Genomic DNA, 57,671 nt, shown 5'->3' on the forward strand with positions numbered 1-57,671 from the left:
ATCGAAGTGCCGCTCAATTCTCCGGACCCGCTCGACAGTATCGGGACTTTGGTTGATGCGTTTGGAAACCACGCCCTGATCGGCGCGGGTACTGTTTTGAAAGTCGATCAGGTGGACGCTGTGTCGGCTGCCGGAGGCAAGTTGATCGTATCGCCCAACTATGACGCCGAGGTTATCAAGCGTTCAGTCGCGTTGGGCTTGCAAAGCTGGCCGGGGGTTTACACCCCGACCGAAGCTTTTGCGGCCCTCAAGGCCGGGGCCACCGGGTTGAAGCTGTTCCCGGGGGTGATGGCTGGTCCGGCGGGTTTGGCCGCGTTGCGTCCGGTTTTGCCCATAGGCTCGCTTGTTTTTGCCGTTGGAGGTGCCGGGCCCGACAATTTCGGGCAATGGATCAAAGCGGGCGCAGATGGCTTTGGGATAGGCTCTGCACTTTACAAACCCGGGATGGATGTCGCCGAAATCGCCGAGCGCGCCCGACACATCGTAACGGCCTATGACGAGGTCGCCGGATGAGCACCCTCTTTGACGACCGCCCCTGCGAGTTGGGCGAAGGCCCGTTGTGGCATCCTGAAAGACGTCAGCTTTTCTGGTTCGATATCATCGGCAAACGTCTGATGACCCGCGAGCGGGGCACGCCAAAAAGCTGGAGCTTCGATGAACATGTCTCGGCCGCGGGCTGGGTGGACCGCGATACGCTTCTGATGGCTTCTGAAACCGGTCTTTGGCGTTTTGATTTGCAATCCGGAAAGCGGAACTTGATCACGCCTCTGGAAGCCGACAACCCCATCACCCGTTCAAACGATGGCCGCGCTGATCCTTGGGGTGGGTTTTGGATCGGAACAATGGGCAAGCAAGCGGAACCCGGGGCCGGATCAATCTATCGCTTCTGGAAAGGTGAGTTGAGACGGTTGGTTCCGGATGTAACAATCTCCAACGCGATCTGTTTTGCCCCCGATCGTTCGGTGGCCTATTTCTGCGACACCGCAACGAAACAGGTCAGACGCTGGCGTCTGAACGCCGAAACCGGTTGGCCGGAAGGCGACAGCGCAGTTTTTCTGGACTTGCGCAAAGAAGGTCTGAACCCGGATGGTGCGGTCATTGATGCCCAGGGGAATATCTGGATCGCACAATGGGGCGCCAGCCGGATCGCGGCATACACGGCCGACGGCACATTTCTGCAGGCCGTTGCATTTGACGCATCCCATACGTCCTGCCCCGCTTTCGGGGGCGATGAACTGAATACGCTTTTCTGCACAACGGCCCGTCAGGGATTGAGCGCAGAAGCAATAGACAGCCAACCGACCAACGGCATGACCTTTGCAGCACGAAATGCAGGTCAGGGTCAGGCAGAACACAAGGTCATCTTATGAAGCCGGAACTGGGCGTTTGTTATTATCCTGAACATTGGCCAGAGGCGATGTGGGCCGACGATGCCGCGCAAATGGTCGAAACAGGCCTGACATGGGTGCGCATTGGCGAGTTCGCGTGGAGCCGCATCGAGCCGCAATCCGGCGTTTTACAATTCGAATGGCTCGATCGCGCGATCGAGACACTCGGTGCAGCCGGATTGAAGGTCGTGCTGGGCACGCCAACCGCAACGCCGCCGCGCTGGATGCTGGACAAACACCCGGACATGCTGGCCACCGATGAAAACGGCAACCCGCGCAAATTCGGATCCCGGCGGCATTACTGCTTTAGCCATCAAGGCTATATCGACGAATGTACCCGCATCGCCCGGATATTGGGTGAACGGTACGGTAAGAACCCGCATGTGGTCGCGTGGCAGATTGACAATGAATACGGGTGTCATGACACCACTCTCAGTTACAGTGCATCTGCCCAACAGACGTTTCGCAATTGGTTGGCCGAACGGTATGGAACGATTGAAACGCTGAACCAGGCGTGGGGCAACGTGTTCTGGTCGATGGAATATCGCGACTTCAACGAAATCGACCTGCCCAATCAAACCGTGACCGAGCCGAACCCGGCTCATGTGCTGGCATTCCGGCGCTTCAGTTCGGATCAGGTCGCGGCATTCAACAAATCACAGGTGGATGTGCTGCGGCCGCTGACCGATGCGCCGCTTTTGCACAATTACATGGGCCGTATTCTGGACTTCGACCATTTCAAGGTTGGCGCGGACCTGGATATCGCCACCTGGGACAGTTATCCGATCGGTTTTCTGTCGGACCGGCTGGAAGGCGGCGACGCGCACAAGACCGCCTATCTGCAACAGGGCGACCCGGACATGCAGGCGTTTCATCATGATCTCTACCGGGCGGTCGGACGCGGCCGTTGGTGGGTGATGGAACAACAACCCGGCCCGGTGAATTGGGCACCGTATAATCCGGCGCCCCTGCCCGGAATGGTGCGGCTTTGGTCTGTGGAAGCCGTGGCTCATGGTGCCGAGGTGGTGAGTTATTTCCGATGGCGGCAAGCCCCGTTTGCGCAAGAGCAAATGCATGCCGGCTTGCTGACTTCGAACAATCGCCCTGCTGCTGCACTGGCAGAGGCCCGCCAGACCGCAGATGATCTGAACAATTTGGGCGCGGTGCAACAGATACAGGCCAAAGTGGCCATTTTGTTCGATTATGCCTCGGACTGGGCGTGGGCAACACAACCACAAGGCGCGGGATTTGACTATTTTCGATTGGTTTTTTCGGCATATCGCGCGCTGCGACGGGCCGGTCTGTCGGTAGACTTTTTTTCGACGAAGGACATTCCCGCCGATTACTCGGTGATCCTTGCACCTGGTTTGGCCACAATGGATCCTGATTTGGAACACCGCCTGGCAGAGAGATGCGATCTTGCCATTCTGGGGCCACGCAGTGGTGCGATCACCCGTGATTTTCAAATTCCTGAAAAGGGCAGACCCGGTCTGAGCAGGATCGATTGCGATGTTGATCTAGTCGAAACTCTGCCGCCCACGGTTGAACGCGCGGTCAAGGGTGGCGGCGCGGCGCGGCATTGGATCGACCGATTGTCAGGAACGGCCAAAGACCTGCTGAGTTTTGAAGACGGAACATCTGCCCTCAAGGCAGGGGACGGTATTTGGTACTTGGCAGGTTTCCCGGATGAGGACCTTTGGGACCGTGCGATAGCCATGGCCGCGGAAGAAGCCGATTTGACATTGCGCACGATGCCGCAAGGCCTGCGACTGCGCGAGACGGCCAATCATGACTTCCTGATCAACTACAACGCAGGACCGGTGGAATGGAACGGGCTCACCGTCGAAGGCTGTGACGTCAAAATCCTGAAACGCAAACCGCCCGAACAGACCTGAGGTCAGTCCGGGCGGGTGCCGAGTTTGCGAACCTGCGCCGCTATTCGTCGCTTTGCAGGCTGTTGGGGTCAAACACCCCGCCGAAACCACTGTTGTTGGACGGAGCGCTTTCAGATTCAGACCCACCATCTGCGCCTTCGCTTTCCTCGCCCCCTAAAGAGTTCGGCGCGAATACATTGCCGAAGCCGCTGTTGTTCGTCGGTTTTGGAGTGGATTGCGCACCGCCCTGTTCCGCTTCTTCAGCTTCGCGTTGTTTGCGGCGTTCCTCACGCTGTTTGCGCAACTCCTGAATACGCTGTTCCGCTTCCAACTTCTTCTGCTCGCGGATATCGGCGATACACTGCGCCGGATTGTAGGTGGCCGCAGTGCCGACAACCGTGATCGTCGCGACTGCAAATACAACCAACAGAACCGCTGCCATGTTGCCGGAAAAGAAGCTGGGCAATTTGATCTTGCCGGCCAGTTCCTCAACCGTCGCGTTCTTGCGCGCCGCTGCCACCAGTTCCTGACGCTTCAGCTTGGCTTCGTTCAGCAGAGCGAAGAACACCGTCAGCGCCACGATGATGAAGGCCAGTGCCGAGATCGCGGGTGTGATGCCATAACGGACCTTTTGGGCCAGCTCGATCGTCAACGTCGGGTATTCACCGAAGGTAAAGGTTGTGGTGTTGTAATTCTCGAACGATGCGAGGAACGCCAAAACCGCTGCCGATGCAATCGCCGGGCGCATGAACGGCAACAGGATCTTGCGGAAGGCCTGCGCGTGGCTGGCCCCAAGGTCCAGCGCAGCCTCGGTCAGCGCCATGTCGTAGCGCTGCAAGCGTGCCACCAACACCAGCATGCAGTAGCTGGCGATAAAGGTGGATTGGCCGATCACCGTCAGGAAGATGCCATTCGACAGGAAGCTGTCCGCCCCCAGTCCCAACATCCGGTTGATCCGGTCCCAGAACACCAGCGTCGAGATACCCAGAACCACGCCGGGGATCAGGATCGGAGCGATGATGATCGTGTAGTAAGTCGCCCGCAGCTTTGGCCAGATCTGGGTCAGCATCAGTGCACCCGCCAGACCCATGGCGACTGACAGGATGACCGTGCCGATCCCGATGATCAGTGAGTTCTTGATACCGTTCAGGATTCGCTGATCCTGAAACAACTCACCAAACCACTGGAAGGTCAGGCATTCCCACGGGCTCATCCGTGGGAAACCGGACGAGTTGAACGCGGTGATCGACATGATCACAAGCGGACCCAGCAGATACAGGAAGAAGAGCGCCAGATAGACCCAGATGCTTATACGGAGGAAGGAATTGTTCATTTCCCGATATCCCCCATGTTCACTTTGAACAGGCGCATCATGGCCAGCACGAACAGGATACAGGTCACCAGCAGGACGATCGCGTAAGCAGCCCCTTGCGGCCAGTCGTTGTTATCGTTGAACTGCTGATAGATCAGCTGTGTGAACCACAGCGACGACGGCCCGCCCAGAATTTGCGGTGCAGCCAACGCACCAGCAGACAGCATGAACACCATGGTACAGCCCGAACTGATTCCCGGCTTGGCATAGGGAATGACCACACGCCAATGTATCCGCCACCACGGCGCACCAAGGTCGCGCGCTGCTTCGATCTGATTTTTGTCCAAGCTTTCTATGACGTTGTACATCGGGAAGATCATCAGCAGGATATAGGCATAGCCCAAACCGGCATAGAGCGCGATATCGTTCCGGATGAAGTCGAACGGCACATCCCAGATCCCCAGTCCCACGAACAGCGTGTTCAAAACGCCGGTTTCACCAAAGATAATGCGCAACGCAAAGGCGCGCAGAATCTCGTTGATCCAGTAAGGAATGATCAGCATGATCGCGAAGATGCGGATATGGCTGCCTTCGGATTGCCCCAGATAGTAGGCGATCGGATAGCAGATGATCAGGTTGAAAATCGTGACGCAAACCGCCGCCACGAGGGTGCGGAAGAACACCCGCAGGTCAACCGTGTTGTAATCCTGGCTGCCACCTTCGGGGCCGTATATCAGATACTTGTAGTTCTCCAGCGTATAGACGTCCTTCGGCCCACCAATCTCTGGCGGCGGAAGGTTCGGACGGAACGAGAAATCCAGCATCGAAAGCTGCGGCAGGATGATCAGGCCGATGGTCCAGAACAGAACCAGACCCAGGATCGCCAAACCCATACCGGTTCCGTTGCGGTTGAAGAATTCCTTCAGAAAATGGGGCATGAGTTCATCCCCTTATTCTGCGGCCAGTTCACCGGCAGGAACAACGACGGCATTGTGCGTTTCGTATTCCAGCGTGATGTTCTGCCCGGTGTGATCGTCGAAAGACTGCCCGTGGTTGGGGATCGAGACCTTGATTTCCTTGCCGCCTTCACCCTCGGTAAAGATATTGAATGCGTTTCCTTCGAACTCTTCATGATTGACCCGGGCAGTGACGAAGTGATCACCCGTTGCGCCATCGGGGGCAATTGCAAAGGCCTCGGGACGGATGAACATCATCGCGTCATCACCTTCTTTCATCTTGCCCTGATTGGCCGTCGAAATCCGTGCCACCAGATCACCCGAGCGGTTGGTCGAGATCAAAGCTTCGGTGCCCATCACCTGTTTGACTTTTCCTCGGAACACATTGTTTTCGCCGACAAAAGAGGCAGCAAAAGCCGTGTTGGGATCGTTGTAAATCGTTTTCCCGTCGGCAATCTGGTCAATCACACCGGCACGCATGACGGCGATATTGTCCGACATGGTCAGCGCTTCGCCCTGATCGTGCGTGATGTAGATAAAGGTAATACCGACCCGTTGCTGAATCTCACGGAGTTCGGTCCGCATGTGCTGGCGCAGCTTCAGGTCAAGTGCCGACAGGGGTTCGTCCAGCAACAGCACGTCGGGTTCGGCGCAGAGTGCGCGGGCGATCGCCACACGCTGACGCTGACCGCCCGACAATTCGCTTGGCAGTTTGTCCCCCTGCCCCGGCAACGCAATCATGTCCAGAAGCTCATCGGCACGCCTGCGGCGCTCGGCAGCACTGGCCCCTTTGATTTCCATGGAAAACGTAATGTTTTCCCAGACTTTCATCAGCGGGAACAAAGCGAGATTCTGAAAGATCAGCGCTGTCGGACGCTTGTTGGGCCCGATACCGCGCATATTGTTGCCACCAATCAGAACATTGCCTTCGCTTGGTTCAAGAAAGCCCGAAACAGCCCTTAGAATGGTTGTTTTACCGCAGCCGGAAGGCCCGAGGAACGAAAAGAAATCGCCCCCGTTGATGCTGACGTTTGCATCGCGCACGGCGACGAAGTCACCGAAACGGATCCACAGGTTTTCCAGATCGACTCCGACCCCTGCACTCATTTTTGGTTTCTCCCTGAAGTGCGTGTTTTCACCACACTGTATTTGTGTCCGTCACGCCGGGACGGCGCGCAGATGGGTGCCCCCCGCAAAAAGCAGGGGGCGAAGGTTCGGAACGCTTAAGCGCTCTTGAACTTGTTGACGAACTCGGTCCGGGTTTCGGCATACCAAGGTGCTTCGGCCGGCCACGGATTGAGGTTGGCCAGCGAGTCGCCCGGATAGGCCTCGGCAAAGTTCTTCTTGTAGGTGTCGCCGGAATACTGGTCGGCTCCCAGAACCGGCGAGTTGTAGCCGTGACTGTCAATGGCAACACCGGCCGGCTTGGCCTGATAGGCAAAGTCGATGAAAGCGTAAACCTGGTCGATATTCGCGGCACCAGTCGGCATGGACATACCGTCCACCCAAGCCATCGCACCTTCGACGGGCGCCTGATAGTGCACCGGCTCGCCTGCGGATTTCAGTGCAAGGGGTGGGCCGTCCCAGGTTTGGCCAACGACAACGCCTTCGTTCAGAAGACCGTTCTTCTGCGTATCGGCGTCGTTCCAGATCAGTTTGATGCGGTCCTTGCGTGCAATGCACCAGTCGGTGATCTGGCCCCAAACCTTGCGCATGGTGTCTTCATCACCGTACGCGGCCCAAACCGAACCCGGCTCCATCTCGCCAGCGCGCTCCATGTACAGACCCGCGCCCAGCATCATCGAATGCGCGCGACCCATGGTCTTGCCGGCGTTTTCTTCCGACCAGACGTCGCCATAGGATGGTGCGTCGCCTTCGGGCAGCCACAGGTCGGTGCGATAGGCAATGCCTTCGGTACCCCAGATATGCGGCAGCCAATGCGCACCGCTGTCACCAAAGTTCCAGGCATCGGTACCGATCTTGGCCATCGCCGGGTTGACCTTGTCGATCGGAACCTTGTTCATGTCGAAGGGCTGCAACAATTCCAGCGGTTCCCACTGCAACGAACGGTTGTTGGTCGGTGAAACGATATCAAAGCCCTGGCCCTTGGTGGCCTTCATCTTGTTGATGATTTCTTCGTTCGAGCCGATGCCGGTGTAGTTCACCTTGATTCCCGTAAGGGTCTCAAACTCTTCAATGAAGCTGGGCGGCAGGTAATCCGACCACATCAGAATGTTGATTTCGCCCGACGAAGCCAGAGCGCTCTTGCTGTACAGGGGTGCCGCAAGTGCTGCGGCGCCCGCGCTTTTCAGCACAGAGCGTCTCGAAAGAGTCGAATGTTTAGTCATAAGTGTTCTCCCGTTGTTGGATTAGTTTGTTATTGTTTTTTATTCATAGGACTTTCTGTGCCCGTACGTCAGTCCAAAAGTGACAGTTTGCGGAATTCTTATGTCCAGTTTTGAGTCTTGACACGTTTTGGTTGAATTTCAAGGCGTTAGTTTTCCTCCCAGACAGTGAAATCGTATGCACAGACCGGATCGGAGCCAAGCAACATGCGTCGTGATCCACCGCCAGGCAGGGGTTTGGACATGTCACCAAAATTGAAGGCAAAATGCAACGTACCGCGCCGGGTTACGCGTAAGTCTGGATCGCAGTCCAGAGGTTTCAGCCCTGCCCATTCCAGGACATCGCGCATAATCTCGTGCAAGAGCGCACCGCTGGGGACCATGGCCAGATATGTTGCACGATCCGACCGGATGACCGCGGGGCTGCCGTCGCAATAGGCACTTTTGAAGCGCGCCAGGACATTTGCCTCGGTCTCGACGATTTCGCGCCACCCACCAAAGCCAAAAATCTGACCGTTCTGCAACTGCACAGAATCTCTCGCAATATCCGGGAGCGATTCGACACGGGCAATACGAACGCCGGTCAGATCCGCCAACACACCCGGCGCCAGATTTGAAGGGGTGTGCATTTGAGCTGTCTTGCTGCCGGACCGGGCACCAATCAATAGCTTTGCCCCCGAAGCATCAAGTCTTGCGGCCAGATCCGGGGTCACGATCATGCTTTGCGGCAGCACGATCAGGGCGTAACCTTCCAAACCATCCTTGGGACCAACAAAATCAATGTCCACCCCCAGACTGCGCAAGGCGGTGTACCATTCGCGGAAGATTTGGGAATTGGGGAAGTCATCATCATGCGGCAGGATATCGGCCGCCCAGATCGAAGCGTAATCCAGCATTATCGCCACCGAGGCTTTTCCGCGCGTCGTCGGCGGGAGGTTTTCGCGATCCTTCACGACCTGAACCAGCTCAAGCGCGGCTTGATCCACACTGTCATCCGAGCGCAGCAAGGCCGTATGGTATTGTTCCTGCGCGAACTTTGCCTGTCGCCATCGAAAGAACATCACAGCTTGCGCGCCGTGGGCATAAGCGGCCCAGGTCCAAAGCCGAACCATCCCTTCGGCCGGAGAAGGATTCTGAGCCGCCCAGTCCACCGGCCCCGGTTGCTGTTCCAACACCCATACCCGCCCCCGCCCCTGACTGCGATACAGGTCGCAATGAAACCCCTGATAGTCAGGCGCGCCGGTTCGCAGATAGCGGCGCTTTTCTGTCTCTGACAGGGTTGATCCCATCAGATTGCCCAGCGGGTAGCTGTCAAAGCCGACGATATCCAGATCGGCGGCCACTGCGTGGTGATCGAATTCGAAACTGCCGGCCATGAAGTTGTGCGTGATATCTCGACCCGGCGCATGTTCGCGCAGCACGTCCACCTGAGCCTTGTTGAACAACCGCACCCGATCCGAGGAATAGCGTCTGAAATCAAGGGCATGAGTGGGGTTGGGTGTGGCGACCAAACCGTTGGGCAGTTCAATCTGGTCAAAGCCGGAATAGCAGGTCCCCCAAAACACGGTCCCCCAGACCTCGTTCAGTGCGTCGATTGTGCCGTATCGTTTTGCCAGCCAGCGCCGAAAGCCAGACCGCGCGGCATCGGAATAGCTGAGAACGGTGTCGTGGTCGTTGTACTCATTGTCGATTTGCCAGGCATGGACATGCGGGTTCTGGCCATATCGGCTGGCATATTCCGTCGCGATCCTTTGCGCCTCAGCCAAGTATACGTCACTGGAAAAACAATAATGCCTGCGGGACCCATAGCCCCGGACCCGGCCGTCCGGGCCAACCGGCAGAATTTCGGGGTGCTCATCAATCAGCCATTTGGGTGGCGCAGCCGTTGGCGTCGACATCATGACCCGCAGGCCGGCCTGCCCCAGAACCTCGATGACGTCATCCAGCCAGTCCCAGCGAAACCGACCGCGTGCCGGTTCAATCAGACCCCAGGTGAACTCGGCGATCCGAACCCAATCCAAACCCATCTCGGCCATCCGCGCGGCGTCACTGCGCCACTGGGACGGGTCCCATTGTTCGGGGTAGTAACAAACCCCAAGCTCCAGCTTGCTCATCGGTTGTCCTTTGCCGTGCGCCGTTCGATCCACTTCAGGAAGCTTGCGCAACCGAGGGTGAGCACCACGTACAAAATTGCCGCCGTGTTGAACGGCGCAAAGGGCAGAAAGCTTGCTGCCTGAAACTCTCGCATCCTTTGGGTCATGTCGCGGACGGACAGGATGGACAACAACGAGGTGTCCTTGATCATCGCGATAAACTCATTTCCCAGAGGTGGAGTTACGATCCGCAAGGCCTGAGGCAGAACGATCAACCGCGCTGTCTGCCAGCGGGACAAACCCAGGGAACTGCCGGCTTCCAGTTGCCCTTTGGGAATAGCCTCAATCCCCGATCGGAAAATTTCGGCCATATAGGCCGAGTACCCGACGGAAATCGCGATGATCCCGCGTGTCATGTTGGTCATATCAATGCCGCCCCCAGTGGCCTCTTTGACCGCGCCCGCCAAGGGCAGGCCGATGTAAAGGATGATCACCAGCATCGGAATACCGCGTATCGTGTCCACGAAGAATTCAGCCCCGACCGCCAAGGGATGCAGCTTGTGCTGTGCGCCGCCGATGGTCAGCGTCAGCAGCAAAAAGCCGAAAACGGCGAAGGCCAGCGCGGGATTCCGGTATTTGTCAGGCAAGAAACTGGTCTGCCACAGAACCGGATAGCCTTGTGAATGAGAATCCACGGGAACGAACGCTCCGGACACGCTTTCGACGGTTTCTATCTGCTCCAAAGCTGCGGCAGGATCAGTGGCGCTGCGTATGCGGTATTGCTGGTCGCCGGCACCGTCGAACTCGCCGAACCGGATGATGTCAGCCTGCGCCTGTGGCGTGCCGCGCACAATGGCGATGCGCCCTTCGGTGCTTCCAACCAGAACGTAACTGACCTGTGGCTGCATGAAGAAAAAGGCGGATATTGCAAGCAATGTCAGGCTGATGGAACCATACAGTATCGTGGTACGCGCTCGTGGTTTGAACGATTGCAGCCCCACCCAGATCAGACCCAGAATGGCCGAGAAGATATAAGCGAAGATGGCTGCGCGGAACGTAATGGCAACGCCGGTCGCGAACTGCCAGTGGGCCATGAACATCAGATAAAACAAAACCGCACCTGTAAGGCATTCCAGCCCCAGTAGAACGTGCCCGCGCCAAGGGGGTTGCAAACCCGCTGACATCAGGCTCAAGGCGACAACGGCTGTGTATGCGGCCAGAAGAACTTGCAGACCTGTTTGAACCTGGGTCACGACTTCGGGATACAACACCCAGGTCTGACTGGACCGGTCGATCAGGGTTGATGTGTTCTCGCTGAGTGCATGAAAGAAAACGGATTCCGCGAAGGGCATCAAAAGCTGTGGAGATACGAAGCTTGAGACCAAAAGCGCAATTGATGCAGGCAGCGCCGCAAGGGCCGAAACCCGCAACCAGCCGGGGGCATGATTGGTAAAACGTGCGTGCCGGGCGCAGAGATATCCAAGGATTGCAACCGAGACGATCAGCAGAAAACCGACGAAAACAGGCCCTGCATTGTTGCCGATCCCCAGAATTGCAATCAGAGATCGCAGGTATTTCGAGGACGTGGCGAACAGATAGATGATGAAAGGGGCGGCTGCGAGCAACACAAGATTGCTCGGGCGGATCGTGCTGAGACGCGACATGGAACTTCTCCGCTGAAACATGGCCCGGCAACGTCAGCCGCCGGGCCCAGAAGGGCTTGAAGGATCAGTTTGTGCCCCAGTATTTGGCTTTCAGCGTGTCCAGCGTGCCGTCTTCCTGAATGGCGGCGAGACCGGCATTGATTGCATCCACCGTCGGGTCACCTTCCTGAAACACGATACCCAATGGATCCGATTGCAGGCCTGTGATGCCCACGGTCAGTTCTCCGGCAAACTCCTGCTCGTAGGCCGCGGCAGAGGTGCCATCGATGATCACCCCTTGCACGTCTGCGTTCTGAAGCGCCAGAATAGCCGCCGAGAAGTTGTCGTAGAGGCTGACATTCTCGCGCCCCACAAGCTCTTCCGCCAGTTGGGCGTTGGTCGTCGCGGTTTGTGCCGCCAGTTTCTGGCCACCCGCTTTGAAATCCTCAAGCGTCATATCCGCGTTGTCGACTTGCAGCAAAATGGCCTGACTGACAACGATGTAAGGTTCGGAGAAGTCCATAGTCTCTTCACGCTCGGGCGTGATCGATACGCCCGAGATGACCAGATCGAATTCACCCTGCTGAAGCGCCGCAAAGATGCCGTCCCAGGCGGTATTTACGAAATTCGGAACGCAATTGATCTTTTCACAGATTGCGTTCATCACGTCGACATCAAAGCCTACGATTTCACCGGTTGCTTCGTCGACGGTTTCCATCGGGGGATAGGTTGCATCCGTTCCGATCTTGAGCACGCGACCTTCCAGATCGGCGGCAAAAGCCGCAGGCGCTGTCAGCATTGCAAGCGTTGCAGCGGCAAATAGGTTTTTGAACATGTTCGGTTTCTCCTCTGTTGGCTCAGTTGGTCTGCGCCATACCCGGCGCCGGGGTGTCAGGTTGCCGCTCGATCAATCTGGCCCTGATCTTTTTTTGCGTTTCGGACGGATCAACGCCGTTCAATGCTTTTAGCATGAATTCCCCCAGCAGGCGGCTGGTCTCGCCTATCGGCAAATAATAGGTGCTGGGCGGGGGGACGAAATACTGGCTGAGTTTCAGATCGTCATTGGAAATGACGACGACATCCCTGCCGATTTTAACGCCCATGTCGGCGGCGGCGGACAAGGCGCCAAGGGTCATCGCCTCGTTCGCGCAAATAATGGCGCTTGGCCGGTTGTGCATTCGCATCAGCGCCGCAAACGCCCTTTGCCCGGTCTTCGCCGTGGTCGGGCCGGGAAAAACAAGGGCCGGATCAAACTCCATGCCACCTGCCGACAGAGCGTCTGAGTATCCCTGGAGACGTTGACGGGCGTAGATCAGGCCATCCGGCGGATTGATAAGCGCGATCCGCCTGTGCCCCAATGCCAGCAGTCGAGCGGTTGCATCAAAAGCAGCGGCCTGACTGTCGAGATCCACGTAAGGATGTGGTTGGGCACTGTCACTCATCCCGTACGTGACAAACGGAAAACCCTCATCTTGCAGATAGACGATACGCGGGTCATTCACCCGTGTACCGGAAAAGACCACACCGTCTGCCAACCCTTCCTGCACAATGGAATGTAGGGTCTGCAATGCGGCTTCAACATCTCGTACGCTGAAGACACTCAACTCATAACGTGACCCTTGAACCGCGTCGGATATTCCGGCCAGAATCCGGGTAAACTCCACACCTTCCCACTCTTCAGCGGCACTGCCCGAAACACTGACCAATACAGCAATCCTGTAGGATTTATTGGTGCGCAGTTTCAGGCCGTCCAGATTGACCCGATACCCAAGCTCGGACGCCGCCTTTTGGATCTCTTCCCGCGTTTCGCGCTTTACCGAAGAGGCTCCGCGCAGGGCGTTTGAAACTGTACCAACTGAATAGCCGGTCATACGGGCGATCGATTTGATCGTTGCCCGCGCCATCAGCCGATACCCCCAAGCCGTTCAGTCAAAAACAACCGCCCCGTTTGCAAGGTGCGCCTGTGATCGGCGGTTTCATCATGCTCGACGAAAAGGTCGGTGCACCTGGTGCTTGAAAGGGCTCGTATCGCGGCGCCCCAATCGACAACACCCTCACCCAGATTGCGCCAGCGCCTGTCGCCTGATCCGCCCTGCGGATCCACGTCCTTTGCATGAACAGACAGGATGCGATCCGCATGGCGCGCCAGCAGGTCAGCCACGTCCTGACCGGCCGCGACGATCCAACCGATATCAGGCTGCCAATAGATGTTTTCTTGCGCCAGAATCTGTTCAAGAGGCGTATTTCCCGGCGCGCCGAACAGATCAAAGTCGTGGTTGTGATAGGCCAGACAGACGCCGTGATCCCTCAGTCGATCTGCCCAATCGGACAACTGGCCCGACACTGCCTTCCATCCCCGGGCAGTGCCGGGCCGCGCCTGTGGCGCCAGCCAAGGCATGACCGCCACCTGGCATTCCAAAAGGTGCAGTACTTCAACGATGTCGTCGAAACGCTCGTGGAACTCCTCCCAATCGAAATGTGCAGAACGAAGGTTAAGACCTGATTGATGGACGATGCGCGCCATCTCTTGCGGTGTCATGCCATGCAGCCCGGTGGTTTCGATATCCGAAAACCCGCATGCGGAAACCAAGGTCAGTTGATCCGCCAGATCACCGCATTGCCGAACCGTGTAAAGCTGCGCCGATACCCGCATTTTTCACCATTGAAACGTTTCAATTATGGTGAAACACGAAACACAATTCTGTCAAGAACTGCGTTTCGCTGCTATTTGCGCATGGACAATCCATTGTGGAACAGGTGCACCTTGTCCGGTGCGGCGGTGACCGAGACTGTCTGGCCACGCAGGTTTCGCTGAATCCCCGGCAGTTTCGCAATCACCGCATCCGCACCATCGGCTTTCTCAAAATACAGCAACGTGACTTCGCCCAGGGCTTCGGTAAAATCCACTTTCCCGGACAGAATCGCGGTTTCATTTGTCGTGGTCAGGTCTTCGGGGCGCACCCCGATATTGACCTTTTTTCCCAGGTCACTGTCCTCGGTTGGAACCGCAGATTTTGCAATCCCACCTGATGACAGTTCAACGGTTGTCGTTTCGCCGGTTCCTGTGATTGTGCCGGACAGCAGGTTCATGGAAGGCGAACCGATGAACTGCGCAACAAACTCGTTGTCAGGCGTCTCATACAGTTCAAGCGGTGTCCCGACCTGCGCGATGCCCTTGTTGGCCAACACCACGATCCGACTGGCCAGGGTCATGGCCTCGACCTGATCGTGGGTCACGTAGATCATGGTGCTGTCAGGCATGGCCTCTTTCAGGCGCGCGATCTCAATCCGCGTGGCCACCCGAAGTGCCGCGTCGAGGTTCGAGAGCGGTTCGTCGAACAGATACACCTTTGGGTCACGTACAATCGCGCGCCCGATGGCAACCCGTTGACGTTGCCCCCCGGAAAGAGCTTTTGGCAGGCGGTCCAGGAATGGTTCCAGCTGAAGGATCTGAGCGGCACGATCTACGGCAGCATCAATCTCGGCCGCGGGCATTTTTGCAATTTTCAGGGCAAAGGCCATGTTCTCGCGTACGGTCATGTGGGGATACAAGGCATAGCTTTGAAACACCATCGCGATGCCCCGCTGTGCAGGCGGAACATCGTTCATGACCTGCCCTTCGATTTCCAGCGTGCCGCCTGTAATCTTCTCCAACCCGGCGATCATCCGCAACAGGGTGGACTTGCCGCATCCGGAAGGACCGACAAAAACGATCAGTTCGCCTTGTTCGATGTCGAGGTTGATGTTCTTCAAAACATCGACAGGGCCATAGGATTTGGCGACATCCGTTAGGTTGAGTTCAGACATGCGTTATCCCTTTTTCCTATACATCAGGATGAACTGCGCCGCGTTCAGGACAACGTTGCCGCTTCCCTCAATGCCGCCCAGGTCCTGACCCATGACCTGCCAACTGCCTTCGGGCAGTTTGAGCTCGGCAGTATCCGCACCCAGATTGAACGCGCAGAAAATCTGCTCGTGCGAATCCTCACGTACAAAAGACAGAACCGAGCCCGTTTCTGCCATGCCGGTCTGCGCCCCCAATGCCAAAGCAGGATGCGCATGCCGCAAGGCAATGGCGCGACGGTAGTGGTTCAGCATCGAGTTTGGATCCACCTCCAATCGGTCTACCGCTTGCCCGGCCTGCTGTGCGCTTACCGGCAGCCAGGGTTCTGCGGTGCTGAAACCCGATTGTTCATCTTGTGCCGCCCAAACCATCGGTGTGCGGCAGCCGTCGCGGCCCTTGTACTCGGGCCAGAACTCGATGCCATAGGGGTCTTGCAGTTTCTCGAACGGCACATCCGCTTCGTGCAGGCCCAGCTCTTCGCCCTGATAGAGGCAGGCCGAGCCACGCAGGCACATCATCAGAACCGCGAGCTGTCGGGCTGCCGCGTCATCCAAATTCCAGCGCGAGACGTGACGCTGCACGTCGTGGTTGGAAAATGCCCAACATGGCCACGCGTCCCCTGCCTTCGCTTCCAGCTGGTCGAAAACGTGCTTGGTGTAAGTGGCTGTCAATGCACGTTTTTCCAGGAACTCGAAGGCATAGCACATGTGCATCCGTTTATCCCCGGATGTGTATTCGCCCATAATCTCGAGCCCACGCTGCGCATCTCCGACCTCGCCCAGGCAAGCCCGGTCTTCATATTCATCCGTCAAAGCCCGCAATCTTTCGAGGAAGGCGATGTTCTCGGGCTGGCTTTTCGAAAACAGGTGGTCCTGATGGTTGTAGGGGTTCACGGCCGGTGCGATCGTGGCGTTGCGTTGATCCATCGGCAGCGCAGGATTGTCGCGCAGCGCCTTGTCGTGGAAATAGAAATTGATGGTATCCAGCCGAAAGCCATCCACCCCCAGATCAAGCCAGAACCGCGCCACGTCCAGCAACGCATCCTGAACAGCCGGACAGTGGAAATTCAGATCCGGCTGCGATGTCAGGAAGTTGTGCAGATAGTATTGCAGGCGTCGGGCATCCCATTGCCAGGCCGAGCCGCCGAAGATCGAAAGCCAGTTGTTCGGAGGCGTGCCATCCGGTTTGGGGTCCGCCCAAACATACCAGTCGGATTTCGGGTTCTCCCGACTGCTGCGGCTTTCGATGAACCAAGGGTGCTGATCGGATGTATGCGACAGAACCAGATCAATCATGATTCTCAGACCCTTCGCATGGGCCTGATCCAGAAGCTCTTTGAAATCCGCCAACGACCCGAACATGGGATCGACATCGCGGTACTCACTGACATCGTAGCCAAAATCCTTCATCGGCGATTTGAAAAACGGCGAGATCCAGATCGCATCAACGCCCAGCGAGGCGATGTAATCCAGTCGCGCAGTGATGCCCCTCAGATCGCCGATCCCATCCCCGTTGCTGTCCTGAAAACTGCGTGGGTAGATCTGATAGATCACCCCCCCGCGCCACCAGTCCGAAGACAGTTTCGTTGCTTTGCATTGTTCAAGGTTGTTCTGCACGTTCATCAGACGCCTCTATTTGACAGATCCGGCCAGCAGGCCCCGGACCAGGTATTTTTGCATTGCGAAGAAGACGACCAGCGGCACGAAGATCGAGACAAATGCAGCGGTCGCAAGGATTTCCCAGTTGCCGCCACGCGTACCCAGCAGTTCGACGATGCGGTTCGTCATCACGGTTGTCTGGCCGGTCGCGTCGATCAGAAAAACCTTGGCAACAAGCAGGTCATTCCATGTCCACAGGAACTGGAAGATCGCGAAAGACGCCAGCGCCGGGAAGCTGAGTGGCAGGATCAGTTTGGTGAAGATCTGAAACTCGGTGGCACCGTCGACGCGGGCGTTTTCGATCAGATCTCGTGGCAATCCGGCCATGTAGTTGCGCAGCAGGTAAATCGCCAGGGGCATCCCAAACCCTGTATGTGCAAGCCAGACACCCAGATAGCCTTTGCCGATCCCGATATTGAGGTGAAACTTCAGCAACGGGATCAAGGCCAATTGAAGCGGCACGACCAAAAGGCCAACAACAGCCGCGATCAGCAAGGCGCGTCCGGGGAAATCCATCCAAGCCAGTGCATAAGCTGCAAAGGCGGCAACCAAAATCGGAATTATGGTCGCCGGGATGGTTACGGTCAGCGTGTTGAAGAACGCCTTGGCCATGCTGTCCGTACTGCTTTGATCCAGAAGAACCTTTTGGTAGTTTTCCAAGGTGAACTCGGGCGGCAATTCGGCCGAAACAAAGATGCGCACGCCACGTTTTCCGGTGAACTCCTCGGTGTTTTCCATCCGGTAGTTGCCGGCCGCATCCACCGTGATCGTACCACCTCGGCGCAGTTCTGCTGTTTGGCCCGGTTCAAATGCATCTACCTCGCGCGAACTGATGCCCCATCTGGAAATCGTTGCTTGCTCATCTTCGCCGAACAACGCCCCCTGAATGACATACACTCCGTTTTCCAGCACCTGCGTATCGGGCGCGGCACTGCGAAGGGTCAGATTTTGCTCGGAGGGAAACAGCGACCGCCACCAGCCGCTGGACGATATCTGATCTGCCGTCCGAAAAGACGAAATCAGCAAGCCAAGCGTGGGGATGACCCAAAGGGTCACAAGAAAGACGACTGACAGATGCACCACCCATCTGAGCGCGGGTTTGGTTCCGGCGATATCGCTCATGGCTTACTCCATCTCCTTGCGCGCGTTGCGCACGTTCCAGACGAGGATCGGTGCAACAAGCAACATGATCACCATGGCCGAGGCCGACCCGACGCCCCAGTCATTGGCGCGGAAAAGCTTGTCATACATGTAGTTTGCCAGCACCTGCGTCTCCCACTGGCCATTGGTCATGGCAAAGACGATGTCGAACACTTTGAGAACGGTGATCGTGATCGTCGTCCAAACAACAAGGATTGTGGTTTTGATCTGCGGCACCTTGATCTTGAAGAAGATCTGAAAGGGATTGGCCCCGTCCAAGATGGCCGCCTCGATGGTTTCTTCGGGAATACCGCGCAAGGCCGCCGACAGGATCACCATGGCGAAACCCGTCTGAATCCAGATCAGGACAACCATCAGAAAGAAACTGTTCCAGAATGGAATTGTTAACCACGTGTTGGGTTCACTGCCGCCGAAGAAGATGTACAGCGCGTTCAGGATTCCTATCTGGTCTTGTTCAGCTGGTCGCGCGTCATAAACCAGTTTCCAGATCACCGATGCACCAACAAATGAAATGGCCATCGGCATGAAAATCAGGGACTTGGCAAAGTTTCCCCAACGGATTCGGTCGGTCAGTTGCGCCACGAGAAGACCAAAAGCCGTTGACATGGCTGGCACGACGATCAGCCAGAACATGTTGTTGCGCATGGCTTCCCAAAACTTCGGCTCAGCCGCCATTTGGGTATAATTGTCCAGGCCAACCCATCGGTATCCGCCACCGGGCACGCGCTCTGTCAGTGAAAGGCGCAAGGTTTCAACCACCGGATACGCCAGATAAAGCCCCAGCGCGGCAAGCGCCGGGAACAGGAACAACCATGGACGGATCAAGTTCGCGCGGTTGATGTTTCGGCCCGCATTCGGACCGCGCGGCGGAAACAGGATTTTGTCCAGAAACTGGTTGGAAAGATAGAAGTAGCCCACGCAACCCGACACGCCGATGGCGATCGTCAGCAGGCCTTGAAGTGCGGGTGTCATGGTGCGCCCATCCGTTTGGCAAGTGGGGCGGCCCTGGGACCGCCCCATAAGTTGGTCACTTGGCTGCGTCCCAGGATGCCTGGATTTCACTGGCCACGGTGGCTGCATCTTTTGCACCCGAAGAGTAGTCGACCATCCCGGTCCAGAAAGTACCTGCCCCAACCGCACCCGGCATCAGGTCGGACCCGTCAAAGCGGAAGGTCGTAGCGTTGGTCAGAATTTCGCCCTGTCCGCGCTGTGAATCATTCGAGTAGTTATCCGGGTTTGCACCAAGGTGGGGCGTCAGGAAACCATCCTGCGACATCATGATCTCATGAGCGAAAGGTGTCTTGAGGAACTCAAGAAAGGCTTCGGCCGCGGGATTTGGGTTGGTGATCGTGAACAATGTCCCGGCCCCAAGCACCGGTGTACCCAGGTCTTTTTCGGCGTAAGCCGGGAAATAGAAGAAGTCAGCATCCACCCCCAATTCCGTGCCCTCCGGAAAATAGGCGGGAATAAACGAAGCCTGACGATGCATCATGCAGGCCGGCGGGCTATCGAAAAGACCTTTGGGGCTGTCACGGAAATCAATTGCCGCCGTGTCGTCTGCATCACCCACCACATAGTCGTCATTGCGGGTAAAGCTGCCATATTCCTCAATCGCGGCTATGACGCGGGGATCATCGAACTTGATCTCGTTGGAAACCCATTGGTCATAGACTTCTGGCGGTTGCGTGCGCAGCATAAGATCCTCGACCCAATCCGTTGCGGGCCAACCCGTTGCGCCACCCGAGGCCAGACCAACGCACAAGGGCGTCTCACCGTCTTCGACCATCTGATCCATCAGAGCTTTGAACTCTTCCATGGTTTCGGGCACTTCATACCCAAAGTCTTCGAAGTTTTCGGGCACGTACCAAACCAGGGATTTGACGTTCACATTGAAGAAGAACCCGTAAAAATCGTCAGCCCCTTCCGCGTTCTCAAACGTTCCCAGATCCACCCAGGACTGACCGGCAGCGAAGTTTTCCCTGATCCAGTCCGCAGTACCTTCGGCCAAAGGTGTCAGATAGCCCTGCTTGGCGAGGTTTGCCGCCAGACCGGGCTGCGGGAAAACAGTCAGGTTCGGAGCGGAACCTGCGGCTGCATCAATAAGGATTTGCTGCTCCAGAGAGTCCGAGCCCACATAGCTGGAATTCGCACCTGTTGCTTCGTCGAAATAGGCCACGAGGTTCTCGAAAGACTTGCCCTCGCCGGCCAGCCAGGGGCCGAAAATGGTCAGGCTTTCGCCGGACAGATCATTTGCTTCGGCAAAGGCCTGAAACCCATCCCAGTCAAAACTGCCCTCGCCGACGGCGTGGATCATCTCACCCTCTGCCTGAACTGATCCGGCCATCAGGGCGAGTGCCGCCGCACCTGCGTAAAGCCCGTGTTTCATCAAATCCTCCTCCCAAGCTTTCATGTATTCAAAGACTCGCTTTCAAAGCGCTTTGGATAGCCCGTGTTATCCGCTAACATTGGCACCCTGTCAATGTTTTGCTTTCCAGAGCCAGAATTATTTATATTTTCTGCTTTCCACGCAAAACAAGTTGACGGATGCTGCATTTGCTCACAAAACAAGAAAGAGCCACTCAATTGAAGGCGCTTTGAATCGTAAAATGAACCTGAAGCAGCTCTCGGAAGTTCTGGGCCTTTCGCAAACTACGGTCAGCCGGGCGCTGAACGGGTACCCCGAAGTGAGCGAGGACACACGTGCGCGCGTTCAAGCCGCGGCGCACAAACACGGGTACCGGCCGAACAGTCGCGCCAAAGGGCTTGCGACCGGACGATCGATGGTGATCGGCCACGTCATTCCCAGCTCGTCCCAACATGAAATGGTCAACCCGATCTTCGGGGATTTCGTCGCCGGTGCCGCAAAAAAATATGCCGAACATGGCTATGATATGATGTTCACCAACGCCGACGACACCTCGATTGAGGAAGCGTATCGGAGTCTCTTTCAGCGCGGCGCGGTGGACGGGGTTGTGCTGCAAGGCCCCAAAGTGAACGAACCACGTATCGAAGTCCTGACCCGTATGGGCGTCCCATTCATCGTGCACGGACGCTCGACCGGCGTCGACGCTCAATATGACTGGATCGACGTAAACAACAAAAGTTCGTTCCTGCGCGCCACCCGCTTTCTGATTGACCTTGGCCATCGCCGTATCGCTCTGATCAACGGCCTGGAAGATATGGACTTCGCCCAACGTCGCCGCGACGGATATCTTGAGGCGCTTGGGCAGGCCGGGCTGGCGCCCGATGCAAATCTGATGCGCAGCGCTGAAATGACAGAGGTTTACGGCCATCACGAAACGCAGAACATGTTGCGCCTGGACACCCCTCCGACTGCGATTCTGTGTTCGTCGATGATATCCGCCATCGGTGTGCGGCGCGCTCTGTCCGAAAACGGGCTTGAGATGGGTGCGGATGTGTCAGTGATCGCCCATGACGACGACCTGTCCTATTTGAAGAACGGACAGGATGTTCCGATTTTCACCGCAACGCGCTCGTCCGTCCGGCAGGCGGGTGAAATGGCGGCTGACATGTTGATCCAGCGCATCAAATCTCCGAATGATCCCGTCAAAACGAGGCTGCTGGAGGCCGAGCTGGTCGTTGGCAGGTCAACCGGCCCTGCGCCCAACAGGTTGTAACCATGAAACACGCACGCGCTGATTTCCCCAAAGATTTCCTCTTTGGTGTCGCCACCTCTGCGTACCAGATTGAAGGCCACGCACAGGGCGGTGCGGGGCAGACACACTGGGATACCTTTGCGGCGTCACCGGGCAACGTGGTGCGCGGGGAAAACGGAGACGTGGCCTGTGATCACCTGAACCGGTTCGAGCAGGATTTCGATCTGGTGCGCGAAGCCGGGTTCGACTGTTATCGCTTTTCGACCAGTTGGGCACGTGTATTGCCGGACGGGCGTGGTCAGGTCAATCAGGCAGGGCTGGATTATTATGATCGGCTGGCTGACGCCCTGCTGGAACGCGGTATCCGCCCCTGTGTGACGCTTTATCATTGGGAATTGCCGTCAGCGCTTGCGGATCAGGGGGGATGGTGCAATCGCGATATCGCGGATTGGTTCGCGGATTATACCCAGGTCATTATGGGTCGGATCGGCGACCGGATGTTCAGTGCGGCACCGATCAACGAACCCTGGTGTGTCAGCTGGCTGAGCCATTTTGAAGGCCACCATGCGCCCGGTCTGCGCGACATCCGCGCCGCGGCCCGGGCGATGCATCACGTTTTGTTGGCCCACGGGCGGGCCATTCAGGCCATGCGCGGTCTTGGCATGAGCAACCTAGGTGCCGTGTTCAACCTCGAATGGTCCGAGCCAGCAGATGGCAGCGCGGAAGCGCGGCTTGCGGCAGATCGCTACGATGCAATCTACAACCGGTTTTTCCTGGGCGGGGTTTTCAACAAAGAATATCCCCAAACCGCCTTGGAGGGGTTGGAGCCGCACCTGCCCAAAGGCTGGCAGAACGACTTTGAAACCATCGGTACACAGGTCGATTGGTGCGGGTTGAACTATTATACCCGAAAACTGATTGCCCCGGCGGACACCGCCTGGCCCAGCCTGCAAGAGGTTCCCGGACCGTTGCCCAAAACGCAGATGGGATGGGAAATCGAGCCCTCTGCCCTCACCCGCTTTCTTGTCCGAACAAGGAAAGACTATACGGGCGCGCTGCCAATCTATATCACCGAAAACGGAATGGCGAGTGAGGCGCGCGTGCAGGACGATGATCGCATCGATTATCTCGACAGGCACCTTGCGGCCGTGCTGGACGCTTTGGCACAAGGTGTTCCGGTGAATGGCTATTTTGTCTGGTCGCTGCTGGACAATTACGAATGGGCCTTCGGGTACGAGAAGAGGTTTGGACTGGTGGACGTGGATTTCGAAACACTTGCGAGAACGCCCAAAGCGTCTTTCATGGCGCTGAAATCCGCCCTGTCCGAGGGTCAGAGCGTCTCTCAGCCGTTAGCGCAACCATTCGGTGCCGTGCATGAGCATTGGAATCTGGTCGCGGATATCGGGGGCACGAACACACGTCTGGGCGTCGTCACGAATGGCGAATTGGCAGATCTTCGGAAACACCCGACAGGAACATTGGAAAACCTGCTGGAGGCGCTCCATGATCTCAGGGACGAGATCGGAACCAACCCACAGGCCGTCGTCGCAGCCGGAGCCGGGCCTGTCAGGGACGGAACGATTCAGCTGACCAACGCGAACCTGGATCTCTCGGAGACAGAGTTGGCAAATGCAACAGGAGCGCAGCGCACCTTTGTGATAAATGATTTTACCGCCGCGGCATGGTCTGTGGCCGAGGTGACCCGGTCGGATGTTGCCGTCTTGCAGGGTCAGGTAACGCCGCCCGCAGGCACACGATTGGTTGTTGGCCCTGGAACCGGACTCGGCGTTGGCGCCTTGCTTTATTCCGAAGGCAGGTATCACACGGTTTCCGGCGAAGGCGGGCATGTGGGTCTGTACCCGCGCCATCGCGACGAAGTTGATATTTTTGAAGCGGCGCGTCGTATCGCACCGGGCTGTTTCTTTGGGGACAGCCTGGCACTGGAAGCAGAAATGTTCCTGAGCGGAACCGGCCTGCCGGTCCTGTATCAGGCGGTTGAATTGGCAGCCGGTCATGCGCGGACACAGGCGCGCTCTGCGAAAGAAATTCTGAACGATGCCCGCAGCGGCACCGATCTCATCGCCGAAAAAACGGCGCAGATTTTTACCACTCATCTGGGTGCTTTGATGGGTGATCTGGCAGTCACCTTGATGCCGGAGGGAGGCGTTTTCCTTGTGGGCGGCGTTGCCGAGAAAAACCGCTGGCTTTTCGGTGACACCTTCAAGGATGCGTTCAACGGCGGCGGTCGCTTCAGCGATTTGCGCCGTTCCCTGAACCTTTACGTGTCTGAACAGGCAGAGTTCGGGATCATCGGCGCAAACAACTTCTGCAAGAACGCGCTGCGACAGTAACCAGCCAAACCGAAATTTCTATTCCGAGAAGGACCAAGACATGATCCTGTGCTGTGGTGAAGCGCTGATAGATATGATCTCAGAACCGACCGTGTCGGGTGCACTGGGCTTTGTGCCACATACCGGTGGTGCAGTTCTGAACACAGCCGTCGCGATGGGACGTCTGGGTGTTCCGGTTGGGATGCTGACAGGTTTGTCATCGGACATGTTCGGCCAGCAATTGATCGATGCGCTGAAGGCCAGTCATGTGGACACGACACATGTGATCATCTCGGACCGTCCTACCACGCTTGCCTTTGTGCAGCTCTCGGAAGGGCACGCGACTTACAGCTTTGTTGATGAAAACACCGCGGGCCGGATGTTGCTGCCCGAAGACATGCCCGATCAGCTTCCTGCTGTCTCTGCCCTGTATCTCGGCGGAATCAGCCTTGCCTGTGAACCTTGCGCAGATGCCTATGCCGCCCTTCTGGACCGCCACGGTTCCGACCGGGCGGTGATGCTGGATCCGAATATCCGCCCGGGTTTCATCAAGGATCAAACCCGGTTCAGAGCGCGTTTGAACCGCATGATCTCACAAGCGGATATCGTCAAGGTTTCAGACGAGGACCTGGACTGGATCATTCCGGGCGCTGAATCCGAAGCCGCGAAGGCGTCTGTGCTGTTGCAGGCGGGTCCTTCCGTTGTCATCGTCACGCGTGGCAGCGACGGGGCGCACGGCTATCTGGCGGATGGTTCCGAAGTCTCGGTTCCTGTGAAGCCCGTTGAAGTGGTCGACACGATCGGCGCAGGTGACACGTTCAACGCCGGCGTCCTGACCGGTCTCAGCCGTGCAGGGCATCTGACCAAATCAGGTCTGCGCGGATTGACGGCTGAAAGCCTGCAAGCAGCCATGGAACTGGGCGCTGACGTGGCGGCCGTGACCGTTTCCCGAGCCGGGGCGGAACCCCCCTGGGCGCACGAACTTTGACCTGCGGGATAGCATGATGAAACGTTCCGAAATCAACCGTATCAAGACCCAGGCACAAGCATTCATTCAGTCCTTCGGTGCCGTGTTGCCACCCTTTGCGGATTGGTCGCCCGAGAAAATGCGCAGCCCTCTGGCGGAAACGATCCGCGGCCGCGGGTTGGGATGGGACATAACCGATTACGCACAAGGCCGTTTCGACGAACTTGGACTGTTTCTGTTCACTCTGCGCAATGGCGAGGCGAAGGATCTGAAATCCGGGCGCGGGATGCTCTATGCGGAAAAACTGTTGATCTCGAAAGACAATCAGCTTTCTCCGATGCACCGGCATATCGTCAAGGCAGAAGACATCATCAACCGGGGCGGCGGCGACCTCGTTCTGGAAATTCATGCGTCGGATCCAAACGGTGGCGTCGACCGCGACAATCCGGTGACGGTCCCAAGCGATGCCTGCCCTGTAACCTTGCAACCCGGAGAACACTTGCGGCTGAAGCCGGGGCAAAGCGTAACTTTGATGCCCGGCATCTGGCACGCTTTCTGGGCCGAGCGCGGCGATTGCCTTATTGGCGAGGTATCGACCGTGAATGACGACCGTACGGACAATGTGTTCGAAGAGCCGATCCCACGGTTTTCGAAGGTCGAGGAAGATACCGATCCGGATTTTCTTCTTGTATCAGACTATTGACACCGTTCGGTCCGGGCTGGCGCAGCAGGATCGCTGGCTCAACTGTTGCAATTCCATCCACCACCCTTTCGCCTGCCGCTTGACAAGTCTGGCATAGCCGGACTAGCTGAGCGGGATGGTTCCGTAAGGGATGAAAATGGGAACACGGTGCGGCGCTGGAATGTGCCAAGTCCGTGACTGCCCCCGCAACTGTAAGCGGAGAGCGACGCCACTTCACCACTGACCCGTATGGGTTGGGAAGGTGGGCCGAGCCTTGACCCGCAAGTCAGGAGACCTGCCATCGCATGGTAACCAACCCGGGGCGGGGCGTCCCCGAAGGAGGCTTGATGGCGCGTTTGCGTAATATCTGGGTATGTGCCCTCTGTCTGCATCTGGCAAACGACGGAGACGGCAATGACCTGCTATTCTGATCACTACGTTCTGATCTGTTCAACATGTCAGGGGACGATGTCTGCCGAGGCTGCGCAAGACGCGCTGGATGCTCAGCTGCCTGACGGTTTTGAAACCCGAATGGTGGCCTGCATGGCAGGTTGTGAACGGGCCATGACCGTCGGATTTCAGGCCGCAGGCAAAGCGCAGTACCTGTTCGGCGACATTAAGACATCACACGACCTGGATGCCCTGGTCGAATTCGCGACCCAGTTCGGCGACAGCGACGATGGCTGGACCAGCGCTTCGGACCGCCCTCCTGCCCTTTTCGCAAAGACCCTGTCGCGAATACCCGCTTTGCCATCCCGAGGGACATCATGAGCTTTCTGGTTGCCGAGGATCTGGAGTACTACGCGCTCAATGGTGATATCCTGTTGCAGGATGTATCCTTTCGTCTGGAAGAAGGATCAATTCTGGCAATCGCCGGGCCGAACGGCGCCGGTAAGACCACTCTATTGAAACTGCTGTGCGGGATTGAACGGATTGCCTTGGGTGATGTTTGGATAGAAGGCCAAAGCCTTCGTACCCTGTCCGCCCGCCAACGCGCCCGCTCCATTGCTGTGGTCGGACAGCAGGAAATGCCCGACGGACGGATGCGCCTGCAAGACTACGTTGCGCTGGGACAAATCCCGATTCAGGGCGAACGTTCGGTGGCTCAGCACAAGGCTGATCTTGAACGGGTGCTGACGACGACCGAGCTATCGCATTTTGCCAACAAAACGATGGGTCAGCTGTCCGGCGGAGAACGTCAGCGCGCACATATCGCGCGCGCGTTGGCCCAGAACCCGTCCTTGCTGTTTCTGGACGAGCCAACCAACCATCTGGACCCCGATGCCAAGGGGCACATGCTGTCTCTGGTCGCTGATCTGGGGGTAACGGTCGTCATGATCGTCCATGATCTGGTCATGATCCCGGAATTCGCCACCCATGTGGCGTTGATGAAGGCTACGCGTCTGACAGGGTTCGGGCCTGTTGGCGAAGTTCTGACCCCAGACCGGGTACGTGAGACATTCGGCGTGGATTATCTGTGCTTTCAGCACGAAGGCCGCATGATCCCCGCACTGGATATCCGAAAACGGAAATTGTCATAATAACAGGAGCTTACATATGATGCAGAAACTCTGGCCGGTGGTCGTCTTCGCTGGCTTGGCAGGTGGCGCGGCAGCAGAGGGCGTCACCGTGGACAATTGCGGCGAACCGCTGGCTTTTGACTCGGCGCCGGAACGTCTGGTCGTGCATGACATGAACATGACGGATATGGCCTTTGCGCTCGGCCTTCAGGACAAGATCGTGGGGCTTACCGGAATTACCGGCTGGTACAAAACAAGCCCTGATTTTGATGCTCAGCGTGGCGATATCCCAGAGCTTGCCCCCAAATACCCGACCATTGAAAACCTTGTGGCCGTCGAACCCGATCTGTTTTTTGCCGGTTGGTACTATGGCATGAAACCCGGCGGTGACGTCACGCCCGACACGCTGGAACCCTTTGGTATCAAGACCATGATCCTGTCCGAAAGCTGCGTGCATCTGGACAAGGATCGCCCCGAGGCCAGCATGAACCTGTTGTTTGATGACGTTCTGCGTCTGGGCACGGTCATGCAGGTCGAGGACAAGGCCGAGGCGCTGGTTGCCCGCTGGAAGGACCAACTGTCCGCCATCGAAGCAAAAACAGCCGATCTGGCAAAGCCCCGCGTGTTCCTGCTGGACGGGCCGGCCGATGCTCCGTTTACCGCCGGCAAGTTCGCCATTCCCGATGCAATGATCGCAGCCGCGGGTGGCGAGAACGTGACGCATGATCTGGATACCAGCTGGGGTCGCACGTCGTGGGAGGCCGTCGCCGCGGCTAACCCGGAATTTCTGGTGCTGCTCGACTATCAGTCCGGCAACGGCGCAGAGGACACTTTCCAGTTCCTCAAGGATCACCCGGTAATGTCACAAACGGACGCGGTAAAGAACGAGCGCTGGATTGGCCTGCGTTACGAGGAACTGACGCCCGGTCCGGCAAATATCGAGGCGATCGAGAAAATGGCGAAGGCCATGCACCCGGAGACCAACTGATATGGTCCAAATGGGCCGTTTGATTTTGCTGGGGGCGGTTGTTCTGACCGCCCTTTTGCTGTTGTCCATCGTCTACGGGACCACTCCTATCCCCATGCGCGAAGTTTTTTCAGCCATCGGCCTTGGAACCGGTCTGGTGGACGGAGACATGTCGCCTTTGCACCGGATCGTCTTCGACCTTCGCCTGCCCCGCGCCCTGTTTGCTGCCGTGATTGGCGCGGGGCTGGGCGTCGTTGGTGTTGTTTTGCAAACAACGACGCGAAACGATCTGGCAGATCCGTTTCTGTTCGGTCTGTCCTCTGGTGCAGCTGCCGGCGCCGTTCTGGTGATCACGGTCACAGGTGATGTATTGGGCATCTGGACGTTGCCGTTGGCGGCGTTTTGCGGCGGTCTGATCGCATCCGGCATTGTTCTGGCGCTGGTTCAGGGCTTGCGTACGAGCGCACCCGAAAAACTGATCCTTGCTGGCCTGGCGGTGTCCTTTCTGTTTTCCGCAATCACCAATTACCTGATTTTCTCTGGCGACAATCGCGCTGCGCATTCGGTGATATTCTGGATGCTTGGCGGCCTGGGACTGGCAAGATGGGAAACGTTCCCGCTTGTCCTGATCGGACTGGGCCTGATCCTGAGCTATTCACTTTACCGCAGCCGGTGGCTTGACGCGCTGCTGACCGGGGATTTCACAGCCTCGTCACTGGGTATTCCCGTTCAAGGACTGCGGTTCAGCATGTTTTTCGTTGCCGCGTTGGCGACGGCCAGTTTCGTTTCCGTTGCCGGTGTCATCGGCTTTGTCGGGCTGATGGTGCCTCATATTGCACGCGGCATCGCCGGAACTCTGCACCGAAACCTGCTGATCGTCTCGGCGATCGTGGGCGCGATTCTGCTGACATTGTCCGATATCTTGTCACGCCTTCTTCTGGCTCCGCAGGAGTTGCCGGTCGGAATCGTCACGACGTCGATAGGATCACTTTTTGTCTTTTTGTATTTGTTCAAATCTGATCGCGGGAGCTAGTTTTCCAGGGTTGCGCAACACTGTCATTTTTCGACATTGATGAGGTCAAGCAGTTCAGCATGCAGTTCAGGGGTTGCGGCGGAAACGACCGCGCCATCTGAATCGAGGGTCAACGCATGCCCGTGCCAATCGGTCATCACTCCGCCAGCAGCCGTGATCAGAGGTGAGAGCGCCAGATAGTCATAAGGTTGCAGATCGTAATCCACCACAGCATCGACATGGCCCGAAGCAAGCAAGGCATGGGGATAACAATCATAGGCAAATCGGCGCGTCTGCCCTGCATTCATCAGCCGGCTGAACAGGTCAGGATGATCGCGATAAATTTTGTCGCCTTCATTCACGTAAAGAACCGATTGATCCAGACGCGTGGTGTGCGACACTTTTATCGGTCGCCCGTTCAGGCTGGCCCCGTTATCAACCACACCCAAATAGGTCTCATGTAAGGCCGGCATTCCGACCAGCCCCAACCGAGGGCGCCCATCCACAAGGTGCGCCAAAAGGAACCCGAACAAAGGATGGCCGGACAGAAACGAACGGGTTCCGTCAATCGGGTCAATCACCCACATATGAAGCCCGTCGCCTGCTTCTTGACCGTGCTCTTCGCCAAAGATGCCGTGTCCGGGAAAATGCTGTTTCAGGTAGGTGCGAACTTCCGCCTCAACTGCCTTGTCGGCCTGCGTCACCGGGCTTTCATCCTGTTTGAATTCAATGCCCAAAGACCCCCGAAAAAACCGCATCGCGGACTCCGTGGCAATATCAGCAATCTTCATCGCGTGTTCAGTCAACGCATCTGGGGTTACCATTTTCGGTCCTTTTCGGCTGAAGTCATCCAATCTCCGACGGATGAAAGGTTGTTTGCCCTGAAAGCTGAATGAGAAGTCTTGCAGTTCAGTTTTCAGATGGGCATGAGGTGTGACAATACTGAAACTTTATCAATGGCTTATGGATCGAAATCCGTCAGATTCGACGAACATTCGGACACTCGGGGCGGATTTGCCCTGTTTGCATGCTTTCCCCATGTGTTCCGATCGCCGTGCGTGTGTCGGTAGATCTGCTCTTGCACCCTCGGGTCAGGTCTTCACCCGGCTCATCTGCGGGTCGTAAAGCGGTTTCAGCGTCACTTCGCAAGGAACCCTCTGAGTGGCGACATCCAATTCATATGTCCCTGATGTGACGTATTGTGCGTCGACACCGTTGGCGTTTCGGATGTAACCGTAGCCGATCGACTTTTCGACGGTGTAACCATAGCCGCCCGAAGTCAGCCATCCGACCCTTTCGCCATTCCGATAGATCGTTTCACGCCCCAGAAGAACAACCTCGGGGTCAACCGTGAAACATGCCAGCATCTTCTTTACGCCGCCGGTTTTTTGCGCCTCAGCAGCGGCACGCCCTTTGAAATCAATATTCTTCCGAAGTTTCACGGCCCAGCCCAAGCCGCTTTCGAACGGCGTATGATCCGGCCCGATATCCGAGCCCCAGGCGCGATAGCCTTTTTCAAGGCGCAGCGATTCAATCGCCCTGTATCCCGCATTTTTCAATCCATGCGGGCGCCCTGCCTCCATCAAGGCGTCGTACACCGTTTGGGCATATTCCACCGGCAGGTGCAGTTCCCACCCCAATTCACCAACAAAGGTCACACGCAGCGCCTTGACCGGGCACCCCGCAATCCCGATGGTACGGATCGTGCCAAACTTGAACCCGCTGTTCGAGACGTCATCGCGCGTCACCGCCGCAAGAACATCGCGCGCTTTTGGTCCCATCAATGACAGGACTGCATTCGATGAAGTGATATCGAACAGCTGGCAATTCATACCCTCGGGAATGCTGCGGTCGATCCAGTCGAAGTCATGGGTGGCATAGCCGGTGCCGGTGACGATGTAGAACTCGTCATGAGCCACGCGCCCAACGGTCAGGTCACACTCGATCCCGCCCTTGTCGTTCAGCATTTGGGTATAGACCAGCGCGCCAACCGGCTTGTCCACATCATTGGCGCAGATCCAGTTCATCGCTGCCAAAGCATCGGGGCCCTTGAGGGCGAATTTGGCGAAGGATGTCTGATCGAACAACACCGCCGCTTCGCGTGTTGCTTTATGTTCGCGCCCGACGGCATCGAACCAGTTCTGGCGGCCAAAGCTGTATTCATCCTTGGCCACCTCGCCCTTTGACACATCGGCATACCAGTTGGGACGTTCCCAGCCCAGTTTCTCACCAAAACACGCGCCCTGCTTTTTCAGCGTGTCATAAAGCGGCGATTTTCGGCAGGGGCGGCCCGAGTCATGTTCCTCATGCGGCCAAGCCATCGTGTAGTGTTTACCGTATGCTTCAACGGTACGGGTGCGAACCCAGTCGGTGTCGAAATGCGGGCGGCCAAAGCGGCGGATATCGGCAGACCACAAATCGAAGGGCGGCTCACCCTTGTGCACCCATTCCGCCAGCGCCATGCCCGCACCACCGCCAGCCGCGATGCCAAAGGCGTTAAAGCCCGCACCGACAAAGAAATTCCTCAACTCGGGCGCTTCGCCGATGATGAAATTGCCGTCGGGCGTGAAGCTTTCCGGCCCGTTGGTCAACGTCTTGACGCCAGCGTTCTCCAGCGCGGGCACACGACCCAACGCAAGCTCCATAAGCTGTTCGAAGTGATCGAAGTTGCTGTCGAGAAGGGTATAGTGGAAACCTTGCGGAATACCCTTGGTGGCCCAGGGGATCGGGTTCGGCTCATAGCCGCCCATAACCAGACCACCGACTTCTTCCTTGTAGTAGGTCAGCCGGTCGGGATCGCGCAGAGTGGGCAGGTTGCCGGGCACGTCGAAAGGTTCTGTCACCATGTACTGGTGCTCCATCGGAACCAGAGGAACGTTGACGCCAAAGCGGCTGGCAAAGGTGCGGGACCATTGCCCGGCGCAGCAGATCACCTTTTCACACTCGATCCGACCATGTTCGGTGATTACCGCGCGAATTTTGCCATCTTCAATCTCGATATCGATGACTTTGGTATCTTCGAATATCTTCGCCCCGGCCATGCGGGCGCCCTTGGCCAATGCCTGCGTGATATCTGACGGGTTGGCCTGACCGTCTGTCGGCAGGTAGGCCGCGCCGATCACGTCCGAAACATCCATCAAGGGCCACAGCTCCTGCGCCTCGGATGGGGTCAGAAGCTGCATGTCCAGACCAAAGGAATGCGCTGTCGTGGCCTGCCGTTTGACTTCGGTCCAACGCTCTTCGTTGCAGGCAAGGCGCAAGCCGCCGTTCATCTTCCAGCCAGTACCAAGCCCTGTTTCCTCTTCGATCTTGTTGTACAGATCGACGGAATAGCCCAGCAATTGCGTGATATTGGCGTTTGAACGCAACTGCCCCACCAACCCTGCGGCGTGAAACGTGGTGCCCGAGGTCAGCTTCTTGCGCTCCAGCAGCACCGTGTCGGTCCAGCCCAGCTTGGCCAAGTGATAGGCGGTCGAGCAGCCGATGATCCCGCCGCCGACAATGACGGCTTTGGCTGTTGTAGGAAGGTCGGTCATGTCTATCCTCAGGTATTTTTGAAATCGGTAAGGGCTGCGCGGAACCGCGCCAGGTTTTCAGCTGTGTAGGCTGCGTAATCAAAGTCGATATCCGAGGTGATCTCGGACACCATGCTCCACATGGTTTCCCGCAGCAGCGAAGCGCATTTCATCGCCGTATAGCGGTGGCGCAGGTTGTCGTTGACCGGGGTCTCGAAATAGCTCTCAAGCACCCAGTCTTCCTGTTCAGGCGACAGGCCATTGTTCGAAGCCAGCCCGCCCAGATCAAAAAGCGGCGAGTTGAATCCGGCATAGTCGAAATCGATCAGCCAAAGGCGGTTGCCGTCGTCCAGAAAATTGCCGCAGAGCAGGTCGTTATGGCCGAACACGATGTCATACGGCCCAGCCTCACGTTCCAGCAGCGAGCCTGCGTCGATCAGATCGGGGATCAGCTTTGCATGGGCGCTGTCATTCCCGGTCAGTGTTGCGGCATAGTCCCGGATGACATGGAACACCCAGAATACCAGCGACGGCCCGCGCAGGTGTTTCGGCACTTCGACATGACAGGCTTTCACCAATTCCAGAACACGGGGCAGCATGTTCGGATGCCGGACGTCTTCTTCCGTCAAGGTGCGGCTTTCGATGAACTCCAGCACCGTCAGATCGCCCGAGGAATGCAGCACGGCGGGCGACAGACCCGCCGCATTGGCTGCTTTGCTGGCGGCCAGCTCGTTGAACCGCATCACCTGATGCAAGGGGATGTCGTCGCCCACACGCACCACATAAGACCCGCTGCCATCCGTAACCTTGTAGTTCACATTGGTGATGCCACCGGTCAGCGGAGTGGCCTCGATCTCTCCCTGCCAGATCGGCAGAGCGCGGATGCGGGTCATCAGGTCGGGATGGCTCATATCAACTCTCCAGTCCAAAGCGGATGCGGGCCTGACGGGCACTGGCATTGATCAACCGATCGGCGATGATGGCGATGAAGGCAATCGACAGACCGGCCACCAGACCGCGGCCGGTATCGGCCTTGGTCAAGGCGATATAGACCTCCTGCCCCAGATCGCGGGTGCCGACGAGGGCGGTGATGACCAGCATGGACAGCGCCAGCATGATGGTCTGGTTGATCCCCAGCAGGATCTCAGGCAACGCCATCGGCAGACGGATATGGCGCAGCAATTGCCTGCGGGTGCAGCCCGAAACCAGACCGGCCTCGATCAGCTCTTCGCTAACCGACCGTATGCCATGGGCAGCATAGCGGACCGCCGGGGCCAGCGCATAAAGGACGATGGCGATCAGCGCGGTGAAATCGCCGACCCTGAACAGCATGACGACAGGGATCAGATAAACAAAGCTGGGAAGGGTTTGCAGCGTGTCGATCAGCAGGTTGATGGCCGTTCCAGCGCGTTTGTTCAGCGCCGCCAGAACACCCAGAGGCACCCCGATCAGCGTTGCCAGAATGACCGATGCACCGCACAGATACACTGTCACCATCGCCTTTGACCACAGGCCCGACACAAGTACCAGCGAGGCCATCCCACCACACAGCAACGCCAGCCGCCAACCGCCAGCGTGCCAGCCCAGCAGGGCCAGCATCGCGATGGCCCACGGCCACGGGATGCCCAGCAGAACCGTTTTGATCGGGATCATGAACCAGGTCAGGAAGAAAACCTTGATCGCCTCGAACGTGTCGAAATAGTTGACGTTCAGGTATTCGACCGTGTTGTCCCAGAACGCGCCAGTGGTGATGGTCTGGCTTTCAGGATATTCCAGCAACAGAGGCGAGAACTGTCCCAGTACCCATGTCAGCACCAGTAAAACCAGAACCAGAACCGTCCGGCGATGACGCGCGACCCACGAGCCGGCGACCTCATGATGCACCTGGCCCATCCGTTCGGCAAAGGCCTGGCTCAGACGGTCGACGGCGATGGCCAATACCACGATGGCGATGCCGGCTTCGAACCCTGCTCCAATGTCCAGACGGCGTAGTGCGGCGAGAACGTCAAAGCCCAGCCCCCCAGCCCCGATCATCGAGGCGATGATGACCATGTTCAGGGTCAGCATGATCACCTGATTGACACCCACCATCAGGCTGTGGCTGGCCGAGGGCACAAGCACGCGCCACATCAACTGCCGCCGGGTCGTGCCCGCCATGCGTCCGAAATCCAGGATTTCGGGATCCACACCTTTCAGTGCCAACGTGGTGATCCGCACCATCGGTGGCGTCGCATAAATAATCGTCGCGACCAAGGCAGAGATCGGGCCAAACCCAAACATGAACAGGATCGGCACCAGATAGGCAAAGATCGGGATCGTCTGCATCAGGTCCAGTATTGGTGAGATGATCTTTTCAAAAAGCGGATGGCGATAGGCGAGAATGCCCAACAGCAACCCTCCGCCCGCGCCAATCGGCACCGCGATCAGGACCGAGGCCAGCGTTACCATGGCGCTGTCCCATTGTCCGAAAACTGCAAGATAGACGAAGCAGGCCCCGACCAGAGCGGCCAATCCCCAGTCGCGGCAGTATTGACCCAAGGCGACAACGGCGGTGATGACCACGATCCAGCTGATCGCAGGCAGGATGACCTGCGCGTCATTTCCCTGACCGCTGACAAAGCCGTCGGCCAGCAGGGCCAATACCAGATTGTAGGGCTGCTCGATCAACCACGCGATGGCGCGGGTGACATCGGTGAAGGACACCGGCCCGATGGCGGCATCTTCGATCAGCCATGTCATCGCCAAGGAAATGTAGGTTTTGAACGGGATCACCCAGGCCGAGGGGAACTTGGTCAACCAGCGCGCATCCAGCGCCTTGCTCAAATCACGCCCGAAATAGCCAAGCACGATGGTGATCAGAACAAGCACCAAAATGGCAATCTGGCTGCGGGTCAGGCGGATCATGCCGTGTCTCCGCCGCCGAACAGCACATGCGCAACGGCCTTGCGGTCTATCGCTCCGACGGGCTGGCCATCAGCATCCACCACGGGGATCGGCGCATCTGCCGCGATAATCCGTTCCGCCACGTCCGAGATGCGCGTGGATTGAAAGATCGGATTGCCCTCGCCCACAGCGCCGGGGGTCATGACACCGCCGACGGTCAGGACCTTTGAGCGGGGGATATGTTTCGTGAATTCAGCCACATAACCGGTGGCCGGGTGCATCACCAGCTGTTCCGGCGTGGCGATCTGGATCACTTCTCCGTCCTTCATGATGGCGATGCGGTCGGCCAGGCGAACGGCCTCTTCGAAGTCATGGGTGATGAAAACGATGGTCTTGTGCAACCGCTCCTGCAACCGCAGGAATTCATCCTGCATCTCGCGCCGGATCAGCGGATCGAGGGCCGAGAACGGCTCGTCCAAGAACCAAAGGTCCGGCTCAGTCACCAAGGAACGGGCAATGCCGACGCGCTGCTGCTGGCCGCCGGACAGCTCACGCGGGTAATAATCCTCACGCCCCTTCAAACCGACCAGTTCCACGACCTCGCGGGCCTTGGCGTCGGCTTCGGGTTTGGGTGTGGCCTGAATCGTCAGCGGAAACATCACATTCTGCAAAACGGTCAGATGCGGCAGCAACGCGAAATGCTGGAACACCATGCCCATCTTGTGACGCCTGATTTCGATCAGCTCATTCTCGCTGGCGCGCAAGAGGTCAGCATCGTCGAACAGAACTTCACCGGCGGTTGGTTCGATCAACCTGGACAAGCACCGAACCAGAGTGGATTTGCCGGACCCCGACAGGCCCATGATGACGAAAATCTCACCTTCCGAGATCTCGATATTGGCGTTGCGGACTGCGCCGATCACACCTGCCTTGCGAATTTCTTCTGCCGTAGGTTCGGGGGTTGTCCGCAGCAACCGATCTGCGTTGGGGCCGTAGAGTTTCCAGATATTTCGGCACGACAGTTTGGTCTTGGGGGGCATCAGGGTGGTCCGGTTCATTCGCGAAAAAGGCCAGAGCGGTCCGAGAGAGCGACAGGCCCGCTCTGGCCAGTGGATTACTTCGAGATCCAGCCAGACCAGCGGTCTTTGTTGGTCTCCATCCACTCTGCAACAACGCTGTCGATTTCCACGCCATCCAGATCGGCCTTGCCGACCATGGCGCTCATTTCATCATTGTTGATATTGTAGGCTTCGATGATGTCATAAGCGCCTGGCCATTTCTCTTGCAGGCCAGACCACGCGGCTTTCCAGATCGGGCCACGCGGCTTGCCGCAATCATAGGCCATATTCGGGTTCACACCAACCGATGGGTCACTGTAGCATTCCGGCGTAAATGGCGGGAATTCTACGAACTCGCCTTCATATTTCGCCGGCGCCCAATGTGGGACGTAAACCCACAAGACAATCGGATCCTGTCTTTGATACGCGGATTCCAATTCTGCAAACAGGGCCGCGTCGGTACCCGCATGGACGACTTCGAAATCCAGTTCAAGCGCTTCGACACGCTCGTCATCGAAGCCACCCCAGGTCACCGGGCCGCCGACATAACGCCCGTTCGGAGCAGTTTCCGCCGTCGCGAATTCCTCGGCGCAGTCTTTCAACGCTTCCCAGTTCGGCAATCCCGGGCACCGTTCCTTCATGTAACTGGGGTACCACCATTCTTCGATCGCCATCAGGCCGGTTTCGCCGACATTGACGACCTTGCCGGTTCCGGTTGCTTCGTCCAGCGCCTCGCGCCCGGTGGTTTCCCAGATTTCCATCGCCAGATGCAGGTCACCCGTTTTCAGACCGGCGAACTGAGCAATGTAATCCGCCTGAACATATTCAACGTTGTATCCGGCTTCTTCCAGGATCGAACCCATGATCTTGGTATTGATCAACTGCCCCGACCAGTCATGCAGCGTCAGTTTGATCGGGTCCGAGGACTCAACGGCCCAGGCAGTTGTTGCGGCTCCGGCGGCCATGAGGGCCAGTGCGGAAATTCCCATTTTACAGTTCATAACACCTTCTCCCTGTCGTGATTTTTTTTCGATGAATCGGTGGTATTGAGTACAGACGACCACATCGTGGGGTTTTGTGTCAATAAAAACCACGTAAAGCCACATTTTTTCCTGATCTAAGCAGGTTTCTACGGCCAACCTTTTGTCTTACGTTGCTTTATGTGGGTATTGTGGTATGGCTTAACGTCCCTTATGACGATGCCATCAGAGCGCGAAACATGAACCTGCCGACCACAAACCAACGAGAAGAAGAAATCCTGCGCGCCCTTTTTCGCGCGGGCGGGTCGTGCCGGGTAAGCGTTCTGGCGAATGAACTTGGGGTCAGCCTTGAAACCATTCGGCGAAACGTCCGCAATCTGGAAGAACGCGGCATCGTGCGCAAAGTCCATGGCGGGGTTCATCTTCTCGAAGACATTCTGGAACCGTCGCTGCAAAGCCGTCTGGACAAGAAGGTTGACGCGAAAGAGAAGCTGGCGAAGGCGGTTGCCGAGGTCATCAGTGACGGGGACTCCGTTTTCCTCGATATCGGTTCAACTACCGCTTATGTGGCGCAGGCGCTTGGCAACCACAGGGATCTCTTTGTGGTGACGAACTCGGTTTTTGTGGCGCAGGCATTGGCTTCAAGAAACAACAACCGGGTCTTTATGGCAGGTGGCGAGCTGCGGTCGCACGATGGGGGCGCATTTGGCGTTGAAGCTCAGGACCTGATCAAACGTTTGAACGTCCGTTTCGCCGTACTTTCGGTCGGGGCGGTCAATGCGGACCCGGGCTTTATGCTGCACGACTTGCAAGAAGCAAACCTAGCCCGCGTCGCCATTCAAAACGCACAGGTTCGCATTGTCGTGGCCGATGGCGAAAAACTGGGAAAACGCGCGCCGGTCACATTGGAACCTGCCGACAAGATCAATCTGTTCTTTACCGATGTGAACCCGCCCGAGGACATCTGCCAGATGCTGTCGGCGAATGAAATCGACCTTGTCGTCGCCGAATAAGCGCCTAACGCTTTTCGGCGATGACCCACACCGGGTGGTAAGTCAGAGGAACCCTGCCGTCAGTTCCGAACTTCTGCACGTAGTCAGCTTCGAACCGGGCCAAGGTGGACCGGGTCCATGCACCCCGAGCCCGGCCATTAACCCCTGTACTGCGCAAATGTTTCAGCACTTCTCTGGGCGTGTCAAAGTAGGATGGCCGAACGCTTTGGCCAACCGTCAGAATCTTGAACGGCCCGTCTATGGCGGCTGCAAGGGTGTCAGGCAGGCATAGGCCCGGTGCACGGGCTGTCGATCCGATGTGCGCAAGCTCTTGATATTGCAATGGGCCAAACCCGGAAATGGCCAGCCACCCTCCGGGCTCAAGCGCTTCGGCAACCTGTTGCAGCAAACCGGCCGGATTCTCCATCCACTGGATCATCGAGGCCGACGCGACCAAATCCAGCTTTGCGGGCCATTCGACCAGGCGGACGTCTCCGGCGATGAAAGCTGCGTTTTCCGCATCTGCCGTCGCCCGAGCCTGCGGCGCGATATCGTTCAGGTAAAGATCGGGAAGGTCAAAGCTCTGCCGCAGCAACCGGGTCAGATGGCCAGTGCCGCATCCCAGCTCGAACGCCACATCAAACCGGTTCGGCGCGCCAACCCGGCGCATCTCGGAAACCAGCTTGCGGGCAACCCAGGCCTGCTGGCTGGCTGTGTCGTTGTAAGTCTGGAAGCTTCGGCTGAAGCTTCGCTGCACCTTGTCCGCCAATTGCGCCGTCATGACAGCCACTCCGCCCAGCTTTGGCCCGGTTGGAAAGGTACATGCGGAGCGGCGACGCCCTTGACCACATCCGGGGTTGCAGCCCAGGCCGTCTTTTGAGCATTGGTCGGAATGATCCGGTCCCGGTCTGATATCCAAACCCGATCAAAACCGGGATCAGGGGCCGAGCCGCGTTCGATGACCGCGTGAAGTTCCTTCCGTGCCCGCTCGATGTCCAGTTCAGGTATGTCAGCAGACAGCCCGGCGCGTCGGCAAAACTTGATGAAACTTGCCGATGACAGCTGATCCGCCGTGGCCCGGACAATATCAGGCGCGATGCCCCGGTCCGCGCAGGCAGGATACAACGTACCGCTGACGGCAACCAGCCGGTCAGGGCTAAACCCTGTGCTGGCCAGCCAATGGGCCGCGGACGCGACACCGAAGGAAAACGCAAGCATGTCGACGCGGTCAAACCCGGCCAGATCGGGCAGGGGATCATCGAGCCCGGTATAATCATCCACCAGCAGAACAGATCCGCCTCCGGTCAGCCCGCGGAACGGGGCAGCACCCAGCGCCCACCCCCCGAAGACGAGAGTCAGCCTGCTGTCATCCGATTGCGCCAGCCACCGGTGTTTCATTGCTGCCCCCCGGCCAAAGCGACCATCGCGCCGGTGATCCGGCTGAGTTCATCAGGCGAAACAATGTAAGGCGGCATACAATAGATGTTGCGCGCAAAGGGGCGCAGCCACACTCCGGTTTCAGGGGCCAGCCGGTGAGCGACAGAAGGATCAACCGTTTCCTTCATCTCGATAACGCCAATGGCGCCGAGAACCCTGACGTCTGCTACGCCCGGCAAACCGCGTGCTGGTTCCAGCTCGGTCCGCATCTGGTCTTCGATATCTGCGACCTGGCGTTGCCAGCTCCCCCCGGCAAGAAGACCAAGGCTGGCCGATCCTGCGGCACAGGCCAGAGGGTTGGCCATATAGGTCGGGCCGTGCATGAACACTCCGGCCTCACTGTTGCCAATGCCATACGCCACCTGCTTGCTGGTTACGGTAGCAGCAAACGAGACATGCCCCCCGGTCAATGCCTTGCCCAGACACATTATATCCGGGGTGATGCCCGCATGATCGGTGGCAAACAGCTTGCCGGTTCGGCCAAACCCGGTTGCGATCTCATCGAAAATGATCAGCACGTCATGGGCATCGCACATGGCGCGCGCCGCGCGCAGCCATTGGGGATGATAGAAATACATGCCGCCGGCGCCTTGAACCACGGGTTCAAGGATCAGGGCCGCGAGGTGATCACCCTTGTCGGCCAACAGTCGTTCCAGCGCCCCCAACCCGTTCAGCGCCGGGTCTTCCGGCCAGTCATCCCCCAACCGAACCTGGGGACGCGGCAGGAAGTGCTGGATCGACAAAGCGCCTCGGAACAGCCCGTGCATACCCGTGACCGGGTCACAGACGCTCATCGCTTTCCACGTGTCACCGTGATAGCCGCCCCGAATTGTGGCAAACTCGAATTTGCGGGTGCGGCCATGGGCCATTTGGTACTGCACCGCCATCTTCATCGACACTTCGACCGAGACAGACCCACTGTCGCAATAGAAAATGCGATCCAGCCCCTCGGGCAACATGTCGACCATCCTGCGCCCCAGGTCTATGGCCGGACGGTGTGTCAGCCCCCCGAACATCACATGAGGCATCTTTTCCAGCTGGGACTTCATGGCGGATGTGATTTCGGGATGCTTGTGGCCGTGGATGGCGCACCACCATGACGACATGGCGTCTATCATCTTTGCGCCGTCCTCCCGATAGAGATACACGCCCTCGGCCCGGTCAATCAGGTGCATCGCACCGGGATCGGCCACGTTGGTATAGGGATGCCAAAGGTGGTGGGCGTCAAACTCCAGCGGGGTCACAGAAACCTCCGTATGGTCGCCACGTCTATGGATGAAAACGCATCTGACAAGCTTTGCTGCGTCAGGTCTCCAAGATATGGCAAGCGTCCGAGATGTCGAACCTTGCTCATTTCGACGATGGTTTGCTCCACGTCAGGCTCCGGATCTCCGACAAAGGCAACGCCGACCACCTCGCACCCAGCGCTTCGAAGCGCCATAAGGGACAACGTGGTGTGGTTGATCGTTCCCAGCGCCGTTCGTGCGACCAGAACGACCGGGGCCTGCCATTGGGCGATCAGATCCAGATAGTAGGATTTGCGGTTCAGAGGCACCATCAGCCCCCCTGCCCCTTCCACAACCAGCGGCCCGTCCACGTGCGGCAGCGCAAGCCGGGACAGATCGATCTCAATGTCCATATCTTCCGCAGAAAGATGGGGTGAGGCAGGCATGTTCAGGCGATACGCCTCGGGCAACACGTCCACGCCGGACAAGGTGCAGACGGTTTCCGTGTCCGTTGCATCCTCGAGGCCCGATTGAACCGGCTTCCAGTAACTTGCGTTCAGGGCCGCCGTCAGGCCAGCCGAAAAAACTGTTTTTCCGACGCCGGTGTCGGTTCCGACAATGACCAGAGCGCTCATGCGGCCTCCGACTGATGGCTGGAGATGGTTGCGAACAGGGCCGAAATGTCCTCTGGACTGACATTCCCGGTGATCGAGACACGCAGACGGGATGTGCCTTTTGGAACGGTAGGCGGGCGAATGCCGCGAATGTCGAACCCCTGATGTTGCAAAGCCTGTGCCATCGCCATCGTGCGGGCCTCATCCCCAAGAACGACGGGAATGATCTGGCTGTTCAAGGCCGTGTCAGGCAACCCTGTTTCACGGGCCGCATCATGTGCATGACGCAGACGTTTGCATGCAGCAGTGACCAAATCGTCAGTCCCGGCCAGTTCACGCAGGACAGCCCGTACCAGCGCAGCATTCAAAGGCGACGGCGCCGTTGCAAAGATAAAGGGTCGTGCGCGGTTGATCAGGGTATCGATCATCGCACGCGGGCCACAGATCAGCCCGCCGGAAACTCCAAGTCCCTTGCCGCAGGTATGCAGGGTCAAAAGGTCAACGTTCAGATCATGCGCCAGACCTTTGCCATTTGCCCCGAAAACGCCCGTGGCGTGCGCCTCATCCACGATCAGAACGGCTTCGGCTTCACGCGCCAGACAGGACAGGTCCTTTAGCGGGGCCAGATCGCCTTCCATGGAATAGACGCTTTCAACAGCAATCCATACCTGACCCGGCCCACCAGCGGATCGCCACTCGGTCAAAACGTTGCGCGCATCCGCGACGTCGTTGTGACGAAAGGCACGCAGATCCGCTCGGCTCGCGCGCATCCCCTCGTGGGCGCTGGCGTGAACCAGTTCGTCATACAAAACCAGATCCCCGGCCGCCGGCAGCGTGGAAAAGATTGCCTGATTTGCCTGAAACCCTCCACCCATGAACAATGCGGCCTCGGCCCCAAAGAACGCAGCTGCTTCATGTTCCAGCGCCTCATGCTCCGGGTGATTTCCCCGCAGCAGACGCGAGCCGCCCGAGCCTACGGGCACGCCGCGCGCCAGCGCTGCCTGTGCCGCCTCTTGCAACAGGCTTGACCCGGCCAGCCCCAAATAGTCGTTGGACGCAAAATCCAGCCCCCGCGCCGGGATCAAAGCCCGACGGCGGTGCCGGGCTTCCAGTGCTTCGAGCATGGATTCTAGTCGTTCGACTGCTTTCATTCGGCGGCTTCCGTGCGGTTGTGTTCTTCAGCCGTTTCGGCCTGAAGGCCAAGTTTCGCAAACAGGATCGAGTCGGTGTCTTCTTCGGGGTTTTCCGCCGTCAAAAGAGTTTCACCGACAAAGATGGAATTTGCCCCGGCGAAGAAGCACATCGCCTGCATCTCGTCGCTCATGTCACTGCGACCGGCGGACAACCGAACATAGGCTTTGGGCATCAGAATGCGAGCGGTCGCGATGATCCGCACAAAGTCGATCGGATCGACCGGTTCGGCATCAGCCAGCGGGGTATCCGCTTGTGGCATCAACATGTTGATCGGCACCGAATCCGGCGGCGGGGTCATGTTGGCCAAAGTCAGCAACATGTCGATACGGTCACCGGTATGTTCACCCATCCCCAGAATACCACCCGAGCAGACCTTGATTCCGGCTTCCTGCACCCGGTTCATCGTGTCGATCCGGTCCGAGAAAGTACGGGTGGTGATCACTTCGGAATAGTAGCGTTCGGACGTGTCGATATTGTGGTTGTAATAATCCAACCCGGCATCGCGCAGCTGAACCACCTGGGTGTCATCCAGCATTCCCAGCGTCATGCAGGTTTCCATGCCCATCGCCTTGACGCCTTCCACCATGGCGACCAGCGCAGGCATATCGCGCGGCTTGGGCTCGCGCCAGGCGGCCCCCATGCAGAACCGGGTCGCGCCACCGTCGCGGGCCTTTTTGGCCTCGGCCAGGACACGCTGAACCTCGATCAGTTTCGATGCAGGCAGGGTGGAACCATTGCGGGCCGATTGCGAGCAATAGGCGCAATCCTCGGCGCACCCGCCGGTTTTGATCGACAGCAGCTTAGAGGTCTGGATCTTGTTCGGATCAAAGTTCTCGCGGTGCACGGTCTGTGCCCGGAACAGAAGGTCCATCAACGGGAGGTCATGAACAGCTTGCGCAGACTTTCGGGTCCAGCCGGAATGAGGGATGATCATTTTATCTATAAAACTTCCTGCAGCTTGCGTTGCCGTGGATTTATTATCGATAAAATCTGAAGGCGCAACCGTGTTGGCGCAAACGATCCCAAATCAAGCGGAAATGCCGCGCTTTTCAGAAATCAAGGCCCAGATCAACGGTTCGGGCGGAATGCGTCAGCGCCCCGGACGAGATGTAATCGACCCCGGTCGCCGCAATCGATGCGACACGGTCCAACGTCACATTGCCGCTGGCTTCGGTCTTCATCCGCCCGTCCACCATGGCAACCGCTTCGCGCAGCATCTCGTTGTCCATATTGTCCAGCAATACGACGGACGCGCCGCCAATCCTGAGGACTTCGGCCAGCTGGTCCAGTCGATCGACTTCGATCTCGACGGCCATCATGTGGCTGGCTTGCGCTTTGGCGGCCTCAAGAACCTGACGCACACCCCCGGCGGCGGCAATGTGGTTGTCCTTGATCAGGATCGCGTCGGACAACGAATAGCGATGATTGAAACCGCCACCATGCAGCACGGCCTGTTTTTCCACGATGCGTAGTCCGGGCGTGGTTTTGCGGGTACAGGTCATGCGGGCATTCGTGCCCTTTGTCTGCTGGACAAAGGTGGCAGTTTTTGTGGCAATACCGGTCAGGCGACCGGCAAAATTCAGTGCGACCCGCTCACCCGACAGGATCGAGGCCGCGGACCCTTTGATGGTCATCAGCGTGTCGCCGCGCCGACAGGGCTGGCCATCCTTGACATGCGCCTCAACCTCAAGCGTCGGGTCGACCAGCCGGAACGCAATCGTCGCCACCTGCATGCCCGAAACGACGGCATCCTCACGCGCATTCAGCCGGGCCGTATAGGTCGTGCTCGGCGGGATCACGGCGCGGGTGGTCACATCACCGTAAGCTCCCAGATCCTCCATCAGCGCCGCGCGGATGACGGGTTCGAGGATCAGTTCGGGCAGGGTCGCAAAACTCATGGTATTTCCTTGCAGGCTTCGGCGCGAATGTGCAGCGCGTCGCTAAGATACATCCGGGATCGCTTGCCGGGGCCGTCGGCAGTTTCCGGAAAGTCGGATCGCTCATGCGCGCCGCGGCTTTCTTCGCGCTGCAATGCCGCCGCGGCGATCAGGGTTGCTGTGGCACACATGTTTCTGAAGGACGGGCATGTGCCATGCTGCTCTTCGAGCGTGGCAATCCTGTGCAATGCCCGGCATAACCCGGCGCGGTCCCGGACCACGCCAACATCGCGCGACATGGTCCTGCGCAATACACTGACTGCATCGGACGTATCAGGGATGTCAGCTTGATCAAATTGAAGGGCCACATGTTCCGACGCGGAAGTGTCCGGCATCGAACGCGCAATGTCCTCGGCACAGATGCGTGCAAACACCAACGCTTCGAGCAAACCGTTCGAGGCCAGCCGGTTGGCGCCGTGAAGGCCGGTCGAGGACGCCTCGCCGCACACCCACAACCGATCCAGCGTCGCGCGGCCATCAGTGCCTGTGGCAATCCCGCCCATGTGGTAATGCGCTGCCGGAGCGACCGGGATCGCATCCCGGACCGGATCGATTCCGTTGCGCGCGCAATATGCGGCAACCGCCGGGAAAAGTTCGTTGATTTGCGCGCCCAAAGCCTTGCGGGTATCCAGCATCGGGCGGTTGCCGGCCTGCACCTCGGCAAATATCGCGCGGGCCACAACGTCGCGCGGGGCAAGCTCGGCATCAGGATGAACGGCCTGCATGAACCGCTCGCCACGCTTGTTTATCAGAATTGCCCCTTCTCCGCGCAGGGCCTCGGTCGCCAATGGGGCCGGGTCTTCACCTACGTCCATGGCGGTGGGGTGGAACTGCACAAATTCGGCGTCGGCGATCAGTGCCCCCGCCCGTGCGGCCATTCCGATGACCTGCCCGCGGATGCGGGCCGGATTGGTCGTCAGGGCATAAAGCCCGCCAGAACCGCCACCCGCCAACAATACGGCAGGTGCACGAAGCGTCACAGGCGCGGATCCGCTTTCCGTGGCGTCCTGCAAAACAACGCCCACCACGCGCCCTTCCGTCACTTCCAACGCAATGGCAAGGACCCCTTCCAACACCTGCACCGAAGGAGTTTCGCGCACTCGTTCGATCAGGGCGGCCATGATTTCACTGCCGGCCTGATCGCCCTTTACCCGCACGACACGAGCAAAACTGTGCGCGGCTTCTCGGGACAGGACATATCCGCCACCCTCGGTGCGATCAAACGGTGTGCCCAAAGTGGTCAGGTCCAGAATATAGTCCCGTGCCTCTCGCGTCACCAAATCCGCAACGTCAGGCTCGACGGTTCCAGCCCCGGCATTGACGGTGTCAACGGCGTGGCTTTCCGGGCTGTCGGCCAGGTCCATCGCCGCCGCCACGCCCCCCTGCGCCCATGCCGAACTTGCGCCTTCGCCCAGCGGGTCAGGCGAGATGATCACCAACGGTCGCGGCGCCATTTTCAGCGCAGCATAAAGCGCGCCAATCCCGGCCCCGACAATAATGACGCGATCCGTGGTGATGTCGGTCATTGCCGATCAGATGCCGAGCTTGCGGGACAGATCAATCATCGCCTGAACGGATTTGCGAGCCTTCTCTGCCACGTCTTCGGCGACCTCGACCTGGCCTTCCATCGTGTGCAGGGCATAGAGGATCTTCTCAAGCGTGATCTTTTTCATGTACGGGCACATGTTGCACGGCCCTACGAAATCGACCTCGGGCAGTTCATCGGCGATGTTCGACGCCATGGAACATTCGGTGATCAGCATCGCCTTTTCGGGTTTCTCATCATGCACATATTTGATGATACCGCTTGTTGAACCAGAATAATCCGCCTCGGCCACCACATCCGGCGGACATTCCGGGTGCGCAATCAGGCGCGTTCCGGGGTTCCATTCTCGGAAGTCGCGCAGGTCCTGTGCGGTGTATTGTTCATGCACGATGCAGGAACCGGGCCAGAACACCACGTTCTTGTGGCTTTCATTGGCCACGTTTTGAGCCAGATACTGATCCGGCGTCATGATGACCGTGTCGCTCTCCATTGCATTCACGATCTGCAAGGCGTTCGACGAGGTGCAGCAGATGTCCGAGGCCGCTTTGACCTCGGCAGTGGTGTTCACGTAAGACACAACCGGCGCGCCGGGGTATTTGGCCCGCATTTCGTCGATTCCTTCAGCAGTAATCGATTCTGCCAAAGAACAACCTGCATCCATGTCGGGCATCAGAACCGTTTTTTCGGGGCTCAGAATTTTCGATGTCTCGGCCATGAAATGAACCCCGGCCTGAACGATCACATCCTCTTCTACCTCGCTGGCCTTGATCGCCAGTTGCAGGCTGTCACCCACGAAATCGGACACACCATGATAGATTTCCGGTGTCATGTAATTGTGCCCAAGGATCACGGCGTTACGCTCTTTCTTGAGCGCGTTGATCGCCCGCACATAAGGCGCATAGATCGCCCAATCCGGCGGGCTGATCACACGATCCATACGGGCAAACGTGTCTTTCATCTCATTGGCCAATGTGGCCGATGGGGCAAGGTCATAGACGTCCGAAAGAACAGTGCGGACTTGTGCAATATCGAGCAACGGGCGAGCCACCTTTGTCAGTTGTCGTTAGCCTGGCGGGCTGCTTAACGGCTTAGCCCTAGCGGAAACATCCCCGGTTCGAAACCGGAAAATGAGACGTTAGCGCTAAGCCATGCAGACAAATTCAAAGATGAATGGCAAATCAGCCCAAAATCCCCGGAAGACGCAGCCCGTGTTCACGTGCGCAGGCCTTGGCATCCTCGTAACCCGCATCTGCGTGGCGCCAGACGCCCGAAGCCGGATCATTCCACAGAACCCGTTCGAGACGTCTGGCCGCTGCATCTGTTCCGTCGGCACAAATCACGACACCCGCATGTTGGCTGAAACCCATGCCAACGCCGCCTCCGTGGTGCAGCGAGACCCATGTCGCGCCCGAGGCGGTATTGACCAGCGCGTTCAGCAGCGGCCAATCCGACACGGCATCCGAGCCGTCCTTCATGGCTTCGGTTTCGCGGTTCGGCGACGCGACCGAACCGCTGTCGAGGTGGTCACGACCGATGACGACCGGTGCTTTCAATTCTCCATTCCTAACCATCTCGTTGAATGCCAGCCCGGCCTTGTGGCGGTCGCCCAGTCCGATCCAGCAGATCCGCGCGGGAAGGCCCTGAAACGCGATACGTTCCTGTGCCATGTCGAGCCAGTTGTGCAGATGCGTGTTGTCGGGGAAAAGTTCCTTCATCTTGGCGTCGGTTTTGTAGATATCCTCGGGATCACCCGACAGCGCGCACCAGCGGAACGGGCCGATGCCACGGCAGAACAACGGGCGGATATAGGCGGGCACGAAACCGGGGAAGGCAAAGGCGTTTTCCAAGCCTTCGTCCTGTGCCACCTGCCGGATGTTGTTGCCATAGTCTAAGGTCGGCACACCCGCGTTCCAGAAATCGACCATGGCGGCCACGTGTTGTTTCATCGACGCTCGGGCTGCCTTTTCCACGGCCTTGGGGTCGCTTTCCCTCTTGTCTTTCCACTGCGCCATGCTCCAGCCCAGCGGCAGGTAGCCGTTGACCGGATCATGGGCGCTGGTCTGATCGGTCACGATATCGGGGCGCATGCCGCCCGCCTGCATCCGCCGGTAGATTTCGGGGAAAACCTCGGCGGCATTGCCCAGCAAACCGACCGATTTCGCCTCGCCCGCCCGGGTCCAGCGGTCGATCATTTCGAGCGCTTCGTCCAGCGTCTCGGCTTTTTCGTCGAGGTACTTGGTGCGCAGGCGGAAATCGATGCTGTCAGGATTACACTCGACAGCCAGGCAACACGCCCCTGCAAAGACCGCTGCCAGAGGTTGCGCGCCACCCATGCCGCCCAGACCGCCAGTCAGAATCCACTTGCCGGTCAGGTCCCCGTCATAGTGTTGACGTCCCGCCTCGGCAAAGGTTTCGTAAGTGCCCTGAACGATGCCTTGCGTCCCAATATAGATCCACGAACCGGCCGTCATCTGGCCGTACATCATCAGGCCCTTCTTATCGAGCTCGTTGAAGTGATCCCAGTTGGCCCAATGCGGCACGAGGTTCGAGTTCGCGATCAGCACCCGAGGTGCATCGGCATGCGTCCGCACGATGGCGACCGGCTTGCCGGATTGCACCAAAAGCGTTTCATCTTCCTCCAGGTCCTTGAGGCTGGCAACGATGGTATCAAAATCTTTCCACGTCCGTGCGGCACGGCCGATGCCACCGTAGACAACCAGCTCATGCGGGTTCTCGGCCACATCCGGGTGCAGATTGTTCATCAGCATCCGCATCGGCGCTTCGGTCATCCAGCTTTTGGCGTTCAGTTCGGGCCCTGTCGGGGGATAGATGTCACGAGTGTTTTTACGAGGGTCGGTCATCGGGCAAGCTCCAATGCAGTGTCGTGGATGGCGTCAAGGATTTCTTTGAGCCAACGGCGCAGGCGGTCGGCTTTGTCGGTATCAAAAGTCCAGGGCGGCGCTTCGGCGCTCAGGTAAGCCGACTGAGCCAGCTCCATCTGGATCGCGTGCACCCCTTCCGAGGGGCGCCCATAATAGCGCGTTGTCCATCCGCCCTTGAACCGCCCATTCAGAACAGCCGTATAGGGCGAGGACGCCGCGAACTCATGCGTTATGGCTTCGATTTCCCGCGCGCAGGTCGCCCCATTGTTCGTGCCGATGTTCAAATCGGGCAAAGTACCTTCGAACAGAAAAGGAATATGGCTGCGGATCGAGTGGCAATCATACAGCACCGCAACCCCATGGGCCGCCTTCACGCGTTCCAGCTCGGCCTTCAGGGCGGCATGATACGGCGTATGGAAAGCTTCCCGTCGTTCGAGGATATCCTTTTCGGAAGGCGGGATGTCCCAGATGCCCTGGCCGTCGAAATCCGTCAGCGGCACAAGGGTTGTCGTGTTCTGACCGGGATAAAGCGACACGCCCGACGGGTCCCGGTTGGCGTCGATCACATATCGGTGGAAGGTCGCCCGAACCGTGGTCGCACCGGGCAGAAGTCCTTCATACAAGGTGTGAATATTCCAATCCGTATCCGTCAATGCCCTGCCCCGCGCATTTAACTTGGCCTCGATCGTGGCGGGCACATAGGTGCCGGTATGCGGCAGACCCAGCACAATGGGGCTTTCACCACGTGTAACTTCGACCGGGCCGCTCATGCGCCAAGTTCCGGCATGGCGATGCCCGTGCCACGGGCAATCTCGCCACTGGCAATCAGGGCCGAGGCTGCTTCGATCTCGGTCGCCACATAGCGATCATCTCCCAAGGCTGGCACCTCGGCACGCAGCCGTGCCATCACGGCCTGCAACGTTTCGCTCGTGGGCAGCGGCGCACGGAATTCGACACCTTGTGTGGCACAGAGCAGCTCGACCCCCAGAATACGTTCCAGATTGGCAACCATCTGCCCCAACCGCCGCGCGCCATGAGCCGCCATCGAAACGTGATCTTCCTGATTGGCCGATGTGGGCGTCGAGTCCGTCACGCACGGATTGGCCAGATGCTTGTTTTCGCTCATCAGTGCGGCGGTCGTCACCTCGGCGATCATGTAGCCCGAATTCAGGCCCGGGTTGGGCGTCAGAAACGGCGGCAGATCAAAGCTGAGCGCAGGGTCGACGATCAACGCAATGCGGCGTTGCGCAATTGCCCCGATCTCGGCCACGGCAAGCGCAATCATGTCCGCAGCAAACCCAACCGGTTCGGCATGAAAATTCCCGCCCGAAACGATCAGGCCGGTTTCCGATAGAACCAGAGGATTGTCCGTCGCCGCGTTGGCCTCGATTTCCAGCGTTGTCGCGGCCTGCCTCAGCACATCCATCGCGGCGCCCACCACCTGAGGCTGGCAGCGGATACAATACGGGTCCTGAACCCGGGTATCGCCATCCCGATGGCTTTCACGAATGACCGACCCGGCCAGTAGCGCTCGCATGGTCACGCCGGCCTCGATCTGCCCGCGATGCCCGCGCAGCATGTGGATTTCCGGTTGCAACGGGGCGGTCGATCCCATGATCGCATCCGTCGTCAGCGCCGAGGTAACCAGCGCGCTTTGCGCCGCCTGCCATGCGCCAAACAGGCCGGCCAGTGCAAAGGCCGTCGAAAACTGGGTGCCATTGATCAACGCCAGCCCTTCTTTGGGGCCCAGTTCGATCGGTTGCAGACCCGCTTTGGACAGCGCAACGGCACCGGGCATCACATCGCCACCGAATTCGGCCTCACCAGCGCCCATCATGACGGCAGCCATGTGGGACAAGGGCGCAAGATCGCCCGAAGCCCCGACCGAACCCTGCGCCGGGATCACCGGGGTCACACCCTTGGACAACATCCCTTCCAGCAGGGTGATCACCTCTGGCCGAACCCCCGAGGCCCCGCGCCCCAGGCTCAGCAATTTCAGAACCATCATCAACCTTGCGTGGTTGCGCGGGATCGCAGGGCCCACACCGCAGCAATGGCTGAGGATCAGGTTGCGCTGCAGGGTTGCTGTGTCCTCGGCCGCGATTTTGACGCTGGCCAGTTTCCCGAACCCTGTGTTCACGCCATATACGGCGGCCTCTCCCGCCGCCGCATCGGCGATGCGCTTGTGCGCTTCTTCGACGGCCGGGCGGCAAGCGGGATCCAGTTGAACAGCGCGCTCTTCGCGAAAGACCTGTTCCAGCTGTGACAGGGTAGCGGTGCCCGGGGTGAGGGTGAGCGTCGTCAAAATATGCCTCCGAATATGCGAGTATGAAGAGGGTTGAAGCCGATGCGATAGGCCAGTTCCGCAGGGTGTTCGACATTCCAAACCGCCAGATCAGCGCGCCGCCCGACTGAGATCTGACCGCAGTCAGCCATGCCGAGAGCGCGGGCCGCGTGGGTCGTTACGCCCTTAAGGGCCTCCTCTGGCGTCATGCGAAACAGGGTGCAGCCCATGTTCATCGCAAGCAGCAACGAGGTCATCGGCGCCGAACCGGGGTTGCAATCCGTGGCAAGCGCCATGGGCACACCGTGCTGGCGCAACAGGTCAATCGGTGGCGCCTGTGTTTCGCGCAGCGTGTAGAACGCACCCGGCAAAATGACGCCTACGGTTCCGGCCCGCGCCATGGCCTGAACACCTGCTTCGTCAAGGTATTCTATATGATCTGCCGAAAGCGCGCCGTATCCGGCAGCCAGTTTTGCGCCGCCCAAATTCGACAATTGCTCGGCGTGGATCTTGATCGGCAGGCCAAGCTCTGTCGCGACATCAAAAAGCGGGATCAACTCTTCGGGTTGAAAGGCGATGCCTTCGCAGAAGGCATCGACCGCATCGACCAATCCCTCGGCATGAGCGGCGCGAAGCGTGGGAATGCAGACCTGATGAATGTAGTCCGACGCCCTGCCCTCATAGTCCCGGGGCACCGCATGAGCCCCCAAAAAGCTGGTCAGAATGCGGATGGGGCGATGATCCGGCAACGCCCGAGCCGCGCGCAACATGTTCAATTCAGTCTTGTCATCCAACCCGTAACCGGACTTCACTTCTATGACCGATACTCCTTCGGCCAGCATCGCATCAACTCGCGGCAATGCTTGTGCGACCAGTTCCTCCACGCCGGCCGCGCGCGTGGCCTTTACGGTCGAGATGATTCCACCCCCGGCGCGGGCAACCTCTTCATAGCTCGCGCCTTTCAGGCGCATTTCGAATTCTGCGGCGCGATGGCCACCGTGAACCACATGAGTGTGGCAATCGATCAACGCAGGCGTAACCAGGCGTCCACCGAGTCGAGTCCTCGGCTGGTCGGCGAATCTTGAAGGAAGGTCAGCGACAGCTCCGATCCATGCGATTTGTCCGTCCTGAAACGCGATCGCGGCATTCGGAACCAAACCGTATGGCGCGCCGCCTTCGGTCATCGTTGCAGCGTCAAGATCCGTCAAAACCCGCGTTTGCGTCTGCATGTGACTCGCAACCTCCGTGCATTTCCTTCTTTTCTAGTACATTTCTATCATTTATATGTCTATGCATAAAATGAGGTAAAAAATGGCTGTCTTTGCTAATCGCGCATTATTGAGCACCGGTTGGACTTCGAACCTGCGGGTAGAAGTCAAGGAAGGTCTGATAGCGTCGCTGCAACAGGGCGCGACGGCGCAAGATGGCGATACATGCGTCGACACTTTGCTGCCTGCGCTGGCCAATCTGCACAGCCACGCGTTCCAGCGCGCGATGGCTGGGATGACCGAATACCGCATGGCAGGACGCGACAGTTTCTGGACATGGCGGGAACTGATGTATCGTTTCACCGCGCACCTGACGCCCGATCAGGTGCAGGCGATCGCCGCACTGGTCTATATGGAGATGCAGGAAGCAGGTTACGCCTCGGTTGGTGAATTCCATTATCTGCATCACCAGCCAGACGGCACACCCTATGCCAATCTTGCAGAGCTGTCTCAGCGGATCATGGCTGCTGCGGCCGAGACGGGAATAGGGCTGACGCATCTGCCCGTACTTTATTCCTATGCGGGGGTCGGCGAGCAGCCGTTGGAAGCGGGTCAACAACGATTTGGCAATGACGTGGACCGCTATCTGGCGTTGGTCGAGCAAGCACAAGCGGCACTGGGCGATCTGCCGGATGACTGTCAGATAGGCATTGCCCCGCATTCCTTGCGCGCGACGTCACCGCAAGATCTTGCCGGGGTTCTGGACGCAAAAAAGACGGGACCTGTCCACATTCACATAGCGGAACAACCGATGGAGGTTGCGCAGGTTCACGAGGGTCTGGGCGCCCGCCCGGTGGAATGGCTGCTGAACAATGCGCCGGTAAACCAACGCTGGTGCCTCATCCACGCCACACATATGACGGAAAAGGAAACCCGCGATATGGCGGCAACCGGCGCGGTCGCGGGGCTTTGCCCGATCACCGAGGCCAATTTGGGGGATGGCCCCTTCAATGGCGCCGTCTTTCTTGAAGCCGGTGGTCGTTTCGGAGTTGGGTCGGATTCAAACATTTTGATTTCGACGACAGAGGAACTGCGTACGCTGGAGTATTCCCAACGCCTGCGAGACCTGTCGCGGAATGTTCTGGTCGAAGGGGACGGTTCGGTTGGACAGACACTGTATTGCAATGCGGCTTTGGGTGGCGCGCAAGCCCTGGGGCGCGCGGCGGGTCAGATCGCAGAAGGGATGCTGGCGGATCTTGTTGCCATTGACAGTCAGGACCCTGCGCTTTGCGCCCTGCGTCCTGAACAGTTGCTCGACGGGTTGGTCTTTGCCGCGAAGGATCACGTAGTGACAGATCTGTGGTCGGCTGGCCGCCATCAGGTACGCCGGGGCCGTCATATTGCACGGGATCGGATCGTATCTGACTATCGGCGGGCCATGGCTGATCTCATGCCGAGGCTTTGAGCTTGCTGCCGCCTTTACGGGCTGACAAAAATGGCCTCATAATACCAATATGTTTGTACGTAATTGGATGAACACCACGTGACCGATCAAAAACATCTAGGTTTCCAGGACATTCGGGACGAAGTCGTGAACCGCATTCAAACCCGAGTCTGGCCGCAGGGCAGCCTGTTGCCCACCGAGATGGAACTGGCAGCCGAATTCGGCGTTGCACGGGCGACGGTCAATCGGGCGCTGCGGGAACTTGCCGAACAAGGCATTGTCACCCGCAAACGCAAGGGTGGCACGCGTGTTGTGACCACGCCGGTAAAGCAGGCGAAGCTGCCAATCGCTGTCGTTCGGCAGACCATCGAAGAAATGAATGCCGAATACCGCTATGCCTTGGTCAGCCGAACACTGATCGACTGCCCCGCGTGGTTGCAGGCAAAGCTGAGCATTCCCGAAGGTGCGCAGGTCATACATCTGCAATGCATGCACCACGCCGACAACCGTCCGTTTCAGTTCGAGGAACGCTGGATCAACGTCAGCACCGTGCCTCAGGTTCTCGACGAAGATTTCCTGACCACCGGGCCGAATGAATGGCTGCTGTCCGAGGTGCCGTTTTCAAACGCTGAAATTGCCTTCTCGGCTGTCCCGGCAACAGGGCATTTGCAGGAGTTCCTGGCCGTACCGCCCGGCACTCCGTTGTTTCAGCTGGAACGCACGACCTGGTTTCGCAGCGATCCCGTTACATTCGTGCGCATGACTTTCCATCAGGGATACCAGATGCGCACCACGTATTGAGGCCAACGCGCGGAACAGGTTTTGAAGGTGGTGAAAAACCTTACTGTTTCGAACACACCTTCCTTACTGCCGTCATAGCCCCTTTGACCCTTCCGAAAGATGATATTTCGATCCTAAAGCCAGTCTATCCGGTCCTGTCCCGGGGTTTTGCGCGGAGGCAGTGCGGGTAAGGTTAACCAGCGGCCTGCCGCGAAAGCAGGTTGCAACAGATTTTGGTATTGGCTTCTCGACGCTGAGCCGTTTGATCCAGCAGGATCGGCGCAATCCTGAGAAGCCGTCCGCCCAGTCTGATCTCGAGCGCGAGGTCGCGGAACTGCGGAAAAAGAACCGCATGCTTAAGATGGAGAGGAGCTAAAAAACTGCCACCAAGTTCATTGCGGAGTAAAGCAAATGAGGTTTGCTTTCATCGCCAAGACCTCCAACATCCTCCCTGTCGAGCGGCTGTGCCAGATCAATGGATGTCAGTCCAAGAGGGTATCGCGTTTACCGCGATCGTCCGCTCAGCCAGAACCAGCAACTGCTATGATAACGCCGCCCGCCTCTGGAAAGAATGCTATACATGAGCCTGCCGGGCAATGGTCGAAACCTTCTTCAAGGCGATCAAAGCTGAGCTGTTGTGGCAGCAATCCTGAAAAACGTGTAGAGACACCGAGATCGCAATCTTCGAATGTTTCAAGGGCTTCTTCAATCGACGACGCAGGCACTCGGCCCTCGGCTGGAAAAGCCCTTTGGCCTTCGATGCAAAGGCTGCGATAGCAAGCAATCGGAGCGGCACGAAAGCGTGACGGGTCCATCCCAATGATCCGGGCTTTCGTGAAACAGCTTTTTCGCATTCATTTGCGCCTTCCAAAGCCAAACAAGCTCTACATCAGAACGAGGGACGTTTCCGGGGCAGGTCAGTTTGTCCCCTTTCGCGCAGGCCGATGTGCCCGAGGCCCCAGGTGTTATCTTTGATATCTCGGTAACGCATTGGAAAGTGAACATACTTGCGGGATCTTTCAAAAGCCCGGGTCAAACTGAACGATCAGCAATCCGGCGAAGCGGCGGATTTGAAGTTGGACCCCGGCAGGCCCGCAGACCTGTTCGTCAAAACAGGCGAACGCGCGGTGATTGCGTATCTGGCACAGCCTGTCAGCGACAGTCTGACCGGAACCTTCATCGAGTAAACGGTTTTACAAGACTTACAGCTTTAAACTGTTGTGTATCGAGTGTTTTGGTGAGTGAGCGGTGGTCCGCGCCCCTGTTCCGGGCGCGGGCCATCACTTTTGTGGGTCAGACCCCGTAACGGGCAAGAAACATGTCAACAGCCTGAGCAGCGACCTGATCTATTTCTTCCTGGGTGAAGGTGTTCTGAATGCCAAAAGCCGCCCGGGTCCAGATCCGCACTTTGCACAGTTCGGAAAACTGCTCGGCAGCGATATGTACATCATCAATGGCCAATTCGCCCTTGGCCACGGCTTTTTCCAGATACTCGGCCATCTGTCGCTGGCCATTTTGTGGCCCCGCCTCATAGAACGCGCGACCAAGTTCGGGGAACCTGTCGCGTTCGGCAACGCAGATCCTGAAAACCTGTTGCGCGAAATCTGACACAAGAAATCTGGTCAGCTGTGTCGCCGTGATCTGAAGCACTTCGCGGGCCGGCTTGGTTTCGTCGATCATCGAGATGACCCGCTCGGCCATCAGGCAGCATTCTGTTTGGGCGACTTCCATGAACAAAAGGCGCTTATCAGGGAAGTAACTGTAGAGCGTTGCTTTTGACACACCGGCTGCGCGAGCGATGTCATCCACACTTGCACCTTCAAACCCATCCGCCATGAAAACCTCTCGAGCCCCGCGCAGAACCTGATCGAATTTCCGGCCGGTGCGCAGGATGGTGGCAGTCTGGGTCATGTCGTCTCCTCGATCGATAACTGCGCCAGTTTATAAACCGTTCGGTTTAGATACAACGATTCTCGAATATTTCAGCGAAGCTGACGATGCATTTGCTTTGATGTCGGGTACTTGCAGCGCGTTCAAACCGTGCTAGGACTTGGCCCATGGTCGAAATCTTTCTGCGCACCCTTCCGTTTTTCGCGATCATCGGCCTGGGCTTTTGGGCGGGGCGCACGCGGTTCTTCACGGCTGAAGCCACGGCCTATCTGACCAAGTTCGTCTTTTACTTTGCGCTTTCAGCGATGCTGTTTCGCTTTGCAGCCACCCTTCCCTTTGCCGAGATTTTCAATGCCCGGCTCATCCTTGGATATCTGCTGGGCACCGTGACCGTATACGTTCTGGCATCGGCCATCGCCTGGCTGCGCGGGC

General features: G+C 58.1%; 50 protein-coding genes, 2 pseudogenes and 1 riboswitch (2 of these 53 running past the window's edge). Of the genes and pseudogenes, 18 read left to right on the forward strand and 34 right to left on the reverse strand.

Going from position 1 to position 57,671, the window contains the following annotated elements; all coding sequences use genetic code 11:
* The 3 genes in view from AC2FFD_RS05450 to AC2FFD_RS05460 are tightly spaced (each overlapping or abutting the next) and all read left to right on the forward strand, a layout consistent with a single transcriptional unit that may run on beyond the window.
* Positions 1-513, forward strand: partial view of a 2-dehydro-3-deoxy-6-phosphogalactonate aldolase gene (locus tag AC2FFD_RS05450; RefSeq protein WP_496872347.1) — the 3' portion only. It extends 93 nt beyond the left edge of the window; only the last 513 of its 606 coding nucleotides appear in the window; the start codon falls outside the window, past its left edge; its stop codon occupies positions 511-513.
* Positions 510-1,370, forward strand: a complete 861-nt coding sequence (locus AC2FFD_RS05455; protein WP_257600988.1) for an SMP-30/gluconolactonase/LRE family protein — start codon at positions 510-512, stop codon at positions 1,368-1,370. Before AC2FFD_RS05450 ends, AC2FFD_RS05455 begins: the two co-directional genes overlap by 4 nt.
* A complete protein-coding gene (locus tag AC2FFD_RS05460; RefSeq protein WP_496872350.1) occupies positions 1,367-3,283 on the forward strand; it encodes a beta-galactosidase in 1,917 nt (638 codons plus the stop codon). Before AC2FFD_RS05455 ends, AC2FFD_RS05460 begins: the two co-directional genes overlap by 4 nt.
* A 40-nt stretch (positions 3,284-3,323) precedes the next feature.
* On the opposite strand, the gene AC2FFD_RS05465 is transcribed toward AC2FFD_RS05460, so the two are convergent.
* From AC2FFD_RS05465 to AC2FFD_RS05530, 14 genes are all read right to left on the reverse strand, one after another.
* Positions 3,324-4,595 carry an ABC transporter permease gene (locus tag AC2FFD_RS05465; RefSeq protein WP_170345342.1) on the reverse strand — a complete coding sequence of 424 codons (1,272 nt, stop codon included), beginning with the start codon at positions 4,593-4,595 and terminating at the stop codon, positions 3,324-3,326.
* Positions 4,592-5,512 carry an ABC transporter permease gene (locus tag AC2FFD_RS05470; RefSeq protein ID WP_171615186.1) on the reverse strand — a complete coding sequence of 307 codons (921 nt, stop codon included), beginning with the start codon at positions 5,510-5,512 and terminating at the stop codon, positions 4,592-4,594. Before AC2FFD_RS05470 ends, AC2FFD_RS05465 begins: the two co-directional genes overlap by 4 nt.
* A gap of 12 nt (positions 5,513-5,524) precedes the next feature.
* Positions 5,525-6,637, reverse strand: coding sequence for an ABC transporter ATP-binding protein (locus AC2FFD_RS05475; protein ID WP_170345340.1), 1,113 nt, complete (start codon positions 6,635-6,637; stop codon positions 5,525-5,527).
* A gap of 116 nt (positions 6,638-6,753) precedes the next feature.
* Entirely contained in the window at positions 6,754-7,878 is a 1,125-nt protein-coding gene (locus tag AC2FFD_RS05480) for an extracellular solute-binding protein (protein ID WP_170345339.1), read from the reverse strand.
* Between the two features lie 146 nt (positions 7,879-8,024).
* Positions 8,025-9,989: a beta-galactosidase gene (locus AC2FFD_RS05485; RefSeq protein WP_496872353.1), complete on the reverse strand. Its 1,965-nt coding sequence runs from the start codon at positions 9,987-9,989 to the stop codon at positions 8,025-8,027.
* Positions 9,986-11,632: an amino acid ABC transporter permease gene (locus AC2FFD_RS05490; RefSeq protein ID WP_496872354.1), complete on the reverse strand. Its 1,647-nt coding sequence runs from the start codon at positions 11,630-11,632 to the stop codon at positions 9,986-9,988. The genes AC2FFD_RS05485 and AC2FFD_RS05490 overlap by 4 nt, the downstream gene beginning before the upstream one ends.
* Positions 11,633-11,696: 64 nt before the next feature.
* Positions 11,697-12,446 (reverse strand): basic amino acid ABC transporter substrate-binding protein, encoded by a 750-nt coding sequence (locus AC2FFD_RS05495; RefSeq protein WP_170345336.1) that lies wholly within the window; start codon positions 12,444-12,446, stop codon positions 11,697-11,699.
* 22 nt (positions 12,447-12,468) lie between these two features.
* A complete protein-coding gene (locus AC2FFD_RS05500; RefSeq protein WP_496872356.1) occupies positions 12,469-13,515 on the reverse strand; it encodes a LacI family DNA-binding transcriptional regulator in 1,047 nt (348 codons plus the stop codon).
* On the reverse strand, positions 13,515-14,264 hold the full coding sequence (locus tag AC2FFD_RS05505; RefSeq protein WP_496872358.1) for a sugar phosphate isomerase/epimerase family protein: 750 nt from the start codon (positions 14,262-14,264) through the stop codon (positions 13,515-13,517). Before AC2FFD_RS05505 ends, AC2FFD_RS05500 begins: the two co-directional genes overlap by 1 nt.
* Positions 14,265-14,335: 71 nt before the next feature.
* Positions 14,336-15,418: an ABC transporter ATP-binding protein gene (locus AC2FFD_RS05510; RefSeq protein WP_425079637.1), complete on the reverse strand. Its 1,083-nt coding sequence runs from the start codon at positions 15,416-15,418 to the stop codon at positions 14,336-14,338.
* A gap of 3 nt (positions 15,419-15,421) precedes the next feature.
* Positions 15,422-17,077, reverse strand: coding sequence for an alpha-glucosidase (locus AC2FFD_RS05515; RefSeq protein ID WP_496872360.1), 1,656 nt, complete (start codon positions 17,075-17,077; stop codon positions 15,422-15,424).
* Between the two features lie 9 nt (positions 17,078-17,086).
* Positions 17,087-18,235, reverse strand: a complete 1,149-nt coding sequence (locus AC2FFD_RS05520) for a carbohydrate ABC transporter permease (RefSeq protein WP_496872362.1) — start codon at positions 18,233-18,235, stop codon at positions 17,087-17,089.
* Between the two features lie 3 nt (positions 18,236-18,238).
* Positions 18,239-19,246 carry a carbohydrate ABC transporter permease gene (locus AC2FFD_RS05525; protein WP_480684927.1) on the reverse strand — a complete coding sequence of 336 codons (1,008 nt, stop codon included), beginning with the start codon at positions 19,244-19,246 and terminating at the stop codon, positions 18,239-18,241.
* A 55-nt stretch (positions 19,247-19,301) separates the two neighbouring features.
* Complete coding sequence (locus AC2FFD_RS05530) at positions 19,302-20,660, reverse strand: ABC transporter substrate-binding protein (RefSeq protein WP_257600998.1); 1,359 nt, start codon at positions 20,658-20,660, stop codon at positions 19,302-19,304.
* Between the two features lie 220 nt (positions 20,661-20,880).
* Here AC2FFD_RS05530 and AC2FFD_RS05535 point away from each other — a divergent pair, with 220 nt between their 5' ends.
* The 9 genes and pseudogenes from AC2FFD_RS05535 to AC2FFD_RS05575 all read left to right on the forward strand — a co-directional run bounded on the left by AC2FFD_RS05535 (position 20,881) and on the right by AC2FFD_RS05575 (position 29,390).
* Positions 20,881-21,912 carry a LacI family DNA-binding transcriptional regulator gene (locus tag AC2FFD_RS05535; RefSeq protein ID WP_257600999.1) on the forward strand — a complete coding sequence of 344 codons (1,032 nt, stop codon included), beginning with the start codon at positions 20,881-20,883 and terminating at the stop codon, positions 21,910-21,912.
* Between the two features lie 2 nt (positions 21,913-21,914).
* A pseudogene (locus AC2FFD_RS05540) lies at positions 21,915-23,216 on the forward strand (GH1 family beta-glucosidase); the annotation flags it as partial.
* Positions 23,193-24,242, forward strand: coding sequence for a glucokinase (locus AC2FFD_RS05545; RefSeq protein ID WP_257601395.1), 1,050 nt, complete (start codon positions 23,193-23,195; stop codon positions 24,240-24,242). The pseudogene AC2FFD_RS05540 and the gene AC2FFD_RS05545, both read left to right, overlap by 24 nt.
* 40 nt (positions 24,243-24,282) lie before the next feature.
* Positions 24,283-25,209, forward strand: coding sequence for a carbohydrate kinase family protein (locus tag AC2FFD_RS05550; protein ID WP_171638777.1), 927 nt, complete (start codon positions 24,283-24,285; stop codon positions 25,207-25,209).
* A 16-nt stretch (positions 25,210-25,225) separates the two neighbouring features.
* Positions 25,226-25,891, forward strand: a complete 666-nt coding sequence (locus AC2FFD_RS05555; RefSeq protein WP_170345326.1) for a D-lyxose/D-mannose family sugar isomerase — start codon at positions 25,226-25,228, stop codon at positions 25,889-25,891.
* A gap of 99 nt (positions 25,892-25,990) precedes the next feature.
* A riboswitch (cobalamin riboswitch) is annotated at positions 25,991-26,187 on the forward strand.
* A 97-nt stretch (positions 26,188-26,284) separates the two neighbouring features.
* A complete protein-coding gene (locus tag AC2FFD_RS05560; RefSeq protein WP_496872365.1) occupies positions 26,285-26,641 on the forward strand; it encodes a DUF1636 family protein in 357 nt (118 codons plus the stop codon).
* Positions 26,638-27,411 (forward strand): ABC transporter ATP-binding protein, encoded by a 774-nt coding sequence (locus AC2FFD_RS05565; RefSeq protein WP_496872366.1) that lies wholly within the window; start codon positions 26,638-26,640, stop codon positions 27,409-27,411. The genes AC2FFD_RS05560 and AC2FFD_RS05565 overlap by 4 nt, the downstream gene beginning before the upstream one ends.
* 16 nt (positions 27,412-27,427) lie before the next feature.
* The gene (locus AC2FFD_RS05570) at positions 27,428-28,378 is read left to right on the forward strand and encodes an ABC transporter substrate-binding protein (RefSeq protein ID WP_496872368.1); all 951 of its coding nucleotides are present in this window, start codon (positions 27,428-27,430) and stop codon (positions 28,376-28,378) included.
* 10 nt (positions 28,379-28,388) lie between these two features.
* Entirely contained in the window at positions 28,389-29,390 is a 1,002-nt protein-coding gene (locus tag AC2FFD_RS05575; RefSeq protein ID WP_496872369.1) for a FecCD family ABC transporter permease, read from the forward strand.
* Positions 29,391-29,413: 23 nt separating this feature from the next.
* Here AC2FFD_RS05575 and AC2FFD_RS05580 read toward each other — a convergent pair whose 3' ends face one another.
* The 6 genes from AC2FFD_RS05580 to AC2FFD_RS05605 all read right to left on the reverse strand — a co-directional run bounded on the left by AC2FFD_RS05580 (position 29,414) and on the right by AC2FFD_RS05605 (position 37,826).
* Entirely contained in the window at positions 29,414-30,193 is a 780-nt protein-coding gene (locus AC2FFD_RS05580; protein WP_496872370.1) for an inositol monophosphatase family protein, read from the reverse strand.
* Positions 30,194-30,460: 267 nt separating this feature from the next.
* On the reverse strand, positions 30,461-32,905 hold the full coding sequence (locus tag AC2FFD_RS05585; protein WP_496872371.1) for a GcvT family protein: 2,445 nt from the start codon (positions 32,903-32,905) through the stop codon (positions 30,461-30,463).
* 8 nt (positions 32,906-32,913) lie between these two features.
* Positions 32,914-33,795: a phosphotransferase gene (locus AC2FFD_RS05590; RefSeq protein WP_496872372.1), complete on the reverse strand. Its 882-nt coding sequence runs from the start codon at positions 33,793-33,795 to the stop codon at positions 32,914-32,916.
* Position 33,796: 1 nt separating this feature from the next.
* Positions 33,797-35,788, reverse strand: a complete 1,992-nt coding sequence (locus AC2FFD_RS05595) for an ABC transporter permease (RefSeq protein WP_496872374.1) — start codon at positions 35,786-35,788, stop codon at positions 33,797-33,799.
* Positions 35,785-36,807 (reverse strand): quaternary amine ABC transporter ATP-binding protein, encoded by a 1,023-nt coding sequence (locus tag AC2FFD_RS05600; protein WP_170345319.1) that lies wholly within the window; start codon positions 36,805-36,807, stop codon positions 35,785-35,787. Before AC2FFD_RS05600 ends, AC2FFD_RS05595 begins: the two co-directional genes overlap by 4 nt.
* A 74-nt stretch (positions 36,808-36,881) precedes the next feature.
* Positions 36,882-37,826 carry an ABC transporter substrate-binding protein gene (locus AC2FFD_RS05605; protein WP_496872376.1) on the reverse strand — a complete coding sequence of 315 codons (945 nt, stop codon included), beginning with the start codon at positions 37,824-37,826 and terminating at the stop codon, positions 36,882-36,884.
* A 218-nt stretch (positions 37,827-38,044) separates the two neighbouring features.
* On the opposite strand from AC2FFD_RS05605, the gene AC2FFD_RS05610 reads away from it, so the two are divergent.
* Complete coding sequence (locus AC2FFD_RS05610; RefSeq protein ID WP_257601008.1) at positions 38,045-38,818, forward strand: DeoR/GlpR family DNA-binding transcription regulator; 774 nt, start codon at positions 38,045-38,047, stop codon at positions 38,816-38,818.
* Positions 38,819-38,822: 4 nt separating this feature from the next.
* On the opposite strand, the gene AC2FFD_RS05615 is transcribed toward AC2FFD_RS05610, so the two are convergent.
* The 13 genes from AC2FFD_RS05615 to hutI all read right to left on the reverse strand — a co-directional run bounded on the left by AC2FFD_RS05615 (position 38,823) and on the right by hutI (position 53,146).
* The gene (locus AC2FFD_RS05615) at positions 38,823-39,578 is read right to left on the reverse strand and encodes a methyltransferase domain-containing protein (RefSeq protein ID WP_496872379.1); all 756 of its coding nucleotides are present in this window, start codon (positions 39,576-39,578) and stop codon (positions 38,823-38,825) included.
* Positions 39,575-40,195, reverse strand: coding sequence for a pimeloyl-ACP methyl esterase BioG family protein (locus AC2FFD_RS05620; RefSeq protein WP_496872382.1), 621 nt, complete (start codon positions 40,193-40,195; stop codon positions 39,575-39,577). Before AC2FFD_RS05620 ends, AC2FFD_RS05615 begins: the two co-directional genes overlap by 4 nt.
* Positions 40,192-41,478, reverse strand: coding sequence for an adenosylmethionine--8-amino-7-oxononanoate transaminase (gene bioA, locus AC2FFD_RS05625; protein WP_496872384.1), 1,287 nt, complete (start codon positions 41,476-41,478; stop codon positions 40,192-40,194). Before bioA ends, AC2FFD_RS05620 begins: the two co-directional genes overlap by 4 nt.
* Entirely contained in the window at positions 41,475-42,095 is a 621-nt protein-coding gene (gene bioD / locus AC2FFD_RS05630) for a dethiobiotin synthase (protein WP_480684939.1), read from the reverse strand. Before bioD ends, bioA begins: the two co-directional genes overlap by 4 nt.
* A complete protein-coding gene (locus tag AC2FFD_RS05635) occupies positions 42,092-43,225 on the reverse strand; it encodes an 8-amino-7-oxononanoate synthase (RefSeq protein ID WP_496872387.1) in 1,134 nt (377 codons plus the stop codon). Before AC2FFD_RS05635 ends, bioD begins: the two co-directional genes overlap by 4 nt.
* Complete coding sequence (gene bioB / locus AC2FFD_RS05640) at positions 43,222-44,139, reverse strand: biotin synthase BioB (protein WP_254440000.1); 918 nt, start codon at positions 44,137-44,139, stop codon at positions 43,222-43,224. Before bioB ends, AC2FFD_RS05635 begins: the two co-directional genes overlap by 4 nt.
* A 178-nt stretch (positions 44,140-44,317) precedes the next feature.
* On the reverse strand, positions 44,318-45,166 hold the full coding sequence (gene nadC / locus AC2FFD_RS05645; RefSeq protein ID WP_496872390.1) for a carboxylating nicotinate-nucleotide diphosphorylase: 849 nt from the start codon (positions 45,164-45,166) through the stop codon (positions 44,318-44,320).
* Entirely contained in the window at positions 45,163-46,731 is a 1,569-nt protein-coding gene (locus AC2FFD_RS05650) for an L-aspartate oxidase (protein WP_496872392.1), read from the reverse strand. The genes nadC and AC2FFD_RS05650 overlap by 4 nt, the downstream gene beginning before the upstream one ends.
* 6 nt (positions 46,732-46,737) lie before the next feature.
* Positions 46,738-47,787 carry a quinolinate synthase NadA gene (gene nadA / locus AC2FFD_RS05655; RefSeq protein ID WP_425079654.1) on the reverse strand — a complete coding sequence of 350 codons (1,050 nt, stop codon included), beginning with the start codon at positions 47,785-47,787 and terminating at the stop codon, positions 46,738-46,740.
* Between the two features lie 142 nt (positions 47,788-47,929).
* Entirely contained in the window at positions 47,930-49,612 is a 1,683-nt protein-coding gene (gene hutU / locus AC2FFD_RS05660; RefSeq protein WP_496872394.1) for a urocanate hydratase, read from the reverse strand.
* Entirely contained in the window at positions 49,609-50,403 is a 795-nt protein-coding gene (gene hutG, locus AC2FFD_RS05665; protein ID WP_496872397.1) for an N-formylglutamate deformylase, read from the reverse strand. The genes hutU and hutG overlap by 4 nt, the downstream gene beginning before the upstream one ends.
* A complete protein-coding gene (hutH, locus tag AC2FFD_RS05670) occupies positions 50,400-51,938 on the reverse strand; it encodes a histidine ammonia-lyase (RefSeq protein ID WP_496872399.1) in 1,539 nt (512 codons plus the stop codon). The genes hutG and hutH overlap by 4 nt, the downstream gene beginning before the upstream one ends.
* Entirely contained in the window at positions 51,935-53,146 is a 1,212-nt protein-coding gene (gene hutI, locus AC2FFD_RS05675; protein WP_496872401.1) for an imidazolonepropionase, read from the reverse strand. The genes hutH and hutI overlap by 4 nt, the downstream gene beginning before the upstream one ends.
* Positions 53,147-53,228: 82 nt before the next feature.
* On the opposite strand from hutI, the gene AC2FFD_RS05680 reads away from it, so the two are divergent.
* The 4 genes and pseudogenes from AC2FFD_RS05680 (at position 53,229) to AC2FFD_RS05695 (ending at position 56,536) form a co-directional block, all read left to right on the forward strand.
* Positions 53,229-54,590: a formimidoylglutamate deiminase gene (locus AC2FFD_RS05680; RefSeq protein WP_496872403.1), complete on the forward strand. Its 1,362-nt coding sequence runs from the start codon at positions 53,229-53,231 to the stop codon at positions 54,588-54,590.
* A gap of 78 nt (positions 54,591-54,668) precedes the next feature.
* Positions 54,669-55,370, forward strand: coding sequence for a histidine utilization transcriptional repressor HutC (gene hutC / locus AC2FFD_RS05685; protein ID WP_496872405.1), 702 nt, complete (start codon positions 54,669-54,671; stop codon positions 55,368-55,370).
* A gap of 572 nt (positions 55,371-55,942) precedes the next feature.
* Positions 55,943-56,155, forward strand: a pseudogene (locus tag AC2FFD_RS05690) (hypothetical protein); the annotation flags it as partial.
* Between the two features lie 201 nt (positions 56,156-56,356).
* Positions 56,357-56,536 carry a hypothetical protein gene (locus AC2FFD_RS05695; protein ID WP_496872406.1) on the forward strand — a complete coding sequence of 60 codons (180 nt, stop codon included), beginning with the start codon at positions 56,357-56,359 and terminating at the stop codon, positions 56,534-56,536.
* Between the two features lie 106 nt (positions 56,537-56,642).
* On the opposite strand, the gene AC2FFD_RS05700 is transcribed toward AC2FFD_RS05695, so the two are convergent.
* The gene (locus AC2FFD_RS05700; RefSeq protein ID WP_170345300.1) at positions 56,643-57,260 is read right to left on the reverse strand and encodes a TetR/AcrR family transcriptional regulator; all 618 of its coding nucleotides are present in this window, start codon (positions 57,258-57,260) and stop codon (positions 56,643-56,645) included.
* Between the two features lie 146 nt (positions 57,261-57,406).
* On the opposite strand from AC2FFD_RS05700, the gene AC2FFD_RS05705 reads away from it, so the two are divergent.
* Positions 57,407-57,671, forward strand: partial view of an AEC family transporter gene (locus AC2FFD_RS05705; protein ID WP_170345299.1) — the start only. 665 nt of this gene lie beyond the right edge of the window; only the first 265 of its 930 coding nucleotides appear in the window; the start codon lies at positions 57,407-57,409; its stop codon lies off the right edge, out of view.

The organism is Ruegeria sp. YTSC002 (assembly GCF_059609845.1).

Excerpts from the sequence above, each read along its gene's own strand:
- AC2FFD_RS05465 (WP_170345342.1), bottom strand. The coding sequence starts at position 4,595 with ATGAACAATTCCTTCCTCCGTATAAGCATCTGGGTCTATCTGGCGCTC.
- AC2FFD_RS05620 (WP_496872382.1), bottom strand. The coding sequence starts at position 40,195 with ATGAAACACCGGTGGCTGGCGCAATCGGATGACAGCAGGCTGACTCTC.
- AC2FFD_RS05460 (WP_496872350.1), top strand. The coding sequence starts at position 1,367 with ATGAAGCCGGAACTGGGCGTTTGTTATTATCCTGAACATTGGCCAGAG.
- AC2FFD_RS05575 (WP_496872369.1), top strand. The coding sequence starts at position 28,389 with ATGGGCCGTTTGATTTTGCTGGGGGCGGTTGTTCTGACCGCCCTTTTG.
- AC2FFD_RS05495 (WP_170345336.1), bottom strand. The coding sequence starts at position 12,446 with ATGTTCAAAAACCTATTTGCCGCTGCAACGCTTGCAATGCTGACAGCG.
- AC2FFD_RS05525 (WP_480684927.1), bottom strand. The coding sequence starts at position 19,246 with ATGACACCCGCACTTCAAGGCCTGCTGACGATCGCCATCGGCGTGTCG.
- AC2FFD_RS05455 (WP_257600988.1), top strand. The coding sequence starts at position 510 with ATGAGCACCCTCTTTGACGACCGCCCCTGCGAGTTGGGCGAAGGCCCG.
- bioD (WP_480684939.1), bottom strand. The coding sequence starts at position 42,095 with ATGAGCGCTCTGGTCATTGTCGGAACCGACACCGGCGTCGGAAAAACA.
- AC2FFD_RS05560 (WP_496872365.1), top strand. The coding sequence starts at position 26,285 with ATGACCTGCTATTCTGATCACTACGTTCTGATCTGTTCAACATGTCAG.
- AC2FFD_RS05570 (WP_496872368.1), top strand. The coding sequence starts at position 27,428 with ATGATGCAGAAACTCTGGCCGGTGGTCGTCTTCGCTGGCTTGGCAGGT.
- AC2FFD_RS05470 (WP_171615186.1), bottom strand. The coding sequence starts at position 5,512 with ATGCCCCATTTTCTGAAGGAATTCTTCAACCGCAACGGAACCGGTATG.
- AC2FFD_RS05480 (WP_170345339.1), bottom strand. The coding sequence starts at position 7,878 with ATGACTAAACATTCGACTCTTTCGAGACGCTCTGTGCTGAAAAGCGCG.
- AC2FFD_RS05585 (WP_496872371.1), bottom strand. The coding sequence starts at position 32,905 with ATGACCGACCTTCCTACAACAGCCAAAGCCGTCATTGTCGGCGGCGGG.
- AC2FFD_RS05475 (WP_170345340.1), bottom strand. The coding sequence starts at position 6,637 with ATGAGTGCAGGGGTCGGAGTCGATCTGGAAAACCTGTGGATCCGTTTC.
- AC2FFD_RS05505 (WP_496872358.1), bottom strand. The coding sequence starts at position 14,264 with ATGCGGGTATCGGCGCAGCTTTACACGGTTCGGCAATGCGGTGATCTG.
- bioB (WP_254440000.1), bottom strand. The coding sequence starts at position 44,139 with ATGGACCTTCTGTTCCGGGCACAGACCGTGCACCGCGAGAACTTTGAT.
- AC2FFD_RS05605 (WP_496872376.1), bottom strand. The coding sequence starts at position 37,826 with ATGAACTGTAAAATGGGAATTTCCGCACTGGCCCTCATGGCCGCCGGA.
- AC2FFD_RS05545 (WP_257601395.1), top strand. The coding sequence starts at position 23,193 with ATGGCGCTGAAATCCGCCCTGTCCGAGGGTCAGAGCGTCTCTCAGCCG.
- AC2FFD_RS05615 (WP_496872379.1), bottom strand. The coding sequence starts at position 39,578 with ATGACGGCGCAATTGGCGGACAAGGTGCAGCGAAGCTTCAGCCGAAGC.
- AC2FFD_RS05530 (WP_257600998.1), bottom strand. The coding sequence starts at position 20,660 with ATGAAACACGGGCTTTACGCAGGTGCGGCGGCACTCGCCCTGATGGCC.
- AC2FFD_RS05520 (WP_496872362.1), bottom strand. The coding sequence starts at position 18,235 with ATGAGCGATATCGCCGGAACCAAACCCGCGCTCAGATGGGTGGTGCAT.
- AC2FFD_RS05680 (WP_496872403.1), top strand. The coding sequence starts at position 53,229 with ATGGCTGTCTTTGCTAATCGCGCATTATTGAGCACCGGTTGGACTTCG.
- AC2FFD_RS05510 (WP_425079637.1), bottom strand. The coding sequence starts at position 15,418 with ATGTCTGAACTCAACCTAACGGATGTCGCCAAATCCTATGGCCCTGTC.
- AC2FFD_RS05635 (WP_496872387.1), bottom strand. The coding sequence starts at position 43,225 with ATGAAAGCAGTCGAACGACTAGAATCCATGCTCGAAGCACTGGAAGCC.
- AC2FFD_RS05700 (WP_170345300.1), bottom strand. The coding sequence starts at position 57,260 with ATGACCCAGACTGCCACCATCCTGCGCACCGGCCGGAAATTCGATCAG.
- AC2FFD_RS05565 (WP_496872366.1), top strand. The coding sequence starts at position 26,638 with ATGAGCTTTCTGGTTGCCGAGGATCTGGAGTACTACGCGCTCAATGGT.
- AC2FFD_RS05600 (WP_170345319.1), bottom strand. The coding sequence starts at position 36,807 with ATGCCCCCCAAGACCAAACTGTCGTGCCGAAATATCTGGAAACTCTAC.
- AC2FFD_RS05595 (WP_496872374.1), bottom strand. The coding sequence starts at position 35,788 with ATGATCCGCCTGACCCGCAGCCAGATTGCCATTTTGGTGCTTGTTCTG.
- hutU (WP_496872394.1), bottom strand. The coding sequence starts at position 49,612 with ATGACCGACCCTCGTAAAAACACTCGTGACATCTATCCCCCGACAGGG.
- AC2FFD_RS05555 (WP_170345326.1), top strand. The coding sequence starts at position 25,226 with ATGAAACGTTCCGAAATCAACCGTATCAAGACCCAGGCACAAGCATTC.
- hutI (WP_496872401.1), bottom strand. The coding sequence starts at position 53,146 with ATGCAGACGCAAACGCGGGTTTTGACGGATCTTGACGCTGCAACGATG.
- AC2FFD_RS05490 (WP_496872354.1), bottom strand. The coding sequence starts at position 11,632 with ATGTCGCGTCTCAGCACGATCCGCCCGAGCAATCTTGTGTTGCTCGCA.
- AC2FFD_RS05610 (WP_257601008.1), top strand. The coding sequence starts at position 38,045 with ATGAACCTGCCGACCACAAACCAACGAGAAGAAGAAATCCTGCGCGCC.
- nadC (WP_496872390.1), bottom strand. The coding sequence starts at position 45,166 with ATGAGTTTTGCGACCCTGCCCGAACTGATCCTCGAACCCGTCATCCGC.
- AC2FFD_RS05650 (WP_496872392.1), bottom strand. The coding sequence starts at position 46,731 with ATGACCGACATCACCACGGATCGCGTCATTATTGTCGGGGCCGGGATT.
- AC2FFD_RS05500 (WP_496872356.1), bottom strand. The coding sequence starts at position 13,515 with ATGGCGCGGGCAACGATCAAATCGATCGCCCGTATGACCGGCTATTCA.
- AC2FFD_RS05535 (WP_257600999.1), top strand. The coding sequence starts at position 20,881 with ATGAACCTGAAGCAGCTCTCGGAAGTTCTGGGCCTTTCGCAAACTACG.
- hutG (WP_496872397.1), bottom strand. The coding sequence starts at position 50,403 with ATGAGCGGCCCGGTCGAAGTTACACGTGGTGAAAGCCCCATTGTGCTG.
- AC2FFD_RS05550 (WP_171638777.1), top strand. The coding sequence starts at position 24,283 with ATGATCCTGTGCTGTGGTGAAGCGCTGATAGATATGATCTCAGAACCG.
- AC2FFD_RS05590 (WP_496872372.1), bottom strand. The coding sequence starts at position 33,795 with ATGAGCCATCCCGACCTGATGACCCGCATCCGCGCTCTGCCGATCTGG.
- AC2FFD_RS05515 (WP_496872360.1), bottom strand. The coding sequence starts at position 17,077 with ATGAACGTGCAGAACAACCTTGAACAATGCAAAGCAACGAAACTGTCT.
- AC2FFD_RS05485 (WP_496872353.1), bottom strand. The coding sequence starts at position 9,989 with ATGAGCAAGCTGGAGCTTGGGGTTTGTTACTACCCCGAACAATGGGAC.
- AC2FFD_RS05580 (WP_496872370.1), bottom strand. The coding sequence starts at position 30,193 with ATGGTAACCCCAGATGCGTTGACTGAACACGCGATGAAGATTGCTGAT.